This is a genomic window from Eoetvoesiella sp., assembly GCF_035555955.1.
In the GTDB taxonomy this organism is placed as follows: Bacteria; Pseudomonadota; Gammaproteobacteria; order Burkholderiales; family Burkholderiaceae_B; genus Eoetvoesia.
The window spans coordinates 114,346-172,016 of sequence record NZ_DATMGA010000016.1 but is presented as its reverse complement, the minus strand read 5'-3'; the positions used below and the strand labels follow the sequence as shown (position 1 = coordinate 172,016).

The following is a 57,671-nucleotide window of genomic DNA, read 5'->3' as shown; positions in this document are numbered from 1 at the left end:
CTCCAGAACACTCGACCGGCCCACAGGCATGGCATAGCCCAGTTCGGCAAAGATCTGCACCGCCCGCGCATCGTAATCGGCCGCAAGCGTCTGGCTGCCGCCGACCGTAACCGTACGCACGCTGTCGATGGCATGTCCGGTATAGGCCGCACCCGCCAGCAGATTCACGCCGCCGTCCGTCGTAACCCAACTGCGCCCGCCGTACAGCGCACCCGTGTAGCTCTTTACCTTCGAGCGTGAGGAACGGTCGTCCACATTGATCCGGCCATCGGTATAGCCCAATGCCGCGCCAAGGCGCCAGCCGTTGCCCACGATTCCGTCTCCGCCCACGAACAAGCCTGTCGTATCGGTCTCGACCCGCGCCGCATCGCCATTGCCCTTGAGCGCGCTCCAATCGCCCACCACACTGGCCCATAGCGGATACGCCGACGACCTGGGCATGGCGTCGGCCGGTATCGCGCCCCCCGCCTGCGCCATCGGCGCGCCGGCCTCCAGCCCCGCGCCGATATTGCCGCGCATGCGCTGGTCCAAGGTGCGCTGCACCAGCCCGCCCGTCGTGAGCAGCGCCGACTGCGTGCTCGCATGCAACTCGCCCGAAAGCTGATCCATATTGCTGCCCAGCGTGTCGGGGCTGCTGTTGAGAATCTCGTCATACAGCAGCTTCAATCCCGTCGGCGGCGCCGACGAAGCCGCATCCAGCGCATTGCCCACGGCCGTTTGATTGGCCGTGGGCAGATAGGACGCGAAGGCCACGTCGTTGCGCGCAATGGCCAACTGCAAGGTGCCGGGCTGCGAATAGTTCAACGAAGGCTTCAGAAACACCAGCCCTTGCTCCGTGCGCACCTCGTCGTATTGGCCGACGATGCCGCCGGCCGCCGTCACGATGGGGTACAGGCTGCCCACCGAAAACCTCTCGTTCAATTGGACTTCCACCACGCCGCCCTGCAGCGTGGCCGTGCCGCCGACACGTATCTGGTCGTTGCCGTTCTCGTTGGCCTCGACTTCGTATACCGAGCCGGGCCGCGAAATGTAGTCGCCGTCCACCGTCAGCGCGCCCACCGTGTTGCCCGGCGCAATCCGGCCGGCATTATCCAGCCCGCCTATGCGGCCCGAGCCGCTCAAGATGCCGGCCGCGGCGACCTGCACCTGCGATGCCAGTGATCCGTCGACCACCAGTTTGCCGCCTTGAACCAGGGTCGGGCCCGTATAGGTATTGGCGCCCGCCAACGTCAATTGGCCCGCTCCGCGCTTGATCAGTTGGCCCGCTCCGCTGATATCGTTGTAGAACGTGGAGCTATAGCCCTGCGTATCGACATCGAACGTGTCCACGAACTGCGCCGGCCCGCGCACCGCCTTGCCCACGTTCAGCATGCCCCAGCCATAGATTTCGGGACTGCCCAGGCTGGTGGCCGTCGTCAGAATGGTCTGCTGCAAGTTATGCGGCGTGAAATACGGGTAAGCCTGCTTGACCAGGGCCGCCGCGCCCGCCACATGGGGCGACGCCATCGACGTGCCCGACATGCGCACATAGCCGCCTTTGGCGTTCACGGAGTAAATGCCCTGGCTGCCTTCATTGTCGCCGCCGCCGGGCGCGGACAGACACCACGCCTGCGCCACGCCGCAACGGTTCGAATAGTCGGCGATCTTGCCGTCCGGCCCTACGGCAGCCACTACCAGCCAGCTATCCTCGAGCTCGGGGAAAAGATAAGGGGCGCCGCCGAGGATGTCCGGATTCGGCTGGGAAGAGTTGCCCGCGGCGAATACCATCAACGCGCCGGATGCCGCCACGGTGTGCATGCTTTCGATGATCGCAGGATATTTAGTCAACGCCTTGGCCTGATCGTAATCGGCGACATTGCAGGGGGGAGACGAATCCCGGGAGCAAGTATCGACGTTCAGGCTATTGTTGATGATGGCCAGCTTCTGCTTGGCAAGAAAGTTCCAGCTGGGCGGCGCGGCCTCTTCGATATCGTAGGTGGGAGGCATTCTGACAGCATAGATCTGCGCGTCGAAGGCCACGCCGTGCATCCCGACGCCATCGCGGCGCGCCGCGATGATGCCGCTGACGTGCGAACCATGGCCATAGCCATCGTAATTCCTGCCGGGATCCATGAACTGGTTCGTAAAAAAGTCGTAGCCCCCCGCAAGCCGGCCCAGAAACTCGGGGTGCGCTGCCGCGATGCCGCTGTCGACCACCCCGACCGTGACACCGCTGCCCGTATATCCCAAGGCGTACGCCTCGGCCGCGTTGATCTGCTGCAAGCCCGCCTGAGCATAGTATTCAGGCGTTTCGAAGCTGGAAACACTTTGAGCCATGGCGGCCCGCCCAGAAGCCAGCAATAGCGCGCCGACTACAGCCAGGCGGATGCCGACGGATATGCGAAGTGTCTTTATCAAGAAAGTCCCCGGCCATCAAAAGAAAACCGTCAAGGCAATGAGCTTTGGCGGTTTGAATGCAAGTCAATACAAAATTATATCTATAGTTACATTAATACACACAACGCCGCATCGCCTTTCAATGAGAACGCATCGCCACAACGGCCCGCTGTTTTTAATGGCTTGTTCGCATGGCAGCCATACTCATTACAATGTCTGTTCCGTGGAAGCACCCGGCTCACCCGTGAACACGGCAACATCGGAATCGCCCCGAACCTGCCCCAACCCGATTCCCCGAAAAAAACATACTTTTTGATTTTCAATGGAACAAGATATAAGCGCCCACACGCCCATGATGCAGCAATATTTACGTCTCAAGGACGAAGCCGGGGCGCATTTGTTGTTCTACCGCATGGGCGATTTTTACGAGATGTTCTATGGCGACGCCGAGCGCGCGGCGCGCTTGCTGAACCTTACGCTGACCAAGCGCGGCACCTCCAACGGCGCGCCCATTCCCATGGCGGGCGTGCCCTTTCATGCCATGGAAGGCTATCTGGCCCGGCTGGTCGCGCTGGGCGAATCGGTGGCCATCTGCGAGCAGATCGGCGACCCGGCCGCCAGCAAGGGGCCGGTGGAGCGCAAGATCGTGCGCATCGTCACGCCCGGCACGCTTACCGACGAGGCGCTGCTGCCCGCCAAGGCCGACCGCCTCATCGCGGCCGCCTGGATCACCCGCATCAATCGGCAGGAACGCACGGGCCTGGCCTGGATGAATCTGGCCAACGGCCAGTTCAGCGTTACCGAATGCACGCCCGACATGCTGGACACCGAACTACACCGGGTCGCGCCCGCCGAGCTGGTCTGCGCCGAAAGCCAGCGCCTGCCGGCCGACGACGGCATGGCCGTCAGCGCCATTCCCGACTGGCATTTCGAACCCGACAATGCGCGCGATGTCCTGCACAAGCACTTTGCCGTGGATTCCCTGGCCAGCTTCGACCTGGCGGACATGCCCGCGGCCATCTGCGCGGCCGGCGCCCTGCTGCGCTACGTGGGCCGCACGCAAGCCCAGGCCCTGACCCACATCCAGTCGATCCGGACCGACCGCGCCAGCGAATATGTCGTGCTGGATCCGGTTACGCGCAAGAACCTGGAACTTACCGAAACCCTGGCCGGCGAAGAAAGCCCCACGCTTTTTTCCCTTCTTGACCATTGCGAAACGCCGATGGGCAGCCGCCTGCTGCGACGCTGGCTCCATCATCCCCTGCGCGACAACGCCCCGGCGCTGGAGCGCCAGCACGTCATTGCCTCGCTGCTCTCCTCCCCGGCAAGCGCCGACACGCTCAACCCGGCCGACGCGCTGGACACCCTGCGCGAAAAACTGAATCACTATCCCGACATCGAACGCATCGCCACCCGCATCGCCCTGCGCTCCGTGCGCCCGCGCGAACTGGCCAGCCTGCGCGAAGCCCTGGATCTGCTGCCGGGCGTGGCCGGCCACGTCGCCCGCTCGTTCGAGCCCACGCCGCAGCTAGCCCGCCAGGTGCGGGCGCTGGACGTCTCCCCCGAACTGACGTCGCTGCTGCACGGTGCGCTGGATCCCGAACCCGCCCTGATGGTGCGCGACGGCGGCGTCATCGCCAAGGGCTTCGACGCCGAGCTCGACGAATTGCGGCGGCTGGCCAGCGACAGCGGAGAGTTCCTGCTGGAACTGGAGGCGCGCGAACGCGAACGCACCGGCATCGCCACATTGCGCGTCGAGTTCAATCGCGTCCATGGCTTCTTCATCGAAGTGTCGCGCGGCCAGGCCGACAAAGTGCCCGCCGACTACCGCAGGCGCCAGACACTGAAAAACGCCGAGCGCTACATTACGCCCGAGCTGAAAGCCTGGGAGGACAAGGTGCTGTCGGCCAAGGACCGCAGCCTTTCGCGCGAAAAATGGCTGTTCGAGAACCTGCTGGATCAACTGGCCCCGCACGCGCCGGCGCTTTCGGCCTGCGCGGGCGCGCTGGCCGAAATCGACGCCCTGGCCGCCCTGGCCGAACACGCCCGGCTTAACGACTGGGTGGCTCCGGAACTGTCCGACGGCAGCGAGATCCTTATCGAGGCGGGGCGCCATCCTGTGGTCGAGCGCAGCATCGAGCGCTTCACGCCCAACGACTGCGAGCTCGGCCCGCAACGCCGCATGCTCCTGATAACCGGGCCGAACATGGGCGGGAAATCCACCTATATGCGCCAGATAGCGCTTATCGCCCTGCTGGCCCGTACCGGCAGCTTCGTGCCGGCGCGCAGCGCCCGCATCGGCCGGATCGACCGCATCTTCACACGCATCGGGGCGGCCGACGACCTGGCCGGCGGGCGATCCACCTTCATGATGGAAATGACCGAAGCCGCCGCCATCCTGGCGGCCAGCACGCCGCAAAGCCTGGTCCTCATGGACGAAATCGGCCGCGGCACCTCCACCTACGACGGCCTGGCCCTGGCCGGCTCCATCGCGCACCGGCTGCTCACTCACAACCAGGCCCTGACGCTGTTCGCCACGCATTATTTCGAGCTCACGCGCCTGCCCAACGAACAGCCTTTCGCCGCCAACGTCCACCTGGCCGCCGCGGAATCGCCTTCGGGCATCGTATTTCTGCACGAAGTCCAGGCCGGGCCGGCCAGCCGCAGCTACGGCATACAAGTGGCGCAGCGGGCCGGCATTCCACCCGCCGTCATCCGCCACGCCAGCCGTGAGCTTTCGCGGCTGGAGGCGCAAGGCGCCCCGACTCCTCAACTGGATCTGTTCAACGCGCCGCCCGACAGCGCCGCCGAGCCGTCGGCGCCGCAAGATGCCATGGCTTGCGCCGAGCTCGATGAACTGAAGGCGCGCCTTGCCGCCATCGACCCCGACCAGCTCACCCCGCGCGAAGCGCTGGACATCCTTTACAGCCTGCGCGCCGACTACTCATGAACATCGACCAGCCTCTTGCCTTGCTGGGCGGCCTCACGCCCAAAGCCTTCATGCGCCACCACTGGCAACGCAAGCCTCTGCTCATCAGACAAGCCATTCCCGGCTACCGGCCCACGCTGAGCATTGCCGACATCAAGCAACTGGCCAAGCGCGACGAGGTCGAGTCCCGCCTCATCTGGCGGGACGGCCAGGCCTGGAAAATGAAGAAAGGCCCGTTCTCCCGCTTGCCGCCCGCCAGGCAGCCGGGCTGGACGCTGCTGGCGCAAAGCGTCGACGCGCACGACGACGCCACTGCCCGGCTGCTGCACCAGTTTCGCTTTATTTCCGACGCCCGCCTGGACGATGCCATGATCAGCATCGCCACCGATGGCGGCGGCGTGGGACCCCACTTCGACAGCTACGACGTCTTTCTGCTGCAGGCCCACGGACAACGCAAATGGCGTATCAGTTGCCAGGACGATCTGTCACTGGAACCTGGACTGCCGCTGAAAATCCTGAGGGACTTCCGGCCGGAAGAGGAATACGTGCTGGAACCCGGCGACATGCTGTACCTGCCGCCGCACGTCGCGCACGACGGCATCGCCCAGGGCGACTGCATGACGATCTCGATCGGCTTCCGGGCGCCCACCATGGCCGCCCTCGCACGCGGCATGCTGGACGCGGCTGGCGACCAGGTCATGGCGCGGATAGGCGACGACAGTGGCCTTTATGCAACACCGCCCCTGCCAGGCCCGGCGCTTGCCGGCGTCTTCAAGGATGCCGGCGCGCCCGCAACGGAAGCGCCAGCCGCCCTGCCCGACACACTGATCCAGGCATCGCTGCGTGCCGCGCATAGCGTGCGCTTCGACGAACCCCTGGCCACCCGCTTCCTGGGCCAATGGCTGACCGAGCCTTCCGCAGCCGCTTGGTTCGAACCGCAAGACGAGCAGCCCGACCTGGCCAATGCCTTTCCCCGCCACGGGATCCTGGAGCTGGATCGCTGCACCCGCCTGATGTACCGCGGCAGGGCGCTGTTCATCAATGGCGAGGTCGCCGGAATCCCGGCTTCCGCGCTGCTGCGCCGGCTGGCCGACGAGCGTGTCCTGCCCTGCACGGCGGCGCTGGACAAACGCCTGGCCCAGGGGGAAAAGCAGGCGCTGGCCGGCTGGCTGGCCGAAGGCTGGCTGCACCATCGCCCCTGACCCGCCAAAGCCTCGCACAAAGGCAATGCGTCGCTGCCCCCGCCCCCGCCGCACCCATGATTCCCGCAGCGGCACCACAGGGCAATCAAACAACGTCTTAGATAGAAGTCACAAGACATAACCAGTTCTTATAAACAAAATTCGTATAAAGAAATAAGAATCTTGTCGTTCGCATGGACAAGGGGAGTGCCTAGAATGAATGCTGGTCTCACCTTTACAAGCGCATCATGTTGGCTTTGAATCAATTTCCAGAATCCAAGAAATCCCTCCTCGGCCAACTGGCCCAAGACCTGGAGCCCAATGCCCTGAACTGGCTGTCGGGCTACTTTGCAGGCCTGGCTGAACGTTCGGCCGTCGAGCTGCCCGCCGCGCCGCATGTGGCGGCGGTTGCCAGCGCCAATGCCATCAAGCGCCTTACCATCGTTTACGGCAGCCAGACCGGCAATGCCAAGCGTGTCGCCGAATCGCTGGCCGAACGCGTCAGCGCCCTGGGCCTGCAAGTCAACCTGGCCCGCGCCGACAGCTACCCAACGCGCGACCTGAAGACCGAGCAACTGCTTTACGTCGTCATGAGCACCCAGGGCGATGGCGAACCGCCCGACGACTCCCTCGGCTTCGTCGAGTTCCTGAACAGCCGCCGCGCCCCCAAGCTGCCGCAGCTCAAGTACGCGGTGTTGGGCCTGGGCGACTCCAGCTACCCGTCGTTCTGCGGCATTTCGCAAGCGCTGGACGCGCGGCTGGCCGAGCTGGGCGCGGAACGCCTGCAGGAAGCCGGCGCCGCCGACCTGGATATCGAAACCGTGGCCGCGCCCTGGACGGAGCGCGCCCTGGATCACGCGCAAAAAGCCTTCAAGCAGGCCGCCGACGTGCCCACGGCAAGCGTCACCCCGCTGCATCCCAACATCAGCGCCAAGGCGACCCGCGAACAGCCCTTCCACGCCGAACTGCTGCAAAACCAGCCCATTACCGGACGCGGTAGCAGCAAGGACATCCGCCACATTGAAATCTCGCTCGAAGGCAGCCAGCTCAGCTATAAGCCCGGCGACTCCCTGGGGGTATGGCCAACCCAGTCGGATGCGCTGGTGCAATCCATCATTGCCACGCTGCAACTGAATGCCGACGAAAAAGTCGAAATCGCCAACACCAGCCGCAGCGTCAAGGAATGGCTGGGCCGCTACCGCGAACTTACGCAACTGACCAAGCCGTTCCTGGTCGCGCACGCCGAACTGGGTGCCAGCGACGAGCTCAAGCATATTCTGCAGCCCGAGCAGCACGAACAATTCAAGCAGCTTCTGGAAACCCGCCAGCTCATCGACGTTCTCAAGAAGTATCCCGCGCCATGGAGCGCCGCCGCCCTCATCAAGGCGCTGCGGCCCCTGACGCCGCGCCTGTATTCCATTGCCTCCAGCCAAACTGCGGTCGACAACGAGGTGCACCTCACCCTGGCCAACGTCGCGTACACCCACGATGGCGAAGAGCGCTGGGGGGTTGCCTCCAACTTCATCAGCGGCCTGCGCGAAGGCGACAAGCTGCCCATCTTCATCGAGGAAAACACGCGCTTTCGCCTGCCCGCCGATACGGCCCGCGACGTCATCATGATCGGCCCGGGCACGGGCATCGCGCCGTTCCGCGCTTTCGTGCAGGAACGCAGCGCCACCGGCGCCAGCGGGCGCAACTGGCTGTTCTTCGGCAACCCGCATTTCCATTCCGACTTCCTGTACCAGACCGAATGGCAGGCTGCGCTGCGCAACGGAAACCTTACGCGCCTGGACCTGGCCTTCTCGCGCGACCAGGAACAGAAAATCTACGTCCAGGACAAACTGCTCGAACGCGCCACGGATCTCTACGACTGGATCCAGTCGGGCGCCCACATCTACGTCTGCGGCGATGCCAACCACATGGCCAAGGACGTGCACCAGACGCTCTTGCGCATCGCCCAGGCCGAAGGCGGGCTGGATGCCGAGCAGGCCAAGACCTGGCTTGACGACCTGGCCTCGCAAGGCCGTTACGCCCGCGACGTGTATTAATTCCACTTCCGGATCAGGCAGACGCACTGCTCCCCCGCCGCGCAACGGCAGGCCCGGAGCACCGGCCTCCACGCCCAGGCCTGATCCGCCAATGGTGTAGAACCCAATCGATTCAGGATAGTCATGAATAGTTTAATGAAGAGCCCTCTGGCCCCTTTGGAGCAAATCAAGGTGGACAGCCGCTTCCTGCGCGGCACCATCGCCGAGGGCCTGGCCGACCCGGTAACCGGCGCCATCGCCGACAGCGACACCAAGCTGCTCAAGTTCCATGGCAGCTATATGCAGGACGACCGCGACCTGCGCGACGAGCGCCGCAAGCAGAAACTGGAGCCCGCCTACTCCTTCATGGTTCGGGCGCGCCTTCCGGGGGGAGTCATCACCCCCGAACAATGGCTGGCCCTGGACCACATTGCCACCACCTGGGCAACGCGCGGCCTGCGCATCACCACGCGCCAGACCTTCCAATGGCACGGCATCCTCAAGAAGAACCTGCGATCCGTCATGCAGGCCATCGACGCCGCCAGGGCCACCACGCGGGCGGCCTGCGGCGACGTGAACCGCCAGGTGGTCAGTTCGGTCAACCCGCTGCTCTCCAGCCAGCACCAGGTCGTGCAGGACTGGACCGAAAAGCTTTCGGCGCACTTCCTGCCACGCACCAGCGCCTATGCCGAGATCTGGCTCAATGGCGAAAAGGTGGTGGACGGCGTCCAGGAAGAACCCCTTTACGGCAACGCCTACCTGCCGCGCAAGTTCAAGATCGGCATCGCCATACCGCCCGTCAACGACATCGACGTGTTCGCCAACGACCTGGGCTTCATCGCCATCATCGAGAACGGCGAGCTGCTGGGCTTCAACGTTGCGGTGGGCGGCGGCATGGGCGCCACCCATGGCGACGACACGACGTATCCGCGCCTTGGCAGCCTGATCGGCTTCGTCACGCCCGAGCAACTGATATCGACGGCCGAAGGCGTGGTGACCGTGCAGCGCGACTACGGCAACCGCCAGGAACGCCAGCACGCGCGGCTCAAGTACACCATCGATCATCGCGGCCTGGAGTGGTTCAAGGCAGAGCTGGAGCAGCGCCTTGGCTTCACGTTGCAGCCCATACACGACTACCACTTCGACCACAACGGCGACCGCTTCGGCTGGGTTCAGGGCGAAGACGGGAAATGGCATCTGGGCCTGTACATCGCCTCGGGCCGGCTGTGGGACGAAGACGGCTTGCAACTGCTGACGGGTGTGCGCGAAATCGCGCGCATCCACAAGGGGGAATTCCGCCTGACCTGCAATCAGAACATGGTCATCGCCAACGTCGCCACGCGCGACAAGGCCAAGATCGACAAACTGGTGGCCCAATACGGCCTGGACGGCTACAAGCAGCAAAGCGGCATACGCCGCTACAGCATCGCCTGCGTGGCCTTGCCAACCTGCGGACTGGCCATGGCCGAAAGCGAGCGCTATGCTCCCGAACTGATCACCAAGCTCGAGTCCATCCTCGATACCCACGGCCTGCTCAACGAGCCCATCCAGCTGCGTATTTCAGGCTGCCCAAATGGCTGTTCCCGACCCTACCTGGCGGAAATCGCCTTGATCGGGCGCGCGCCGGGCCGCTACGACCTGCGGCTGGGCGCCGACTTCACGGGGCGGCGCCTGAACATCGTCTACCGCGAGAACATCACCGAGCCGGAAATCCTGCAAACACTGGACACCCTGTTCGCCGCCTATGCGGCCAATCGCCTGGAGTCGGAAAAGTTCGGCGACTACCTGATCCGCAGCGAAACGCTGCCCGCCCCCACCCAGAACCTGATACCCATCGTTCTGGAAGCGGCCACTCAGTAAACATTCGCAGCTTTGCGCACGCAACCGGCCCGCTTCAAGGCGGGCCGGTTCGCCTACGATTTACAATGGCTGTCGTTTGCGCCGGACATGTGCCCAATGTCCGGCGCAGTTCTTTCCCTTTCTCCCAACTCACGGCGCGCTATCCATGGCCCTCTTTCCTTTATTTGCAGACCTGAAAGGCAAATCCGTCCTGGTCGTAGGCGGCGGCGCCGTGGCGGAACGCAAGATCGCCAGCCTGCTCAATGCCGGCGCGCTCGTCCGGGCCGGGGCCCCCGAGTTCAGCGACACGCTGCGGCAATGGGCCGCACAGGGCCGGATAGCCCTGATCGAAGGCGGATTCCAGCCCGAATGGCTGGATGAAGCCTGGCTGATCATCGCGGCCACCGACGATCGCGCCGTCAACCGGCATATTGCCACCCTGGCCGAGCAGGCTCGCCGGTTCATCAACGTGGTGGACGACCCGGAACTGTCCAGCTTCCAAATGCCCTCCATCGTCGACCGCTCTCCGTTGATGATCGCGGTTTCGTCCTCGGGCAGCGCCCCGGTTCTGGCCCGCCGCATCCGCGAACGGCTGGAATCCCTGTTCGACCACTCCCTGGGAGCCCTGGCCGCCCTGGCCGAAAAGCATCGCGCCGCCATCAAGCGCCTGCGTCCCAACCTGAACCAGCGCCGGCAGTTCTACGACTGGCTGCTCGACGGCCCCGTGGCGGGCGCCCTGCGTACGCAGCAGCCGCAGCTTGCGGAGCAATTGCTCGAAGCCGAGCTGGAACGGCGGCCCGGCGCTCCGGTGGGCAAGGTCACCCTGGTGGGAGCGGGCCCCGGCGACCCGGGGCTATTGACGCTGAAAGCCCTGCGCGCGCTGAATGAAGCCGACGTCATCCTCTACGACCGGCTGGTCAGCGGCGAAATACGCGCGCTGGCCCGGCGCGACGCCACGCAGATATCCGTGGGCAAGACGCCCGGCGAAGACCATGACGCCACGCAAAAACGCATCCACACGCTCATGGTGGAACATGCCCGGGCGGGCCAGCGCGTGGTCAGGCTCAAGGGCGGCGATGCCTTCATCTTCGGGCGAGGCGGCGAAGAACTGGAGTTCCTGCGCAGCCATGACGTGCCCTATGAGGTCGTCCCCGGCATCACCGCGGCCATCGCCTGCGCCGCCTATGCCGGCATTCCCCTTACCCATCGCGGCTTTGCGCAGTCCGTGCGTTTCATCACGGCGCATAGCGCCAAGGAAAACGACGCGCTGGACTGGCATTCGCTGGCCGACGAAAAACAAACCCTGGCGTTCTACATGGGGGTGAGCCAGATGCACTGGCTGGCGGGGCAACTGGTAAGCCACGGCCGCTCCATCGACACGCCGTTCGCCCTGGTCGAAAACGGCACCCGCGACACCCAGCGCGTGCTGAACGGCACGCTGCGCAATCTGCCGGACGTCGTTGCCAAAAACAATATCCAGACCCCGTCGATGCTGCTGGTCGGCGAAGTCGCCGCGCTGACCAACACGCTGCACTGGTTCGGCACCCACGTTCCGCCAGACGGCTCGGCCGCGCCATAAAAAACCGGGCGCGAGGCCCGGTTGTCTGGAAGACGCACCAGCAGGCTACATATGGTTGCCCAGCACGGTGATGATGCGCTTGGCGGTGGCGCTGCTGTCGACCTGGCCATTGGGGTCCAGCACGTTCACCAGCGAACCCTGGCCCTGCTGCGCAACGTGGATGCGATAGGTCTTGGCCTCGGAGGTACCCTTGCCGCCGAACAGACGGCTGATGAAATTGGGCTGCTCGATTTTCTCGCCGGTATCGCTATCCAGATAGCGGATGAAATAATCACCGGTGGAGCGATCGCGGTCGTCCACCGAGAAGCCGGCTGAGTCGATGGCCACGCCAACCCGGCGCCAGGCGCGATCGAACGGCTCGCCCAGCGTCAGTTCGGCCCGCCCGTCGTCGGCCTTGGTCACCTTGACGGCGCCCGGCGCTTTTTCGGCCTGGGTAACCTGGGCCTTGGCGGTCTGGACGTCGGAGCCCAGGAATACCATGAGGCGGGCCAGCATGGCGGCGTTCAGGCCCGGATCTTCCTTGCCTTGAACCCATTTCCAGCTGCGTTCGTCGGCCGTCGCGGTTTCGACCATCTGGTCGTGGCTGATGTAGATTTCGGTCTTGCCGTTGACACGCTCGAGCCGGGTGCGGAAGCGCTCGCGTTCGCCGCTGTCGTAAACGGAATCGAGAATGCTGCCCAAGGCGCTGCGGATCCAGTCTTCGGGAATCTTGGCCCGGTTCTCGGCCCAATCGGTTTCCATCAGGCCCGCACGCGGATCCTGGCTATGGATGGTAAAGCCCTGCTCGCCCCAGAAATCCACGACCTTGGCGTACACTTTTTCGGGCGGCTGGTCGACGACCAGCCAGCGGATGTCGCCATCGCGCATGACCTGGATGCCGGCCGGCTGCGGCAGGACTTTTTCGCCGGGCGCGGCGGTGCGGCGCTCTTGCTGGTTCTGCGCGTACTGGCTGTACGTGGCCGTGCCTTCGGGAGCCTTGTAATGCGCCCCCTTGTTGGCCTGGATAAGGTCTGGAGGAACGCTGAGAGGGTCGGTGACCCTGACCGTGCTTTTGTAATCGACCGCTTCCTCGCGGCCCATAAGCTGGTTGTACTGCGCGCAGCCCGCCAGCATGGTCAACCCAAGACCCATCGCCAAACCGGTATAGCGTTTGTTCATACGCATTTTCATCATTCTCAAATCAAGCCCACGTCTTTCAACGAGTTGCGAACCACAGCGTGAAACTGCTCGCTCAGGGGGGTTAAAGGTAAACGATAGCCCAGCTTGGACAAGCCCATTTCGGCAACGGCCCACTTTACGGGAATCGGGTTGGATTCAACAAAAAGAACTTTGTTCAATTGAGACAGGCGCCCATTGAGCTCGCGCACCACGGCGACATTGCCCTGCAGGGCTGCGACGCAGAGCTCGTGCATGAGCCGGGGAGCCACGTTGGCGGTGACCGAGATATTGCCCCGCGCGCCCAGCAGAATGAGCGAGGCGGCCGTGGGGTCGTCGCCGCTGAATACCTGGAATTCAGCCGGCTTGTGATGCAGCAGCCAGCCGCCACGGGCGATGTCGCCGGTGGCGTCCTTGATGCCGATGATGCCCGGCACCTGCGCCAGGCGCAGAATGGTTTCGTTGGACAGGTCGGCGCTTGTGCGGCCCGGCACGTTGTACAGGATGGCAGGAAGGTCGACCGCTTCGGATATGGCCCGGAAATGCCGGTACATGCCTTCCTGGGTGGGCTTGTTGTAGTAGGGCACCACCGACAGGCCGGCCTGGGCGCCGACTTTCTTGGCATACCGGGACAGCTCGATGGCTTCGTCGGTGGAATTGCCGCCCACGCCCGCGATGATGGGCATGCGCCCGGCGGAATACTCGACGGCAACGCGGATGAGTTCGGAATGCTCTTCCACGCTTACCGTGGGCGACTCGCCGGAGGTTCCCACCACGACCAGCGCATCCGTGCCTTCCTGGGCGTGCCAATCGATAAGTTTTCGATAGCTATCGAAATCGAGGCTGCCGTCGGGAAGCATGGGCGTAACCAGCGCAACCATGCTCCCTTGAAAGGTGGGAATTGCAGAATCTGTACTAGACATGATGGAAAGTATCTCCGAAAGCCCGACTCGAGGCAGCGGGCACGCCTTTTACGCACCAAAACCAATCTAACGTGCAAGTTTACCGGATAAGCGAGTAAACATGCACACGCCCCACTATAGTTTTTTTACAGGAACCAGGTCACGATGGCCTGGCCCGCGGCCAGCAACGGCAGCAGCAGCTTCCAGAGCACGCCGGTCATCATCAAAACCACCAGAATCAGCAGGCCGTAGGGCTCGATCCTGGAGTACTTGTAGGCCAGCGGCCCCGGCAGCAGGCTGAACACGATCCGCCCCCCATCCAGGGGCGGCAGCGGAAACAGGTTCAGCGCCATGAGGACCAGGTTGATCTGGATGCCCGCAATGGCCATCCGCACCCAGAAACTCTCCATGCCCGAACCCGCGCTCATGAGCAGGCGCAGTTCCACTGCCCAGATAATGGCCATGACGAGATTGGAAGCCGGCCCGGCCAGCGCCACCCAGAGCATGTCGCGCTTGGGCTTGTTGAGCCTGCTCCAGTCGACCGGCACCGGCTTGGCCCAGCCGAACAGCATGCCTGCGCCGCCCATGAGCTTGGTGCTGAACAACAGGACGAGCGGAACGATGATCGTGCCGACCATATCGATATGGCGGATGGGATTCAGGCTGACGCGGCCCGCCTGGTACGCGGTGGGATCGCCGAACATGCGGGCGACGTAACCATGGGCCGCCTCGTGCAGGGTAATGCCGAACAACACGGGTAAAGCGTAAACCGTAATGGTCTGTATCAATGCTTCCATTCAAATTCCGGGTAATGGCGCGGGCTGATTGCCCTGCACCTGGTGACTTGGGCCGCCCGCACGGGAAAAAGTTCGCTAATCAAGGCCCAGGGCCGACAAATCGCCCTGCCCCCGCCGCACGATTTCGGGCTCGGGGCCGGTAAGGTCGATGACCGTCGTGGGCATCAAGGGGCAGGAGCCGCCATCGATGACGGCCGCCAGCTGGTTGGCGTAGCGGTCGAGGATTTCCTGCGCATCGTTCAAGGGCTCGTCTTCGTCCTCGGGGATGAGCGTCGTGGAAATAAGCGGCGACCCCGCCTGCTCGATGAGGCCGAGCGCAACCACATGGTTGGGCACGCGGATGCCGATGGTCTTGCGGGAGGGATGGGACACGCGCCGCGGCACTTCGCGGCTGGCTTCCAGTATGAAGGTCCAGGGGCCGGGGGTTGCGAGCTTGAGGAAACGGTACTGGCGGTTGTCGACCCGGGCGAAGTGGCCGATTTCGGCCAGGTCGCGGCACAGCAAGGTAAGATGATGGCGCTCGTCCAGCCCGCGCAAGCGGCGCAGGGAATCGGCCGCCGTTTTATCGTCCAGCCGTGCCACAAGCGCGTAGCTGGAATCGGTGGGCACCGCGACCAGACCGCCCTTGGCCAAGAACTCGCCCGCCTGCTTCAACGAGCGGACCTGTGGATTCTGGGGGTGAACGACAAACAACTGAGCCATGAAACGTATCCTAACATTCTTGAGGGAGCAGTTTACGGTGCGGGCTGGCCGGAGGCAATAAAATTCCAGACTCTACCGGCGGTTGAAAAACCCGGTTTCATTCCCCAAGGAGCCCATGATGCGTTTGGACAATTCACGCGAAAGCCAAAATATCGAAGACCGGCGCGGCAGCCGCATCCCCTTGCGGGGCGGCGGAAAAATCGGGCTGGGCACCATCGTGCTGGCGCTGGTCGCGATTTACTTCGGCGTGGATCCCAGCGTTGTCCTGCAAAACCTCACCGAGCCCCAGGAAACGCAATACAGCGCGCCGGCCGGCAATTCCGCCAACGACGCCGAGAAAACCTTCGTCGCCAAGATACTGGGCGACACCGAAGACACCTGGAGCAAACTGTTCCAGCAAAACGGCTGGGGTAGCTACCGGCAGCCCAAGCTAGTCTTGTACAGCGGCGTGACGCCCACTGCTTGCGGCACGGGCCAGGCGGCCATGGGGCCTTTCTATTGCCCCGGCGACAGCAAAGTCTATCTGGATCTGGGCTTTTTCCGGCAAATGGCGCAAGAGCTCGACTCTCCGGGCGACTTCGCCCAGGCTTACGTCATTGCCCACGAAGTCGGGCATCATGTGCAGCACCTGCGCGGCATCACGGATCAGGTCGATAAACTGCGGCAGCGTTCCAGCACGACCGTGGCCAACCAGCTTTCGGTGCGCGTCGAACTGCAGGCCGACTGCTTTGCCGGAGTCTGGGCCAACCACTCGAACGAACAGCGCGGCACGCTGGAGGCCGGCGACATCGAAGAAGCCCTGAACGCCGCAACCGCCATCGGCGACGACCGCCTGCAGCAGCAAGCCCAGGGCCGGGTCGTGCCCGACTCGTTCACCCACGGCACTTCCGCCCAGCGTGTGCGCTGGTTCAGCCGTGGCCTGAAAAGCGGCGATACGTCGCAATGCGATACGTTCGGCGCACGGGAGCTTTGAGGCCTCGCCGGCCTCACCCATTCGCCGCAGTACCGCGGCGGCGCAAGGTGTCGTACCACTCGGGATTGGGATCGGCCTGGCACGCGAACGCCTGGGCCCGCGACGGCGCGCGCCACACCCCGCCGCCAATGCTGGGCTGGGGCTGAACCCCGTACCAGAACCAGCGCCCGTCCTCGTCCTGGGCCGCCCAGTCCCAGCCGGCGGGCGCCAGCGACCAATCCGGTTCAAAAATATCGTCAGCCATAGGCTTCCATCGTCCATCTGAAGGATTGCGGGACATTCACGCGGCAAAACTCCCCGCGCCTTTCCCGCATGCCGCTCCGCTCCATTTTACATTTCGAAATATCTGCGAGGGGAAACCCTAGCCGCTGCAGCGTGTACCCCATAAATGGATTGTCCATACACTTCAAAACACGATGGGCGGCGCCCCGCCTGCGGCACGCACGATTTTGAATCGCAGCGTCGAAACCGCAGCCGCGCCGCCATCGGTCGGCGAAAACCTGCGAGCACATTGCTCCAGGCCCGTCTTTGGTCTTTTATGAAGGATACAAGAAATGCCCCGATCAACCTGGCTTGTCCTGATTCCCGTACTCCTGGCGCTGGGCGGCGTATTGGCCGCCAATCGCGTCACTCCGTTCATTTTCGGCCTGCCCTTCTTCATGGCATGGGTGGTTGGCACGGTCCTGATTACTTCTTTGGTGATGTGGCTGATCTATTCACTGGATCCCGCCAACAAACCATGACTCCCTTTTTATTCTCGTGCTGTTACTGCTGAAAGGCCTGGCAATGAATACTCCTTTGATCATTATCGCGGTGTCGCTGGCATTCATCGTTTTCCTGGGCATGCGCGCCAAGCGCGGCGTCACGATGAACATGGAACAATGGAGCGTCGGCGGACGCGGCTTCTCCTCCGTGCTGGTGTTCGTGCTGATGGCCGGCGAACTCTACACGACCTTCACCTTCCTGGGCGCCAGCGGCTTTGCCTACGGCTTCGGCGGGCCCGCGCTATACATCGTGGTGTATACGGTCCTGGCTTTTGTCATGTCGTACTGGCTGCTGCCCCCGGTGTGGCGTTACGCCAAGCAGCATAAGCTGTTGACCCAATCCGACTACTACGCCAAGATCTACGGAAGCACGGCCCTGGGCACCCTGGTCGCCGTGGTGTCGCTGGTCGCATTGATTCCGTACCTTATCCTGCAATTCAAGGGCATCGGCATCATCGTCGAATTGACGTCGTACGGCGGCATCAAACCGACGGCGGCCATCTGGATCGGCGCGGGAGCCATGACCGTCTACGTCGTCAACTCCGGAATGCGCGGCTCCGCGAATACCGCGCTCCTGAAGGACGCCGTGGTGCTGGTGGTCTGTGTCTTTCTGGGCCTTTACCTTCCTTACCATTACTACGGCGGCCTGGGCTCCATGTTCGCCACGATCGAGCAGGCCAAGCCCGGATTCCTCGCGCTGCCCGAAACCGGCAAGAACGCCGTCTGGTATTTATCGACGATCGCGATCTCAAGCCTGGGCATGTATTTGTGGCCGCATGCGTTTGCGTCGGTATACACGTCGAAAACGGAAATCAGCTTTCGCAAGAACGCCGTGGTCATGCCCATTTACGCTCTGGTCATGCTGTTCTCCATGTTCGTGGGCATGGCGGCTATCCTGCAGGTGCCGGGCCTGTCGGGAGGCCAGATCGACCTCGCCCTGCTCAAGCTTTCCATCCAGACCTTCGACCCATGGCTGGTGGGAGTCATAGGCGTTGCCGGCGTGCTGACCGCGATCGTGCCCGGCTCGATCATGCTCATCGCATCTTCCACCCTCTTTGCGCGCAACATCTATCTTGTGGGCGCGCCAGACACCAGCGACTCGAGACTGTCGCTGGTGTCCCGGATAGCCGCCTTGGCCATTTCACTCATCGCCGTGTATTTCGCAATCGGGGGCGGACAAAGCATCGTCGCGCTCTTGATCATGGGATTCAGCTTCGTCACGCAATTGACGCCGGGATTGCTGGCCAGCCTGTGCAAAACACGAATCGCCAATAAATACGGGGTTGCCACGGGGATATGCGTCGGAGTCGGCACGGTAGCCTACACGGTGCTGACGCACCAGACCATGCAAACCCTCTTCCCCGGCGCCCCGGCATGGGTGCACGACGTCAATATCGGCGTCATCGCCTTGGGCCTGAACACCGCAGTCATGCTCGCCGTCACCGCCCTGACCCGCGGCCTGGTGCAGGAACCCACGGTAGCGCTGCAGTCCGAGCCTTGAGCGGCCTCCAGGCCCCACCCACTTACCTCACACATCCCGCCCTGCTCTTTGGCGGCCTGCTCAGGCACGGCAGCAAGCCACCACCTTACCCGCCCCATGGGACAGGCGTAGTTCTTGCAGGGATCATGGCCGGAACGAATTGAAACGTCGTACCATGACGGCTTGACCGCTGCGATGCAAGCGGCCGGCATAACTGTCACTAATCTCAAGGACGAACTCAAAATCACCTATGAGATGGCGAGGCGTTACACGCTTGGTATTGCCATGCCGCGCGACGACAAACTTGTCGCTATCGCTGTCTATGTCGGAGCAGATCCTGCATTCTTAACGTTTGGGACGAAGAGCCAGAACGCTCTTTAGTGCGAGAACCTGCGATGAAACATAGCATTGCATCGACACATCCCGGCCACTGAAGAAAGCCACTCCCGACAGCATCTACGCTCTCACTCCAGCCCAGGCCAAGCAAGCCGATATCGCCTTTGATGCAGCCCTGCGCGGGTATGAGGCCCAGCGAGGAAAGGTATAAAAAATTTGCCAAAAGAGTAACAATAATTTATTTTCATGTATAAATGTTATATAGATCAAAAAGGGGGACAACATGTCGGACTTCAAACAGCGCATCGAACACCATGCCGAGCATGTCAAAAATGTCGGGACGCATTGCGCTACCGAAGAAACAACAAAACAGGCGCTTATCCTCCCACTGCTCGATATCCTCGGGTTCAGCCCCTACGACCCAACCAAGGTAAAAGCCGAATATGGCGCAGACTTTCCCGGCGCAAAGGCCAGCGAGCGCGTTGATTACGCCTTGTTCAGCCATGGCATCCCGGTAATGTTCATCGAAGCCAAGGCGTATGCAGAAAATCTCACCAACCACTGCCCCCAACTCTCGCGGTATTACAACGCGACTCCAGAGGTTGCTGTGGCCGCCATCACAAACGGACGCGAGTGGCGATTCTTCACCGATTTAGAGAATCGAAACATCATGGACAGCACGCCGTTTTTGATTATTGATTTCGAAACTGATACTGACGACGTGGAGGAACATCTGGAGCGGTTCCACTATGACAATTTAGAGCCAGGCACACTGCGAGCACTGGCCGAAGAAAATGTCTACCTGACGGCATTCAAGGCAGCGATTACCGCTGCACTGCGCGACTGCGATTTAGACTTCGTGCGCTATGTGGCCACGCGTGCCAACACGCAGCGCACGATGACAAGCAAGTTTCTAGAAAGCATCCAGCCAATCATCAAGCAGGCCGTTGCGCAATCAATCAGCGAAATGGTGGCGACGAGCTTGTCAACGCCTGAAGCTGCGCCAATAGCCGCTCCGATCGAGATCATCCCCGACGAAGATGCGGACATCGTAGACCCCGATAACGCGAAAATCATCACAACAGCCGAGGAAAGGCGCTTGTTCGATGTTTGCACCGACATTCTGCCTGACGAGGACTTACAGGCTCGAGATACCGAATCCTATTTTTCCGTAGTTCATGGCGGAAAATCAAATCGCTGGATATTCCGATTCTGGGGCGATAAAAAACACCCAGCCATGCAATTCATCATCCCTCTTACCGACGCCGATAAAACCGAGATTTCTCGTGCCGGATTAAAGATCGGCAGCAACGATCAGATCCTTCTTGATAAACCTGAAGATCTTTATCGTCTTGCCGGCATCGTCCGAGACGCCCTCACCTACTGCAAGAATGATGACAATTTCAAACGTAAGGGACGAACCATAAACGCAACAGACTCCACCGCTATTTGACAAGTTCGTGTGCAACGACGGCTTGATCAGTGGCAGCAAAAAGATTTATAAGGTGCCGGGCAGCCGTCCACAGGGATTACTTGATACGCCCAAAGCCGAACCCAATACGAGCTGTGATTGCCGTAGCGACACATTCTGCATGGGGCCACGTGGCGGGAAGAAAAGCTATGCGCGAGAGTGAACGAAAAGGTCAATCTATCAATAGCTGAGGCTCTCAATGAGCGACGAACTAAAAACCATAAAAGAAGGCATTTCACTGGCACGTGAGCTGGTACAAGCGGTAAAGGACAACCCCGATGCCAAGAAGGCTGGAGGGAATCTTGGCAAGAGTGCCGTAGTGCTCAGCGAGACAATTAATCATGCTCTCTTGCCATTGGCCGCATTGAATTACGGTATACGTAAAGCAAAAAACTACTTTGCAGAAAGGTTTCCTAATGAAATGTCCGAGAAAGCCGCTGCGATTCCATCTGAGCACTTAATTGAACCTAAAACATCACTTGCGGGTCCCGCTCTCCAAGGTTTGGCATTTACACATGAAGAGAACGAGCTGAGGGAAATGTTTTTGAATCTCCTCACAACATCCATGGATGATCGGATTGCTTCGAATGCCCATCCCGCTTTTGTAGAAATTATCAAACAACTGACGACTACAGAGGCTCAAATTCTCAAAATCTTTATACCTCGTGAAGTCAGTCCAATTATCGCAATTAGAGCGAAAGAGCTGAACCAAAGTGGCTCGACCCAGCTCGCAACGCACATTCTGAATCTATACAAGAAAGATGAACCTGCTGAGCTAGATGAACTTTCTGCGATGGTCGACAACTGGATTCGTCTAGGACTACTCGAAGTTGATTATGGCTCTTATTTAACTGCCCCAGAGGCCTATGACTGGGCAGAAAAACGTCCTGAATTTATACGCATACAAAGCTCAATCGATGAGAGCAGTAAAAAAATCGAAATACAAAGAGGCCTGATGAGACGTACCAAATTTGGAGAAAACTTTGCCGCTGCTGTCGGGCTGATCTAGATACCGAATTAGTTTTATGTGGAGATGTGAGGGCAGAGCCTGCTGCTCACTCCACGACATGTACTGACGGCCGGATCAAGCTCTCCGCGGGAATTCCCAACTCCTTATGCAGCTTCCAGATCATTGGCAACGTCAACGAACGCTTGCGATTCAGCACTTCATAGACGCGATTGCGCTTGCCAATCATGGGCTCCAGGTCTTTAGGAGCCAACCCGCCCTGCTCCATCCGGAACTTAATGGCCTCCACGGGATCGGGTTGATCGATCGGATAGTGCCTGGCCTCATAAGCCTGCACCAACGTGGCCAGCACGTCCAGGCGATCGCCGTCGGGTGTGCCCAACTCGGGATCCGACTCCATCAAACGGGAAATTTCTTTAAGCGCCGCCTTGTAATCGGCCTCGCTATGCACAGGACGGATTTCCATGATCACTCCATTTCTACAGTCTCGGCATCAATCTTGTCGTATTCCACGTGCGTGCCGATGAATTTCACGTAGACGATGCCCAGCTTGAAGGCCACCGCCACAACCAAGCGGTAGTCATTGCCCTTGATGTTGAACACCACGCGCCGATTCTTCAGGATGCTAGCGCTACGATAGTGCGCTTTGATCTCCGCAGGCTGGCCCCACTGCGCCTTGACGGCTTCATCCACCCACGCCTTGAGGGGTTGCTCCGCGTCGGGATACTTTTCCCAGAATGCGCGCAATGTACTAACGGCTATGACTCGCATAGATATATGTTAGTCCCATTTTGGGACTAACACAAGGGCTATAGAAGTGCACCGAGCATCGGCGACAGAATAGGGATTCGTTCCAACAAACTAGATTTCGTTCTAATTTTCATATCACGAAATATCCCTTATTTTCTAATTATTCGATTTCAAAGGGAGTTTGGGGTGACCGATGGGGCTCGAACCCACGACAACCGGAATCACAATCCGGGACTCTACCAACTGAGCTACGGTCACCATTGTTTCAAGGCCGAATGCCTTAAAGAAGCAAGATTCTAGCATGAACTGGGAATAGTTTCATACGCGCTTGTGCGCAATGGCGAGAGCATCTATATACTTGACGCTGTCGGCTGGAGCACCGCGCCGGGTTTACTTCGGCCCAGCCGGGCGATGCACGGGCGCAACCCGGCGATTCGCGCTTTGCGCCAGCCCCCATTTCAATCAGCTTGTCGGCCTTCATGACCCTGCAAACACTGTTCGAGGAATACTGGCCCCATCTTGTTTTTCTGGTCTCGGTGGTTACCGGTGCGACGGCGGCGGTGCATGCCGCCATGACCAAGAACGACGTGCGCGCGGCCATAAGCTGGGTTGGCGTTATTTTGATGTCGCCGCTGGTCGGCCCTTTTTTGTACCTGATCGCGGGCATCAACCGGATCCGGCGCGACCAGATTTCGCAGCAGCGAGACAAATCGCTGAAGGAATACTCCCGCATCCAAAGCCCGACCAATTTCGAGATCGCCGAGTATTCGGCGCGCCAGTTCGAGTCGCTGCGCCTTCTGGGCGACAAGATCAGCCGGCACCCGCTGCGCAATGGCAACAACATCCGCATGCTGGTGGGCGGCGACCAGACCTACCCCGCCATGATCCAGGCCATAGACCAGGCCAGGAAATCCATTGCCCTGCAAACCTATATTTTCGACAATGACAGCGAGGGCCGGAAAATCGCGGATGCGCTGGCGCGGGCCAAGGAGCGCGGGGTGGAAATCCGCGTGCTCATCGACTCGATCGGCTCCAAGTACTCGCGCCCGCCCATCATTCATCTGCTGCGCAAAAAGGGCATACAAACGGCGCTGTTCATGACCAACCCCCTGGGCCTGCGCATGCCCTACGCCAATTTACGCAGCCACCGCAAGATCCTGGTCGTGGACGGGCGCATCGGCTTCACGGGAGGCATGAATATCCGCGAGGCCTTCGTTACCGCCGTGGCGGGCGACAAAACAGCGGGCGACACGCATTTCCGGGTGGAAGGCCCGATCGTGATGCAGTTGATTTCGGTTTTCGCCCAGGACTGGGAATTCACGACCAAGGAAGCCTTGCCGTACGACACATGGTGCGACGAAACCTCGAGTCCGCCCGAGCCGAAAGTTCCGGCGCGCTGCATATGGTCGGGCCCTGACCGCGCCATCGTCAGCACCCACAATATGCTGCTGGGCGCCTTTGCCGTGGCGCAGCGGCACATCCGCATCCAGTCGCCCTACTTTCTGCCCGACGCCACGCTGCTCGGGGCCATCAATACCGCCGCCCGCCGGGGCATCATCGTGGACATCGTCATCCCGGGCAGCAACAATCTGCGCCTGGTGAACTACGCCATGACGGCGCAACTGGATCAGGTCATCCGCACGGGCTGCCGCGTCTGGCGCGCGCGCGGCAACTTCAACCACTCGAAGCTCATCACCATAGACGGGGCGTGGTCGTACGTGGGTTCGTCGAACATGGATCCGCGCAGCCTGCGGCTGAACTTCGAGCTGGACGTGGAAATCTACAGCCGCGATACGGCGCTTGCCATCGAAAAGCAGATCGACGGCGAAATCGCCCATTCGGACAGAACGACCCTGGAGGGCCTGGCCGAGATCCCCTTCAGGAAACGGCTGCGCAACCGCATCATCTGGCTGGCCAGCCCTTACTTATAGGCTGAATGCATGAACGCCCGGCTCACGGGCAGGCCGCGCCGGCGCATCGCGCACGCGGGCCAGGCAGCGAGCCCGATGCACAAACGCACCAGTGCCTTGACTTCTCAGCCGGCATCGGAAACAGACTGCCACAGGCCCTTGTAGTCGTTGCGCAATACGTTTTTCTGCACCTTCCCCATGGTATTGCGCGGCAGTTGCTCGACCAGGGCGATATGCTTGGGCACCTTGAAGTTGGCGACCAGGCTTTTGAGCCGGGCCTGCATGGCGGCCGCATCGACCTGCTGCCCCGGCCTGGGCACGACCACGGCGACCACCGCCTCGCCGAAATCGGGATGCGGCACGCCGATGACCGCCGATTCGGCCACGCCCGGCATGTCGTCGATGACCATCTCGATTTCCTTGGGATAAATATTGAAGCCGCCCGAGATGATCAGGTCCTTGCTGCGCCCGACGATGGAAAGGTAATCGTCGGGAATATTCTGCACGGGCTTTCCGTCGTCGCTCAGGGCAGCCCCCAGGCGGCCCACGTCGCCGGTCTTGAACCAGCCGTCAGGCGTGAATTCTTCGCGGGTTTTCTCGGGCATGCGCCAATAGCCCGAAAACACATTCGGCCCGCGCACCTGCACGTTGCCGATTTCACCCGCCGCCAGCGGTTTGCCGGCGTCGTCGACCACCCGCACGGAAACGCCGGGAAGCGCCCGGCCCACGGTTCCTCCGATGCGTTCGCCGTCGTGTTCGTCGTAGGGATTGGAGGTCAGCATGACGGTTTCGCTCATGCCGTAGCGTTCAAGTATGGTGTGGCCGGTGCGCTCCTGAAAGCTGGCGAACGTTTCGGTAAGCAGCGGCGCCGAGCCGGAAATGAAAAGCCGCATGCGGCCGCACAGATCGCGCGTAAACCGCTCGTCGGCCAGAAGCCGGACATAATACGTGGGCACGCCCATCATCATGGTGCTTTGCGGCAGGTAATGCAGGGCCTGCTCCAGGTCGAACTTCGGCAGCCAGATGGTCTTCGCCCCGGCCAGCAAGGCGCCATGCGAGGCCACGAACAGGCCATGCACATGGAAGATGGGCAGCATGTGCAGCAGCACGTCGTCGCCGCGCCAGCCCCAGTACTGTTTGAGGGTCAAGGCATTGGCGCCAAGATTGGAATGCGACAGCATGGCGCCCTTGCTGCGGCCCGTCGTGCCCGAGGTATACAGGATGGCGGCCAGGTCGTCGCCACGGCTTTCGACCGTGGCAAACCCGGACGGCTGGGACTGCGCAAGTTCGGACAAACTGCCGCCGCCGTCGGCCTCCAGCGTATACACCTGGGCGCACCCGGCCTTGCGGGCCAGGCTTTCCACCCAGGACAGGTTCGCGCCGGAGCACACCACTACCGCCGGTTCGGCATCGTTGAGGAAATACGCCACCTCCGCCTCGCGGTAGGCCGTATTGAGCGGCAGGTAGATCAAGCCGGATCGCAATGCGGCCAAATACAGCATCAGCGCCTCGGGCGATTTTTCGACCTGCACGGCGATGCGGGATCCGGCCTCCAGATTCAGCCCCTTGAACAGATTGGCGTACCGCGCCGACTGCTGGTCGATGTCGTTCCACGTATAGGTGTTTTGCGGCGTTTCGATGGCAATGGCCGAACGGTCGCCGGGAAAGCCCGACTCCAGCAAAGAATACAAATTGGCGTTACCCACTGCGCAAAGCTCCTGAAAATGCGAAGGCCCGCCCACATCGCGAAACGTCCCGACGCGGGCGGCCTTCCCGATAATTGAAAACTCCCTCCGATAGGCGCCATTATCGGACACAGCGCCGTCCATGGACAGGAAATTTTACCTGCGGGCGCTCTTTGCCTTGGGGCGGCCCGGCGGAGGAAAGAACCCCCACGCCGCGCTGCTACGCAGCTTGCTGCCCCCCTAGGGGGCGCTTTTTGCCTTGGGGCGGCCCGGCGGCGGAAGGGGCCCCCACGCCGCGCTGCTACGCAGCTTGCTGCCCCCCTAGGGGGCGCTTTTTGCCTTGGGGCGGCCCGGCGGCAAAAATAAAAACCCGGCAAATAGCCGGGCCTTTGGAGCGGCGCTGGATGCGCGCCGCCTTCGGCAATACCGCGGCTTATTGAGCCTTGGCTGCCGTGGGGGCTGCGGGCTTCTTGGCCGTCGCCTTGCTGGATTTCGCCTTGGAACTCTTGTGATGGTGCGCCGATTTCGTGTGCGAGGTCTTGGCTTGCTGCGTACCCGCCGCAAAAGCGGACGGCGCCAGCGCTACGCCCAAGGACAGAATCGAAGAAGATAATGCAAGTGCGATACGCGTAGTTTTGGTCATTTAAACGACTCCAATAACAGTTGCCCGGCGGCCTATGCCTCCCGGCGAGAGCCCTCCCAACGGCGAGACTCTGAAGTTAAGAACCCTGAACTCACGTTTGGTTCTGCATAAGCCATGGAGCGCGCACGCTCATATGTAAAAATCCGAAACATGACAGCCGGCTGAAAACGAACCGCAATGCGGGAGGCACCGCAAATACGCTGGCACAGCGTTGCTCAGCGTAACAAAGCTGAAGAATCGTTGAACGAGGCGGTGCAGGCGATACTGGCAAAAACGCTTCAACCGCGCGGCCAGCCTTCCATCAGCGAAAAGTCCAGAAAGCCGGCGGCTTCCTGCACGCCAGGCTGCGCAAGCCGGGGCACAACCCCCAGCAAAGGCGCATTCAAACGCTGGCGCAGCGTATCGATGTTTTCGGCCTGGAACGGCATGTCGGCGTCGACGGTATTGACGACCCAGCCCGCCAGCGTCAGGCCCCGCGCCTCGATGGCCTGGGCGGTAAGCATGGCATGGCTGATGCAGCCCAGCCTGAGCCCGACCACAAGTATCACCGGCAAGGCAAGGCGGCTTGCCAGATCCGATGTGTCGAGCGTTGGCGTCAAGGGCACGCAGAACCCGCCCACCCCCTCGACCACGATGGCCTCGGCCTGGGCGGCCATGGCGGCATAACACTCTTGTATGTGCTCGATCTGCATGGCCACGCCTTCGCGCTGCGCGGCGATATGAGGCGCGATGGCATCCTGGAACAGATACGGCGAAACCAGGGAAAGCGGCAGGCCGGCGTTGCTGGCGTTTACCAGGCTGTCGACATCTTCGTTGTGCCAGGCGCCATCCTGCCATTGCGCCCCCGCCGCCACCGGCTTCATGCCGGCCGCTCGCAGGCCAGTCCGCGCCAGGGCATGCACCAGGGTACTGGCAATCAGGGTCTTGCCGATTTCCGTATCGGTTCCCGTCACAAAGCATGAAAACTTCAATGGCCCGGATTCAGGCATGATCTTCCTCCGCCTGGATGGCGTTCAAGGCCTCCAGCAACTGCCGCACATCATCCACGGTATGCGCGGCCGACAACGTTACCCGCAGCCGCGCCGTGCCGCGCGGCACGGTTGGCGGCCTGATGGCGGGCACCCACAGGCCTTTGCGAAACAAGGCGGCGGCCATGTCCAGGGCCGCTTCGTTGCCGCCCACCACTATCGGCTGGATGCAGGTATCGGACATCAGCAGGTTCCAGTTCCCGCCGGACAGGCCGGCCCTCATGGCCTGGATCAACTCCCCCACACGGACCCGCCGCTGCGCGCCCTCTTCGCCGACGATGATGTCCAGGCTGGTCAGCAAGGCATGGGCCAAAGCCGGCGAGGAGGCCGTCGTATAAATATAGGAGCGGGCCTTTTGCACCATCCAGTCGACGACGTCGGCGTGGGCGGCCACAAAAGCTCCACTTACGCCCGCCGCCTTGCCCAGCGTGCCCAAATACACTAGGTGATCGGATCGCAGATCCAGGTGTTCCAGCACGCCATGCCCTCTGCGCCCCAACACGCCAAAACCATGGGCATCGTCCACGACCAGCCAGGCCCCATGCTTTTCGCACAACGCCAGCAATTGCCGCAATGGGGCCAGATCGCCGTCCATGCTGAACACGCTGTCGGTCACGACGACCTTGGTGGCCGACTTGCTGGCGCCCAGCAATTGTTCGAGCGCCGCGACATCGCCATGGGCATAGACCTTGACCGCGGCGCGCGCAAGGCGCATGCCGTCGATCAAGGACGCATGGTTCAGCGCCTCGGAGAAGATTTCCGCCTGCGGATCCATGCAGGTCAGCGCCGTCATGAGAGCCAGATTGGCCATATACCCGGTACTGAAATACAGGGCCTTGGCCGACGGCACGAAAGGCTCGAGCATGTGCGCCAGCCGCTCTTCCAGAAGGGCATGCGCCCTGGAATGGCCGCTGATCAAATGCGAAGCGCCGCTTCCGGCACCGTAGATCCCGGCTCCTTCGCGCAAGGCCTGCACAATGCGCGCATCGGCCGCCAGGCCCAGGTAGTCGTTGCTGCAAAAAGCCAGCATCGGCTTCCCGTCGACCTGCACTCGCGGCGCGCAGGGCGTGTCGGCCACGCGCAGGATGCGCCGCAAGCCTTGCTGCTCCAGCAGGTTCAATTCGCGCTGGATTCGTGTAAGCAGTTCCATGGTCATGCGTCCGCCAGGACTTCATCGAAAACCGCCAGGGCGCGGCTGGCCAGGTGATGGATTTCCTCGTCGCCCAGCGCGTAGGGCGGCATCAGGTACACCGTGTTGCCGATGGGACGCAGCAACAGCTCGCGCCGCAAGGCGGCGGTAAAGTAATTGCGCGAAAAGCCCACCTGCTGCCGCGGCGTCGAACACTGGGCATCGAAGGCCCAGATCATGCCGCGATTGCGGAAATGGCGTACGCGGGGATGTTCCGCCAAGGGCTGCAAAGCCTTGGTCAGTGCAATTGCGCGCCGGCGATTGGCGTTGAGGACGTCGTCCTCGTCGAAAATATCCAGGGTTGCCAGGGCGGCGCGGCAGGCCAGCGGATTGCCGGTATACGAATGCGAGTGCAGGAACCCGCGCGTCACGTCCTGGTCGTAGAAGGCCTGGAATACGTTGTCGCGCGTCATCACCAGCGACAGGGGCAGGTAGCCGCCGCTGATTCCCTTGGAAAGGCACAGGAAATCCGGCCAGACACCGGCCTGCTCGCAGGCGAAGAACGTGCCGCTGCGCCCGCAGCCCACCGCGATTTCGTCGGCGATCATGTGCACGTGGTGCGCATCGCAAACACGCCGCAGCTCGGAAAGATAAAGCGGGTCGTGCATGGCCATGCCGGTCGCGCATTGCACGAGCGGCTCGACGATGACCGCCGCCACCCGCCCTTCCCGCGCCTGCAGCAAGGCGTCCAGGCCCGCCACGGCACGGCGCGCCACGTCGGCCGCGGACTCGCCCGGCTCCGCCAGGCGCGCGTCCGGCGACGGCGCCACGTGCGCTTGATGCACCAAGGGGCTGTAGGCCTCCTTGAACAGGGCCACGTCGGTCACGGCCAGGGCGCCGATGGTTTCGCCATGGTAGCTGCCCTGAACGCAGACGAACTCGCGCTTGTCCGTGCAACCGCTGTTGCGCCAGAAGTGAAAGCTCATCTTCAAGGCGATCTCGACTGCCGACGCGCCGTCGGAAGCATAAAAGCAATGCCCCAGCACATTGCCCGTCAGGGCGGACAGGCGTTCAGAAAGCCGCACGACGGGCTCGTGGGTAAAGCCCGCCAGCATGGCGTGCTCGAGCAGGTCGAGCTGATCCTTGATGGCGTCGTTGATGCGAGGATTGGCGTGGCCGAACAGATTGACCCACCACGAGCTGATGCCGTCCAGGTAGCGATGGCCGTCGTGGTCGTAAAGCCAGGCGCCGCGCCCATGGCTGACGGGCACCAAGGGCATGGTTTCGTGATGCTGCATCTGGGTGCACGGATGCCACACACTGCTCAGGCTGCGCGCCACCCAGTCCGATTCATGATTGACTGCCGGGGTGTTCAAGGACTGCTCCACCTTTATTGGGCGTTGATGGCCTGGATCACCGCCTGGGCATAGACGGAGGCCGGATCGCCCAGCGCTTCCAGCACCGTGAAGTGATCCGTGGCAGGCACGACATAGTGCGCCAGCACCTGCTTCCAGCGCTGCGCCAGGGCGAACGACTGCAGGTGCAGTTGGGTGGTTTCCAGTTCGCCGATGATGGTGTAGACGCGGGTCGCCCGCGGACCCGACCCGGTAATGGGGCTTAGCGCCTCGGCCCGCGCAAGATCCAGCGACAGTGCGTTATTCACGTAGGAAGGCAGCAGCGGCGGCAAGTCGAACAGGCCGCTGACGGGGAACACATTGGCCAGATGGGGATAGCGCGTCCCTTCTTCGTCCTGGGCGATCATGGAGGCGACCAGATGGCCGCCCGCCGAGTGTCCCATCAACGAGATGCGGCTGGTGTTCACGGAAAGATGCTCGGCGTTCTGGCGCAGCCAGGCAATGGCCTGGCGCACTTCCGCGACCATGTCCTCGACCCGGGCCGCCGGCGCCAGCGAATAGTTGATGACGGCCACGCTGATGCCGGCCTGGACATAAGGCGCGGCAATGAAACCCACGTCGTTCTTGTCCCCGCCCTGCCAATACCCGCCATGGACGAAAACCAGCAAGGGCGTGTTGACGGCCGCCGCGCGGTAGAAATCCAGGTTCTGCAGCGGCTTGTCGCCATAGGGAATGTCGACGGAAGGCGTCAGCTTTTGCAGGACTTCGCGGCTGCTGCTGCGCCAGCGGCCCAGCGTCTCGGCAAAATCCGGAAACGCCTTCTGCAGGTTATAGTTCGCCTCGCTGAGATCGGACGGGCACTGAACCCTTCCTTGCACCACACCGCTGATACTCGACATACACCATTCTCCATTGATTTTTCGAACCGATACGGGGCGCCGCCGCGCGACAGCAAGGCGCGGGCCGGCAGCCACGTCCAGATATTATTGAGTCAAGCCTAACAATATAATCCATAAGCTGCCGGCCATGCCCGCTGAGCAAAGCCGCCTCCTAGTCATTACGTCGGCGCTCCACCTCGTTCCGCTTTCCCTGACGGCGCGGAATCGGCAAGAAAGCCCTCGAACGCCTCGAAAACCACGCCCCTGAGCCATTTGTTGCGGGAGTCATTGTTAAAGCGCCTGTGCCAATACTGCTTCAGATCGTAGCGAGGAATATCGGCCGGAGCGCCCACGACCCGGATATTGCCGCCACTGGCGAACATCTGCGCAATCGTACGGGGCAGCACCACTACGAAATCGGACTGCTCGACCAAAGCGGGAACGCTCATGTAATGCGAGGTCTGCATGGCAATGCGGCGCTCTATCCCATGATCGACGAGATGCTGCTCGTACATTTCCAGGCTGCGGCTGCCGTCGCGCACCAACAAATGCTCGGCGGAGGAGAATTGCTTCATCGTCATGCGCATGCCGCGAATTCTGTGACCCAAACGAACTACGCATGCCAGATCATGAGAAAACAGTCTTTGCTGATACATGTCGGCACCAGTCAAATCGGGAAAATAGCCGATTGCCAGATCCACCCGTCCATCACGCAAGGCGTCATCGAGATCGCGCGGGTTCAAGCTGATCGACCTTAGCCTGGCTGCCGGCGCCAATTGCTTGATCCGCTGATGCAGCATCGGCAACAGCACGACCTCGCCCACTTCGGTCAGGCAAAAACAGAACTCGCCCGAATAATGCCGCGGCTCGAACTGCGCGGGAGACAGAATGTCGTGGTCAATGACATCGATGACCTCGCGTGTTTTTCTGATGATGCTTTGCGCCAGTGGCGTAGGCTCCATGCGTAGATCGCGCCTGACGAAGAGCGGGTCGCCAAAGGCCCGGCGCAGGCGCCCCAAAGCGGCGCTGGCCGCCGGTTGGCTCATATTGAGGCTCGACGCTGCCAGGGTGACATTGCCGGTTTCATAAACCGCCAGCAGCACCCGCAAAAGATTGAGATCGATGGACAAAGTATAAATAAATCAAATAGTGTGAATAACTAGAATTTGCTTCTAACATTCTATGACAATCGCTACAGTTGATCCATGAACTACGACAAGGAGGATCGACATGGACTATCTGCGCAATACCTGGTACATGGCCGCATGGGCCGACGACGTGCAACCAGGCGAAATCTTTCATCGAACTCTGCTCGATGAGCCTATCGCCTTCTATCGCCGCGCCGACAGCGCGATTGCCGCCCTGCACGACCGCTGCCCCCACCGCTTCGTGCCGTTGCATCTTGGCCGCATCACTGGCGATGCCATCCAGTGCGCCTATCACGGGCTGGAGTTCGACTGCTCGGGAGCCTGTACGCGCAACCCCCACGGCAATATCCCCAAGGCCGCTCGCGTAAAGGCCTATGCCGTCATCGAGCGGCACGGCGTTATCTGGATATGGATGGGCGAAGAAGCCCAAGCCACCCCCCATACAATTCCTGATTTCAGCTTCATGCACGCCGTCAAACCCAGTGCGGCATCACGCGGCTATTTATGGACGGAATCCAATTACAAGCTGATCGCCGACAATGTCATGGATCTCAGTCATGCCGATTTCCTGCACCCCGAGTCGGTAGGCGGCGGCGCCTTCACCCGCTCGAAGCCAGCCGTTGAGGAAGCCGGAGACGGCCTATGCATCACCTGGGAAAACAACAACGAAAAAGCCCTGCCGGCCTATGACCAATACCTGCCGCAACCAGGTCAGGCGGTGGATTTCCGAACCCAAGTGCACTGGCAGGCTCCGGCCACCATGAAGCTGGACATCGCCATCGTGCCAACGGGGCAGCCTTACGAGCAGGGCCTGCTGACCCACAACGCCCACATCGCCACGCCGGAAACCGCCGGCACCTCGCACTACTTCTTCTGGCTGACCCGGCAATTTCTCATGGATGATGAAGACGTCAACGCCAAACGCCAGGCGGCCATGCTCAATGCCTTCGGCAACCAAGACAAACCCATGCTACGCGAACAACAAATGGCCATGGGCACCGACGATCTATTCGGTCTGGGTCCTGTTTTGCTGACAACCGATGCCGGCGCAGTGCGCGCGCGCCGCAAGCTGGAAAAAATGATCGATGGCGAACGGCAGGCTCCGGCTCAAACGCCCACATAGCGGTCGATCAGGTCCGGGCGGGCGGCCAGTTCGGGCGAGCTGCCCCGCCACACGGTCACGCCCTTGTCCAGAATGAAATTATGGTCGGCCAGGCGCAGCAGCGCCTTGGTGTTCTTGTCGACCACGATCATGGAAAGACCTTCGCTCTTGAGTTCCTGCAGCACTTTCCAGATTTCCGCCCGGACAATGGGCGCCAGGCCCTCGGTGGCCTCGTCCAGCACCAGCAAGCGGGGGTTGGTCATCAGGGCCCGGCCGATGGCCAGCATCTGCTGCTCGCCGCCCGACAACTGCGTGCCCAGGTTCTGCCGACGCTCTTTCAAACGAGGGAAAAAGCGGTAGATGCGCTCCAGCGTCCATGGGCTGGAGGCTCCGGATTTGGAGGCCGTGGCGACCAGATTTTCCTCGACGCTGAGGGTTGGAAATATCTGCCGGCCCTCGGGCACCAGCGAAATGCCCAGGCGCCCGATTCGATACGGCGCCAGTCCGTTGAGACGCTTGTTCTCGAACTGTATGGTACCGGCCACGGACGGCAGCAGGCCGAACAAGCACTTGATGACGGTGGTGCGCCCCATGCCGTTGCGGCCGATCAGGCCGACCACCTGTCCCGCCGCCACCTCGAGATCGACATTGAAAAGCGCTTGCGACGCGCCGTACTTGGCGGCCAACTGCTGAATGGAAAGCATGCCCGGGGCTCCTGTATTCAAGCGTCCTCGTCATCGCCCAGATAGGCGCGGCGGACTTCGGGGTGGTTGCGGATTTCTTCGACGGTGCCTGTGGCCACGATGCTTCCGTACACCAGGACGCTGATGCGGTCGGCCAGCGCGAAAACGGCGTTCATGTCGTGCTCGACCAATAAAATGGTGTATTTGCCTTTGAGCGAACGCAGCATTTCAACGGCGGCGGCGCCTTCGGCAGAGCTCATTCCCGCCATGGGTTCATCCAGCAGCAGGATGCGCGGGTCGGCCGCCAGGGCCATGGCGATTTCCAGCTGCCGCCGCTGCCCATAGGCCAGGTTGTCGGCGGTGACATGCGCCACGTCGCCCAAATGGCAGTCCTGGATCACACGCAGCGCCTTGTCGGCGATGTCGCGATAGCCGGTCAATGGCTTCCACACGGCAAAGCCCAGGCCCTGCTTGCGCCGGGCCGCCAGGCATACGTTCTCGTAGACGGTGAAGGCGTCGAACACCGAGGTGATCTGGTACGAGCGCAGCAGCCCCAGCCCGACGCGCTGTTGAATGGGCTGGGCCGTGACGTCGTTGCTGCCGATGAATATCCGGCCTTCATGAGCCGACAGCTCGCCCGTCAGCAGGTTGATGAGCGTGGTCTTGCCGGCACCGTTGGGCCCGATGATGGCCCGCAGTTCGCCGGGAGCGATATCGAAGGAAACATCGTTGGTCGCCTTCAGCCCGCCAAAATAGCGCACCAGCCCGCTGGTGCGCAGCGCAAGGGGATTCGCCGCGGCGTTCATAGGCTTTCTCCCGCAACGGAACTGCTGGCGATGGGGCGCGCGGGGCCGGCCGAGGGCGCCGGCCTTTTCAGGCAGGCCTTCAGCCAGGCGAACTGGTTTCTGCCCAGCAAGGCGATCAGCACGATGATCGGCCCCATTATCAGCATCCAGTGCGAGGTCCAGCCCTTGAGCACGTCTTCCATCACCAGGAAAGCCAGGGCGCCGACGATGGGGCCGGTCACCGCGCCGATGCCGCCGATCACGACCATGACGATCAGTTCGCCCGAAACATGCCAGGCGATATAGCTGGGAGAAGCGAAGGCGGTGAGGTTGGCCAGCAGGAACCCCGCGATGCCCGTGATGACGCCGGACATGACGTAGGACGCCAGTTGCACCCCGAACACCGAGTAGCCGAACGCATCCACCCGCCGCGGATTGATGTGCGTGGCGCGCAGCACCATGCCGAAGGGCGACACCCGGAACCGCAACAGGAACACGGCCAGCGCCAGCAACAGCGCCCATGCCGCCCAATACACCTCGCTGCTGCCGTCGAGCTGGAAAAACCCGAAATCGCTGGGCGCGTAGATATTCAGGCCGTCGTCGCCGCCGAATTCCGTCAGGCTGATCATCAGGAAATACAGCATCTGCGAAAAAGCCAGGGTGATCATGATGAAGCCGATGCCCGAGGTGCGCAGGCAGACCGTGCCGACCAGCACGCCCACCACCACGCAGGCGGCAATGCACACCAGCAGTTGAATCCAGCCATTGTCGATGCCGTAGTAGCTGAGTATTCCCACGGTGTAGCAGCCCAGGCCGATGAACATGGCATGCCCGAAGCTGACCAGGCCCGCCAGGCCCAGCACGACGTTCAGGGCGCAAGCAGCCAATGCATAGACCAGCACGCGCGCGAAGAACGTGACGTAGAACGGTTCGTCCAGCGCATGCGCCACGAACGGGATGCAGGCCAGCACGAAAAACAGGGCCGCTATCCAGATTACGGATTTCACTCTAAACATGATCGATTCCTTCCTTGCCGCCTGCCGCTAACGCTTGGCGGAAACCATGATGCCGTGCGGCCTGAAGGCCAGAACGAAGGCCATGAGAATGTAGATGAGCATGGATGCCACGGCATTTCCCGTTGTGTTGGCCGCGGACGGCGGCAGCACCAGGCCCAGCAGGAACGGCAGATACGCCCTGCCCAGTGTGTCGATGATGGCGATGACGATGGCGGCGAACAAGGCGCCCCGTATGGAACCGATGCCGCCGACCACGATCACCACCAGGGCCAGGATGAGCACCGGGTCGCCCATGCCCGACTGCACCGAGAGTATGGGGCCGGCCAGCGTTCCCGCCAGCCCGCTCAGGGCGGCGCCCAGCATGAACAGGGCCTTCTTGAGCAGATCGATATTCACACCCAGGACGCTGACCATGGCGGAACTGGTGGCGCCGGCGCGGGTCAGCATGCCGAACCGCGTCCTCTGGATGAGGAACCATGCGCCGAACGCCACCACGATGCCGATCGCGATGATCAGCAGGCGGTAAACAGGATACGGCGCGCCGAAAATGGTGACGGCGCCGCGGATGAATTGCGGGATCTCGACGAAATACGGCCGGTTGCCCCATATGACGATGGCCAGTTCATTGAAGAACATCATCAGCCCGAACGTGGCCAGCACTTGATACAAATGATCGTAGCGGTACAGCGGCCGCGCCACCAGGTGCTCGATGAGCGCCCCCACGATGGCCGCGGAGGCCATGGCGGCCGCCACCGAAAACAGGAAGGAGCCGCTGGCGTTGTAGGTGGCTGCGCCGATGAAGGCGCCCACCATGTACAGCGAGCCGTGCGCCAGGTTGATGAAGTTCATGATGCCGAAGATCAGGGTCAGCCCCGACGACAGCAAGAACAGCAGAACCCCCAGTTGCAGGCCGTTGAGCAACTGGGACAGAAACAGTGAACTATTCATTGATGACTTCCGTCTTGAAGGCAAGGCGCACGGCCGAACCAGGCTGCGCGCCCCAACCCCCTTTTAGCTACTTCAAGTCGCACTTGCTCACGTAGGCGTCCTGGTGATCAGTGAACACCGTTGCCAGCTTCTTCACAGCGATCTGATCGCCCTCTTTGACCGCCTTGAACGCATACACGTTCTGGATGGGCATGTTATTGGTGTTGAAGGCGAATTTCCCACGTACCGTAGGGAAGGTGGAGCCAGCCTCTTTGACGGCCGCCACGAATGCCGCCCGGTCGGACACATTGCCCTTGACCTTGCGCACGGCCGCATCCAGGAGATAGGCGGCATCGTAGGCATTGGCAGCGTACTCGGACGGTGTGTGCCCGTACTTTTCCTGGAACGCCTTGACGAACTTCTTATTCTGGGCGTTATCCAGAACGGGCGACCAGGTTGCGCCGTAGATGGATCCGGCAGCTTGCGTCTTCAAAGCGACCAGCGTGTTGGAGTCGATGGCGCCCTCGGAGAAGAAGGGCAAATGCCCCATCAGACCGGCTTGGCCCAACTGCCGGACAAAGTTGATGCCCAATCCACCGGGGTAGAACACGAACAGCGCGTCAGGCTTGGCGGCTTGCAGGTTGGAGATTTCGGCGGAATAGTCCAGCTGACCAAGCGGGGTATAGACCTCTTTGACGATCTTGCCTTTGTAATAGCGCTTGAAGCCGCCCAGCTTGTCCTTGCCGGCCTGGTAGCTTGGCGCCATCAGATAGGCCGACTTCAGGCCAAGATCCTGCACATACTGCCCCATGGCTTCGGACATGGTGTCGTTTTGCCAGGCCAGGCCGAACAGGTTTTTCGAGCACAGCTTGCCCGCGACGGGCGCCGGCCCAGCGTTGGTGGCAAGCGCCGGCACGCCGGACTCTTTGACGCGGCGCAGTTCGGCCATGAGGACATTGGAAAAGCCCAGTCCGACGATGGCGTCGACCTTGTCGCGCTCGATGAACTTTTGCATGATCTGGGCGCCGACGTCGGGCTTGAGCTGATCGTCCTCGCTGACCACGTTGACCTTCTGGTCGCCGAATTTGCCGCCCAGCTGCTCGATGGCGAGCATGAACCCGTCGTGCTGGTCCTGGCCCAGAACCGCCGCGGGGCCGGACATCACCCCCGAAAAGCCCACGGTCACATCGGCATGGGCCGATGCCGCGGCCAGCACGGATCCAGCCAAAAATACGGCGCTTGTCACTTTCTTCATTCGTGTCTCCTGAGATTTTGGTTTTCTGTTGAGGTAAGGCTTTACTGTCGCAATCAGCCAGGCTGCTTTTGCAAAAGATCCAGGGCGACGTCGACGATCATGTCCTCCTGGCCGCCCACCATGCGGCGGCGTCCCAGCTCGACCAGAATGTCGACGGTCTTCAGCCCGTACTTTTCGCCGGCGGCTTCCGCATGCCGAAGAAAACTGGAATAGACGCCGGCATAGCCCAGCGCCAGCGTCTCGCGGTCCACCCGCACAGGACGATCCTGCAAAGGACGCACGATGTCGTCGGCCGCGTCCATCAGCTTGTACAAATCGCAGCCGTGGTTCCAGCCCAGGCGCTCGGCCGCCGCGATGAACACTTCCAGCGGCGCATTGCCCGCGCCCGCCCCCATCCCGGCCAGGCTGGCGTCGACGCGGTCGCACCCTTCCTCGACCGCCACGATGGAATTGGCCACGCCCAGGGACAGGTTGTGGTGCGCATGAATGCCCGTTTCGGTTTCGGGCTTGAGCACGTCCTTGAACGCGCGGAAGCGGTCGCGCACGTCGTTCATGTTCAGGGCGCCGCCCGAGTCGACCACGTACACGCAAGTCGCGCCATAGCTTTCCATGAGCTTGGCCTGCTGCGCCAGCTTGTCGGGCGCGTTCATGTGGCTCATCATCAGGAAGCCCACGGTATCCATGCCCAGCTCGCGCGCATATTCGATATGCTGCTTGGAAATGTCGGCCTCGGTGCAATGGGTGGCGATGCGCACCACGCGCGCGCCGGCATCGTAGGCGGCGCGCAAATCGTGCACCGTGCCCACGCCCGGCAGCAGCAAGGTGGTGACCTTGGCGTGCTTGACCGTTTCGGCCACCGCCGCGATCCACTCCAGGTCGGTATGCGCGCCGAAGCCGTAGTTGAAACTCGAACCGGCCAGGCCGTCGCCATGCGCGACCTCGATGGAATCGACCCGGGCCTCGTCCAGCGCCTTGGCGATCTGCTTGACGTTGGCGATGCTGTACTGGTGCCGGATGGCATGGCTGCCGTCGCGCAGCGTCACATCAGAGATATACAGTTTTTTAGTGCTCATTTCGATTCTCCCGTACTAGGCCGCCACATCCGCCAGGCGGGTCGAGGCCAGCCGCTCGGCGCAGGCCAGCGCCGCCGACGTCATGATGTCCAGATTGCCCGCGTAGGCCGGCAGGTAATGCGCCGCGCCTTCCACCTCGAGGAACACCGAGGTCTTCAGGCCGGCCAGCTTGCCCAGCCCCGGCACATTCAGGGGATGGCTTTCGTCATAGAGGTCGAACTGCACCTCCTGCTTCAGGCGGTAGCCCGGCACGTAGGCCTGCACGCTGGCGACCATTTCCTGGATGCTGGCCTCGATGGCGGCCTGGTCGCCCGGTTCGGACAAGGTGAACACGGTGTCGCGCATGATGAGCGGCGGCTCGGCCGGATTCAGCACGATGATCGCCTTGCCCCGCGTGGCCCCGCCCAGAACCTGGATGGCCCTGGACGTGGTTTCGGTGAATTCGTCGATATTGGCGCGCGTGCCGGGGCCGGCCGAGCGGCTGGAAATGGACGCCACGATTTCCGCGTAATGCACCTTGGCCACGCGCGACACCGCCTTGACGATGGGAATCGTGGCCTGCCCGCCGCAAGTCACCATATTGATGTTCGTCGCGTCCAGCTTCTCGTCCAGATTGATGGACGGGATGACATAAGGCCCGATGGCCGCGGGCGTGAGGTCGATGACCTGCACGCCATGCTTTTGCAGGACCTCGTTGTGGCGCGCATGGGCGCCCGCCGACGTGGCGTCGAACACGATGCGGATATCCGCGAAATCGGGCATGGCCACCAGGCCGTCGATGCCGTCCGATGTGGCCGCAACCCCCATCCGCTGCGCGCGGGCCAACCCGTCCGAAGCCGGGTCGATGCCCACCATCGCGCCCATTTCAAGGTGTTGCGCATTGCGCAACACCTTGATCATCAAGTCGGTGCCGATATTGCCGGAGCCGATGATCGCCACCTTTACCTTTCCATTCTTTGCCATGATTTTTCCTTTGACATTTCCCACACTCGCCGGCGCCCTGCCCGCTGCCTCGATCAGACGAAGCGCACGGATACCGAGCCCAGATGCTGATAACGTACATTGATGACATCGCCCTTGGCGACCGCCACGGCTTCCGTAACGCCGCCGGTAAGAATCAACGTGCCGGCGGGAATTTCCTCGCCGCGCGCACCCAACATGTTGGCAAGCATCGCCACGCTTTGGGCGGGGTGCCCCAATACCGCCGCGCCCGACGCCGTCGCCACGACTTCGCCGTTCTTTTCCATGACCACGCCCAGATTCTTCAGGTCCATGCCCACGGCATCTCCCGCATTGCCGCCCACCACGTAGCGCGCCGCCGACGTGTTGTCGGCAATGACGCTTTTGAGGTCGAACTTGAAGTTCAGGTAGCGCGAATCGATGACCTCCAGGGCAGGCACCACGAAATCGGTGGCCGCCAGCACCGCGCCGATGTGGCAACCGGGCCCCGACAGCGCGCGCTTGGTCACGAAGGCTATTTCCGCCTCCACCTTGGGATGGATCAGCCCCGCGGTATCGCATTCGCCACCATCGGCCACCTGGCCGTAGTCAGTGAGAAAGCCGCGCACCGGATCGACCACGCCCATCTGCTTCATTTTGGCGTGCGAAGTCAGCCCCATCTTCAAGCCGGCGATGCGCGTGCCGCGCGCCACCTTGATGGCCCGCAGCGCATCCTGGATGGCGTAGGCGTCATCCCAGTCCAGATCGGGGTGGTCGTCGGTGATCTTCACGACCTCTTTGCGCTGCGTCTCTGCCTGATCCAGGTGTTCCGCCAGTTTTTGTACCGTTGCCTTGTCGAGTGCCATTGCCTTTCCTGTATCAAATGAAGCGCACGCCCGCGGAACCCACGCCGCCCAGGGTCATCCGCAAGTTGTCGCCCGCCTGCACGGACACCATGGCCGCCAGCGATCCCGAAAGAATCACTTCGCCGGCCTTGAGCCCCATGCCCAGCCCGCCCAGCGTATTCGCCAGCCATGCCACCGCATTGACGGGGTGGCCCAGGGCCGCGGCCCCCGCGCCGGTTGCCACGACCTCGCCGTTTTTCTCGAGCGTCATGCCCACCACGGAAAGGTCGATCTTGCGCGGATCGGCAACGGCATCGCCCAGCACGAACGCGCCCGACGAAGCGTTGTCGGCCACGGTGTCCTGGATCTTGATTTTCCAGTCGCGGATGCGCGAGTCCACGATCTCGAAGCACGGCACGACATATTCCGTGGCGCGCAGCACGTCGGCGTTGGTGACGCCGGGACCGGTCAGGTCGTGCTTGAGCACGAAGGCGATTTCGCCCTCGGCCTTGGGCGCGATCAGAGCATCGGCGGGAATGGCGGCGCCATCGCCATACACCATGCCGGAAGTCAGGTGACCGAAGTCGGGCTGGTCGACGTTCAGCATGTCCATGACGACCTGGCTGGTGACCCCGATTTTCTTGCCGATGACACGCTCGCCGCTTTCGGCCAGGCGCTGGTCGATCATGCGAAGCTGTATGCGGTAGGCGTCTTCGATCGTGATGCCCGGGTGGGTTTGCGTAAGCGGATCGATGGCGCAGCGGGTCTTGAGCGCCTGGTATAGCGCATCGCCGTACTTCTGGATGTCTTCTGGTTTCATGGCGGCCACTTACAGTTTTACGCAGACGTTGCGCAGTTCGGTGTAGAACTCCAGCGAATGCACGCCCCCTTCGCGGCCGATGCCGGACTGCTTGGCGCCGCCGAACGACGTGCGCAAGTCGCGCAGGAACCAGGAGTTGACCCAGCACAGGCCGACTTCCAGCGCGGCGCCCATGCGGTGCGCAACGCTGAGATCCTGGGTCCAGACCGTTGCGGCAAGGCCGTAGGGAGTGTCGTTGGCCAGCTTGATGACTTCTTCCTCGGTGTCGAACGGCGCAATGTGACAGCAGGGCCCGAAGATTTCCTGGCGGATGACGGGCGAGCTTTCGGGCAGGCCAGTCCAGATGGTGGGCTGCACCCAGGCGCCTGCGCTCAGGGGCTCGGGCATGGCGGGCACGCCGCCGCCGGTAACGATGGTTGCGCCCTCGGCCTTGGCCTTGTTGTAGTAGCTGAGCACTTTTTCACGATGCTGCAGGGAGATAAGGGGACCGAAATTGACGCCGGCATCCATGGGGCGGCCCAGCTTGAAAGACTCGGCACGCTGCTTGAGCGCCGCGACGAAGCGTTCGAAAATGGGGCGCTGCACGTAGACCCGCTCGGTGCCCAGGCAAACCTGCCCGGTATTCTCGAAGGTCGAGCGAGCAATGCCGGCGACCGCCTTGTCGAAATCCGCATCGGCGAACACGATGCCGGGGTTCTTGCCGCCCAGCTCGAACGACACCGGCCTGACGCCTTTAGCGGCCGCCTTCATGATGGCTTCGCCAGTGCCGGTTTCACCGGTGAAGGTAATACCGTCCACCAGGGGATGCTCGGTCAGGTACTGGCCGGCCGAATCGGGGCCGAAGCCGTGCACCACGTTGTAGACGCCCGCCGGCATGCCGATCTTGTTCATGACTTCGCCCAGCAGCGTGGCCGTGGCCGGGGTGTCCTCGGAAGGCTTGACCACGACGGTGTTGCCGCAAGCCAGGGCCGGCCCGACCTTCCAGGTCATCAGCAGCAATGGCAGGTTCCATGGGCACACCACGCCGATCACGCCGCGCGGCGCGCGAATGGCATAGTTGAGGGCGCGGCCGTTGTCGGGGGTGTCCATGCCGAAGCTTTCGTTGGGCACGTTGCGGATGAGATCGGCGAAAATCTTGAAATTCGCCGCACCGCGCGGAATGTCCACGTGGCTGGCCAGCACGTGGGGCTTGCCGGTATCGGCGATTTCCGCGTCCAGGAAGTCGTCGAACCGCTGGTTGATGCCATCGACGATGCCGTGCAGCAGGTCCACGCGCTGCTCGAGCTTGAGCGATGCCCAGGGCCCCGTCAGCGCGGCCTTCGCCGCCTTGACCGCCGCGTCGACTTCGCCGCGGCCGGCCTCGTGCACCAGGCCGATGAGGCTGTTGTCGACCGGATTGCGGTTTTCAAAGGTCTTGCCGGTGGTGACCCACTGGCCATTGATGAAATTCTTGAATTCGTTCATGGATGTCGTTCCGCTTGTTGATTCGTTGATTCGTTGATTTGTTGATGGACCAGAGCCTGTTAACACATATTAAGGAGATCGCTTCGGGGCTGGAGCCAGCCTAAATGGCCTCGAACCATTCCGGATCGCCGGCCCCCAGGTATTGCCACATACGTTCGAAAATCCGGCCGCTGCGCGTGGCGCGCCGCGAAGCCTGCTCGGGCGTCAGGACATCTGCTTCGGACGCCAGCCCGGCGCAACGCAACTGCAGTTCGATGCGCGCCGCGTCTTCCAGATACCAGGTAAGCCCCACCGCGGTCTGCAGGTCTTCGGCCGCGACCACCGCGCCGTTGCCGCGCATGACGATGGCCGCCGCGCCTGCCATGGCCGCAGCCACGCCCTTTGCCTGCTCGTCGCTGCGCACCAGTTGAACGTCGTCCCAAAGCGGCACGCCCGGCGAAAAATACGACCCCATGCCATGACGCGGCGCGGGGGTGATGCCCGCCGCCGACAAGGTCATGACGTCTCGCGGCATGCTGCGCACGACGCCGCCGGCTTCCGGGCGGTTTTTGTATATTTGCTGGTGTATGCGCACCTCGCCCAGAACCCCCTGCGGCAGTTCGCCATCCACCGGCACCACCGTGCCCGGGTCGCCGGCATCGATCAGCCCCATGGGCTTGGCCGCGCACACCAGAAAATAACGGGCATCCAGACGAAGACTGCAATGCCCATAGGCATGCACCAGGTTCGCCCTGGCCAGCGACCGCGCCGCAATGCGCACGATGCGCTGGCGCTCGTCGCCGGCGTCCACGATCAAGCCTGCTTGCGTCACGCCTTGAACTCCGGGATATCGGGACGCGCGCCCCACATGCAGAACGACTCCGGCACGAAAGGAAAATTGCGCGGGCGGTAGGTGAGCTCGTCTTCTTCGGTAATAAGACGCACACCAGTGGAGTATTCGTACACCATGCCGTCGGGGCCTTCAAAGTACAGGAACATGGCGCCCGAGGTGGGGTGCCGGCCAGGGCCGAAGCGGATGGGGATATTGCGTTCCTTCAGGATGTAATAGGCGCGCATGACGTCGTCGATGCTTTCCACCTGATGATTTATATGCTGCACGCCGGGATAGGTGGACGGAAACAGCGCGATCTTGTGATGGACCTCGTCGATGCGCAGCAGCGGCGCCGGGCCGATGCGGTCGCTGACCTTGGCGCCCAGCAAATTGGTCCAGAACAGTTCGTCGCGCTGCGCGTCCAGGGTGCGCAAGCCGATATGGCTGAATCCGGTAATGCCGGCATCGCGCGACGGAAAATAACGCCGGCCGCTGTGGTGCGGGGCATAGACAAGGTCGATGCTGTTGCCCGACGGGTCTTTCAGATTGATGAAATCGCCCACGTAGCGCTGTTCGGCCTCGTCCGCCGTGCCGCGGCGCGCCTGATAGCCGCTTTCGGACAGGGTGGCCAGGGCATGGTCGAGTTCTTCCTGGGTGTCGACTTCGAAGGCGGCGGTGTGATCGCGGGGGTCGCCCTCGAAGTAGCACAAGGTGTGATCCCGGCTGTCGGAGCGCATATAGACGGATTTTCCCTCGGTGCGGGCCACTTCCAGGCCCAGGACCTCGGTGGCGTAGCGCACCGAGCCGGCAAGATCCGGGGTGCCGAGCCTAACATAACGAATGTCATGCAAATGAATCACGTCTTGTCTCCTGATGCCGCGCGCTGCGGCGGGGCATAGATATGAAAGTTGTTCTGTTCTTATTGCATACCGCACACTGCCAATGCCGACAGAATAAATTCATAAAATATCGAAGTCAATAAATTTTATCGAGATTTTTTAAAAACAGCGAATTTTTCCATATTTGCCGAAATCTGATATACACTTCCATCATCCTTCACGACCTGCGCTCTCAGACGCCGAAACCACCATGCTTGACCAAACGCTTGCATCGTCCATGCCCGCGCCGCCGTCGGAGGCCGAGGCCACGGCTTCCGAGCCTTCCAAAACGCTGGTGGGCATTGCGTACCACCATTTGCGGCGCGACATCATCGAAGGCCGGCTGGCGCCCGGCGCCAAACTGCGCGTCGAACACCTGAAAGACTCTTACGGCGTGGGGGCCGGCACGCTGCGCGAAGCCCTGGCCCTGCTGGTGTCCGATGCCCTGGTCGTCACGCAGGGCCAGCGCGGGTTCCATGTGAAGCCCATTTCCATGGCCGACTTCCAGGACATCACGAAAACCCGCATCCTGCTCGAATGCGAAGCCTTGCGGCAATCCATACAATTCGGCGATGACATCTGGGAAAGCCGGGTCGTGGCCGCTTTTCACCGCCTGGATCGAGCCCAGGAGCGCCTGGCCGCGAACCCCTCGGAGCGCTTCAACGAATGGGAAGACCGCAACCGCGAGTACCACCAGGCCTTGATCAGCGGCTGCCAATCGCCCTGGGTGCAGCATTTCCTTGGCATCCTCAACCAGCAGGCCGAACGCTACCGCCGGCTTACGGTCACCCGCCAGCCCATTCCGCGCGACCTGCATGCCGAGCATCAGGCCATACTGGACGCCACGCTGAACCGCGACGCCGACGGCGCCTGTAAGGTGCTGGCGGAACACATAAACCTTACGTACGAAGCGATAAAGCAACTGCCGGCCACCCTGTTCGACGCCTGAAGGCCGGCGGCCTTCGCCTTTACCCTTTACCGCCTTTACTTCACGTACTTCCAGCGGCCGTCCTTGACCTCGATCAGGACGCGCCCGCGCTTGTCCAGCCCGATGTGATCGGTTGCGCTCATGTTGTAGACGCCGTTGACGCCGACCAGCTCATGCGTGCGCTCCAGTTGATCACGCAATGCCGCCCGGAACGCCTCGGTGCCCGGCTTCGCCGTTTCCAGGGCGGCGGGAATCGCATTCTGAAGCAACAGCAAGGCATCCCAGGTCGAGCCCGCGAACGTGGAGCGCGAATCGGGGCCGTACATCTTCTCGTAGGCGCTGTTGAAGTCGACCCCCACTTTCTTGCTGGCTATGCTGTCGGGCAACTGGTCGGCGACCAGGACCGGGCCAACGGGAATCAGAGCGCCCTCGACGTTCTTGCCGCCCACGCGCAGGAAGGCCTTGCTGGTGACGCCGTGAGACTGATAGATTTGTCCGGTATAGCCCTTCTGGCGCAACTCGGCTTGCGGCAGGGCGGCTGGCGCGCCGGATGCGCCGATGAACACCACGTCTGGCTTGGCGGCGATCAGCTTGATCACCTGGCCCGTAACACTGGTGTCGGGACGATGGTAGCGCTCGTCGGCGACAACCTTGATGCCCGCCGCTTTGGCCGCCTTCTGCAATTCGACATAGGCGGTTTCGCCCCAGCTATCGGCAAAGCCGATGTACCCGACTGTCTTCGCCTTGCGCTCGGCCATGTCCTCGACGATGCGCCTCACCATCAGGCCCGCATCCTGCACCGACTGGAACACCCAGTGGCGCTTGTCTTGCGGAGGCAGATACGGGCAAATGATGATGAGCGGAGTCTTGGTTTCGTTCACCACCAGCGTCATGGCCGCAGCATTGGGATTGGTGTTGGGCCCGATGATGGCGTCGACCTTGTCCTCCGAGATCAGTTTGCGCGTGTCCTTGACCGCCACGGTGGGATCCGTGGCGTCGTCCATGAAGATGTAGTTGACTTTCTCCTTGCCGATGGTGGCGGGCATCAACGCCACAGTGCGCTTGATGTCCGTGCCGAGCGCTGCCGCCGGGCCCGTTGCCGAGGCCACCACGCCGATATTGATGTCGGCCTGCGCCGTCTGCACAACAACGAAAGCCAATGCTGCCGCAATCAGTTTGCCTTTGATGATCATTGTCTGTCTCCGTATGTTTGTCGAATATGCAAAGGGTGAAACGCAACCTGGACGGCATGCCGCCCTGCTTCCTGCCCGCCTCCCGGATTCATTGCCCTGGTTCAGGATTCCCCTGCAAGGTGGCGAATCCGGCTATCCACTCGGGAATCGCCCGGTAGTAATCCGAATGAACGCGATAGCGGCCGTTGGTGGCGGCCTGCATGGCGGCGTTGGCGGCCACCCAGGTCTTGACCTCGTGGGCCGAACCGCCCGCCTCCTGGCTGACCCGGGCGTCCACCCAGCCGTCCAGATCTTCCAGCCTGCGCCGCTTGAGCGTCTCGAGAAATTCACCGTCCCAATCGGGGTTGATCGGATGAAGGGAGGAATCTCCTGTGGCGAACTGGCGGGCCGCATCGAACGTCTTTTGCTGCCTGGCCGCCCTGTCGGCCGTGGAAAGGTTGCGCCCTCCCCCGGTCAATCGCTCCCGAACCTCCGGGCCGGCATCGGCAAGCTTCGGCGCGGGAGGGTTATGCGAGAGTCCCCCCGAGCCCAGGAAAAGCACCCGCTTGCCCAACGAAGCGGCATACTGCCCCACCGCGTGGCCCAACAGCCGCACACGCTTGAAGGACGGCATGGGCTCGGCCAGGCAATTGATGAAAATCGGCACGACGGGATAGCGATCCAGCGCTCCCGTCAGCAATTGCAGGGGTTGCGCGAACCCGTGGTCGACCTGCATGCGGTATGAAATCGCGCAATCCACGTCAGCCGCCTGAACCGCTGCCACGCACTGGGCTGCCAGTTCCTCCGGCACGCTCAAGTCCCCGTCCAGCCAGCCGTAATCGCCTATGGAATGCGCTTGCGCGCCGATACAGAACGACGGCATCAAGTCGTAGAAAAAGCCGTTGTAATGATCGGGCGCGAATAGAAAGATCAGTTCCGGATCGAAGCGCTCGAGGTCGTCCTTGAGCACATCCACCGCTTCGCGCGCCGAGCTCGCCACCCCGTCGTCGGGGTCGACCCACCCCATCAGCGGGCTATGCGAAAGACATTGCAGCTTCATCAGGCTCATGCTGGACTCCATTCTTCAGCGACAGTGCGACTGCCAGCTTCTGGGTGGTGGCATCGATCTGCTGCGACTTGCACATGGCGCACACAAAACGATCGGGGCGCAAAAAAACGATGTTGGACGAATGGTTGCCGAACCACTCCTTCAGTTGGCCGCCGATATCGCCCACCACCCGGACTTCGCCGGTCTGGCGCGCGGCCTCGTAGCCGAACTGGGTTTCGGGCCAGGCGGAAACCAGCGTGGCGCCCAGGCTGCGCCAAAGCGCAAGCGTGGCGTCGGACATCCAGTAGCTGGGGTCCCCACCCCAGCAGATGATGGCGAACGAATCGCCAAGCACCTCGTCCAGCAGCGTCGCCGCTTCGCCCGGCCCGGCCTTGACGCGCGGCTGTATGAACATGCGGCCCACCGGCGAATGCAGATCGACGCCGTCCGCATACACCAGGGCGCCGTGCAGGTAACGGGGCATGGGCTTGAACCGCATTTCGACAAAATAGCGCTTGACGGGGGGTATGTAGTTAAGCAGCCAGGTGAAGCCGTCCCGAAGCCTCACAAGCAGCGGGTTGGTCACCGCCAGTATGCGGCCGACGAACTGCGACAAGGCGATCATGGCCCGCGCATGCTCGCGCCGTTCCTCGTCGTAGGTATCGAGCAGGGCCTCGCCCGCCACGTTCTTGACCACAAGAGCCAGCTTCCATGCCAGATTCGTCGCGTCGCGTATGCCGCTGTTGTACCCCTGGCCCTGCCACACCGGCATGATGTGCGCGGCATCGCCGGCGATCAGGACCCGCCGGTCGCGAAAACGTGTGGCCAGGCGCGCGCTGTGGGTATAGACCCGCGCCCGGATGATGTCTACATGGTCGGGATCGGGAACGACCTTTCCCAGCATTTTCCGCAGCACCTCCGGTTCCACCACATCGTCCTTGGCCTCGCCTTCGAGCAGCATGAACTCGAAGCGCCGGATGCCGTGCGGCAGGGCGATCGACACGTAGGGCCTGGCCGGATCGCAATACACATAGGCATGCGGTACGCCCACCGGGTCGTTGTTCAGGTCGATCACGATCCAGCGGTTCGAATCCGTCTCGCCCTCGAACGGGATATCCAGCAGCTTGCGCACCGTGCTTCGCCCGCCGTCGCAGCCGACGACATAGCCGGCCTCGATACAGCCCCTGCCGGCATCGGACTCTACCCCCAGCACCACACCGGCATCGGTCTGCGACAAGGACCCGAGCGTGCACGAAAACAATACCTTTACATTGGGATAGCGCTGCAGGCCCTGCAGCAGGACGCGATCGGCAAGCGGCTGGATGAATGCGTTCCGGCGGGACCAGCCGAATTCGTCGTTGGCGGGCTCGATGGAAGCAAAGCAGCGGCCCTTGCCTGTGACGAACCGCATCCAGTGACTTGGCGTCGTATGCGGCAGAACCGCCTGCGCCAATCCGACCGACTGGAAGGAGCGCAGGCATTCATCGTCCATACCGACGCCGCGCGGGTAATCGATGAGTTCGGCGCCGCGCTCCAGCAACAGCACGCGTATGCCCTGCTCCCCCAGGTAATTCGCCATCAACAGGCCAACCGGACCAGCGCCGACAATCACCACCTCGGCACTCTCGTCCAGGCCCTCAGCCAGTCCTTCCATCTTCGTTCGCCCCCAATGTGCGGTTTGGCCCATTCCGGCCATCGATACGGCCGGCCGGATATTGCGGATGCGCCCTGACCCGGCAATCAGGCAACGGGCCGCGCGTTTTCGACGGGTTTGCCCAACAGGAAATCGACATGCATCGCATCGAACAGCGCGGTGTCCTCGAACTGCGGCCAGTGCCCGCAGTTCTCCATGACGGTGAACAGCGCGCCGGGAATCATCGAGGCAATGCGCCTTCCTTCGGCGACATTCGCGGTGGGATCGTCCGAGGTCCAGATGACCAGGGTCGGCGCCTTGATTCTTCCGTAGTCCTCGGGCCGCAGGATATTGCGCTGCCTTACCTCCATGTCCTGCAGAATCATGTTGTGGCGCATGGCCTGCTCCATGCCGGGGCGGCTGTACATGGCCTGGCGGGTCGCCACCAGGTCGTCATACACCTTGGACTCGTCCGCCATCAGCCACTCCAGGCGCGCCTTGATGAATTCCCAGCTGGGGTCGGTGGCGGCCCGCATGGACAAAGCCTTGATTCTTTCCATGACGGCCGGATCCGCCTGCGAGCCGCCCGCCGTATTGAGCACAAGGCGCTCGATGCGGTCGGGGTGGTCGATGGCGAAGCGGGCCGCCACCCATCCGCCCAGGGACTCGCCGCTGAGGCTGGCTTTTTTTATGCCGGCGGCATCCATGAAATGCAGCAAGTGGTCGATGTAGTGCCTGATTTCCAGATCAACGTCGGAAAGGTCGGACCAGCCGTGCCCTATCATGTCTATCGACCAGGTGGAAAAATGGCTGGAATGCGCCTTCAGGTTGCGGACGTAGGCCTCGGCATGGCCGCCGACCCCATGCAGGAAGATGAGGGCAGGCTTGTCCTTGCCGCCCGCGTGCAGATAACGGGTATTGACGCCGCCCGCGTCGATCCAGCCCTGCGAAAACGCCACGCCGCGCAAATCGGCCCAGATGCTGCGAAATGTTGAATCGTGCTCGACGCCCATGATTCCTGTCTCCGTGTGTTGGAATAGTTGTGAGACCAAGATAAGACAGGGCCGCGGATTCCACAAAAAAAAACCTGAAATGTGCACCAGGTGCACAAGACGCTTATCATGGCAATATCGCACCCGCCACGAAAATCATGTCGCCAGCCAAATCCAGCTCGGAATACAAAACCGTCAGAAGCCTGTCGCGCGGGCTGGAAGTATTGCGGGCCCTGAACACCTGCCCCAAGGGCCGGGCCACCAGCGGTGAACTCAGCGACATGACGGGCCTGCACCGCACGACCGTGCGCCGTCTGCTTGAAACATTGGCCGACACCGGCTTTGTGCGGCGCAGCGAGTCGGACGACAGCTTTCGTCTTGCCTTGAAAGTACGCGAGCTGAGCGAAGGATTCACAGATTCCGAGTGGATATCGACCATAGCCAGCCCCATCATGGGCGAACTGCTGCATAAGGTCGTGTGGCCGTCCGACCTGAGCACGCCCAACGGCGACTACCTGCAAGTCAGGGAAACCACACACCGCTTCAGCCCGCTTTCATTCCACCGCTCCATGGTGGGCAGGCGCCTGCCCATGCTGCTGACCGCGGCCGGGCAAGCCTATTTTGCCAACTGCGCGGAAGAGGAACGCCAGGAGATCCTGCAAATGCTGCGGGCCGGCAGCGATGAACAGGCGCGCCTGGCATCGGACCCGGTGTTCATCCGAAATTTGCTGCGGCGGGTACGCAAGGACGGCGTGGGCACCAATACGGGCGAATGGAACCACGGCGAGGAGAAAGGAAAGATAGGCGCCATTGCGGTGCCGATAATGCACGATGAGCGAGCCCTGGGCTGCCTCAATGTCATATACCTGACACGCGCGGTACGGCTTGACGAAGCCATAGAGCGATTCGCGCCGCAACTGCGCGCCGCCGCCGAAAAAATCTCCGCCGGGCTGGAGGATTTTCATGCCTCGGACGGCGCGCGGCCAACTTGACCCCCGGCCAGGAAGCGAATCCCCGGCAAGCATGTAAAAGACATTGGGAAGGTGTCCGCCCTACACGAATCGAACGTGTGACCGCTCGCTTAGAAGGCGAGTGCTCTATCCAACTGAGCTAAGGGCGGCCTGAAATAAACCGGCTAATTATAGTATGCAACGCCAGTGGCCTGTGCCGCAGGGCCAGGGAAGCCCTGTGCGAAGCGGAGCCGGATTGTACACGACGGCACCGGCAATCCCGTCGGCAACTGCTAACGTTCCTTTACATTGTGCCGCACTGTGCGCGGAGCATAATGCTAAAGTCTTGAACCAGGTCATTCAGCACAAAGCGCAAGGTCCATGCCCATTTCATTGCCCACGAAACCCGTCGCACGCACGCTGTGCGCATCGCTACTGATCTTCGGCCTCTGGTGGGGCTCCGGCGCGCAGGCTGGCATTACCTATCAACTGGACAGCGTGCACGCCACCAGCGGCGACACCGTGCACATCAAGGGCATGCTGTTCAACGACACGGCCAATGCGCTTTCATGGGTGCCTCCCAAAACCCTGGTGCTGCAATGGCGATCCGAAAACGGCCGGGCCGTGCGCTCGCTGGCCTATCTGGACACATCGCCCGCACCGGTCCGCCTGCCCGTCAACAACTTCGCCGCCTTTTCCTGGCGCGCCGTCGTTCCCAAGACGCTCAAGGGACTGCAAGCCATCAATATCGAAGGCGAGCGGACACTGCTTGCCCTGGACACCAGCCCGCTCGAGACCAGCCGCGTCGCAGGCACGCCGGCCAAAGGGCCGGTCATCGACGCTGGAGCGGGGGCACCCGGGCAGGCCGACCCCCCACTGCCGGACAGGGTCGTCGTGGCGGCGGGCGCCTCCGTCGACCAGGGGCCGCCGCCGGCAAGCGGGACGCAAGCGGCTCCGTCATCGGCCTTCGACACGTTCCGCACGGCCATCTCGCCTTTCGAGCCCATCTATTTCGACGTCGGCACAAAAGGCGGCACCAACGCGCGCTTCCAGATCAGCTTCAAGTACCGGCTTTCGACACCCCGCGATGCCCGCAAGCCCGGCTTCCTGGACTACCTGTATGTGGGCTACACGCAAACCGCCTTATGGGATCTGGAGGGCAAGTCCAAGCCCTTTATCGACACCACCTACAACCCCAGCCTGTTCTGGCATAACGACAAGCTGTGGCAATCGCCGGACAACAACTGGTACGCGGGGCTGAGCACCGGGGTCGAGCACAAATCCAACGGCAAGGGCGGCGCCGATTCCCGCTCGCTCAACGACGGCTTCATCCAGCCCGAGCTGAACTATCGTTTCGGCAACGGCAGCACGCTGAGCTTCACACCCCGCATCAAAGGCTATTTTTCCAAAAACGAAAACCCGGACTACGCCGACTATGCCGGCTATGTGGACTGGAAGCTGCGCTGGGAACAGGACAACGGCCTGGTGCTTGCGGGACTATACCGGCAAGGCAAGCAAGGCCATTCGGCCACACAACTGGAGGCGGCCTGGCCGCTGCAGCACACCTTCCTTCATATGAACGGCTATTTGCACCTGCAGTATTTCCGCGGTTACGGCGAGACCCTGCTGGGCTACAACCAGAAGAGCGGCCCCCAGGTACGCCTTGGCCTGTCGTTCGTGCCTTGAACGCGCGCATGTCTTGAGCGCTTGCCGCCGGCCAGGACGCATGCATGACGGCGCGACGGAAGGCTTGGAACGGAAGGCCTGAACTTACGCCGCGGCGGTTTCCGTGCTTTGCATGCCCTGCACGATGCGTTCGGGCGTAAAGGGGACTTCCCGGAAACGCACGCCGGTCGCATCGAACAAGGCATTGGCGACGGCTGCCGCGCTGGGAACCGAGGAAGACTCGCCCGCCCCCATGGGGGGCTGGTCCTGGCGCTCGGCCAGGTAGACGTCGACAACGGGTACGTCGGTGAACGACAAGATGGGATAAGCGCCCCACTCCAGGTCGACGACGCCTGTGGCATCGAACGCCACGCGCTCTTTGAGCACCCGGCTGAGCGACTGGATGATATTGCCGTGCAATTGGTGCCGCACGCCATCGGGGTTGACCATCATGCCGGTGTCCTGCCCCACGGTGACCCGCTTGACGGTAATGCGGCCTGTGGCGGCATGAACCGATATATCGACGACCCACACCGACCAGGCCGCCCCGAAGCCCGGAAAGCGGCTGTGGACATAGCGCGCATACGATACGCCGCGCCCATGCAGCAGGCCGTTTTCGTCGACGCTGCCGCGCGAACCGTGCGCGCCCGTCCAGTGCGCCCTTTGCGCGGTTTCCCGCAGCAGGGCGTGGGCCCGCTCGTCCTTGAGATGCCGCAGCCGGAACTCGACCGGATCGCTGCCGGTTTCGGCGGCCAGTTCGTCGATGAAGGAATCATGCGCGAAGGAATTCGGCATGGCCGAGACGCCGCGCAGCCAGGCCGAGCGCACGATGGCGGCCATATCGCGGCAGGCAACACGCATATTGGGGTAATCGTAGGGCGGCACCGAAGTGCGGTCGCCCATTTCGAGCATGCGCGGTTCGGCGCTGAGCGTGCCGGTAAGCAGCAAGGCCAGGGTAGGCGCGTCGTTGGAGGGATAGCGCGTGACGAAGTCGTACGACAGCAGATTGCCCTGGGTGTCGGTGGCGCCTGTGATGTCGACCAGTTGAGCCGCCCCCTTGGGTTCCCAGCCGTGTTCCTGCTCGCGCGTGAGCTGCACGCGCACCGGATGCCCCACCGCCCGGGAAAGCAGGGCGGCATCGGCGCAGGCGTCGTCGGCGCAATTGCGCCCGTAGCAGCCCGCGGCTTCCATGCGGATGATCTCGATGCGGCCTTCGTCGAGCTTCAGCAGGCGGCTGAGCTCGACCCGCAGCATATGCGGGTTTTGGCTGCCCGACCACACCCTGACGTGCTCTTCGGTGAAATCGGCGACCGAGCACGAGGGGCCGATGGAGGCATGCATCTGGTAGGGCCAGACATAGCTGCGCTTGAGCACCACGCCGGCCTTGGCCTGCCCGCTGGCGTTGGTCTGTTCGACCAGCACCCGCTCTTTATAGGGTTCGGCGCGCAAGGCCTGATCGAGGTCGCCCAATGGCGCCAGGCTGTCGGGCTTGCGCCAGACGACCTTGAGGGCGCGAGCCGCCTTGATGGCGTGCTCTTCACGCCTGGCCACCACGCCCACGAAGTCGCCGATGGCCACCACGCGGATGTCGTCGGCAATGTGCGCCACGGAGGATTCGTCGATGGACACCAGGCTATGGCCGACAAAGGCGCCGCTGTCGCGCCCCGTATAGGGTGGACGCACCACCCGCCCGTGCCACATGCCGGGCACGCGCATATCGTGCACGTAAACGAGCTGGCCCGTTGCCTTGAGAGGGAGATCGACCCGCTTGACGGATTTGCCGATAATCGTATAGGCATGAGCGGGTTTCAGCGGCACCTCGGTGCTGTATTCCAGCTGGATGTGCTGGTCGCCCAGCAAGGACCAATACGAAGCATGTCGCCCGTCGCGGGCCTGGATGACGCCATCGGCAATGGCCAGCGACGAGGCCTCGACCCCGAACAGCCCGGCCGCCTGGCGCAGGAAGAATTCGCGCGCCTGGGCCGCCGCATTGCGCAAGGGCACGGACGAGATTTGTATGGTGGCGCTGGCGATGGTGGGGCCCTGGTTGGGCGTGGCCTCGGTGTGACCCAGCACCATGCGCACGCGGCGGAATTCCAGGTTGAGCTCTTCGGCGACGATTTGGGCCAGGGACGTGCGCACGCCGGTTCCAAGGTCGACGTGGCCATTGAAGGCCAGCACTTCGCCGCTTGCCAGCAAGGCGATGAAGATGTCGGAGTGCGCCTGCAGGTAATCGGAGGCAATGCCGGGCTGGCCGGCCGCCGGCCTGGGGGGCTGGGCTGGCGCGCGCACCACCAGCAAGGCGCCGGGCTGCCCGAACAACTTTTGGAATTCGGATTTAGGCTGGGTATAAAGCATTTTTAGCACCTTGCGGTTAGAGCGCGCGATGCCATCGTTGCCGCGAAAACCACCATGCCGCAAGCTTATATAACGTGTACATCACAACGCCAACCATACACCAAAAGGCCGCCTGCATAAAGGCACAATGCAGCAATTTCGCCGCTTGCGGCCTTCCCCGCAAGGCGCCCGCTCTCCATCCGCCAAAGAAATCAGTAATAACCCTAGATTCGTCAACAATTGCGGCAAATACCGGGGGAATTTATTTACCCTTAAAACTAAAGCGCATACACTCCAAATAATCCCTCTTTCCGGCAGCGCCCCCTTTGTGCCGCAGCCGGAACGCAAGAACCGAATCCACTGATCATGAGCGGCAAGACCCAGACCTTTACCCTGAACGTCAACCAGGCGGCCCACCAAATCGATGTCGAGCCCGACACTCCGTTGCTTTATGTACTGCGCAACGACCTGGAACTGAACGGCCCCAAGTTCGGCTGCGGCCTGGGCGAATGCGGCGCCTGTACGGTGCTGGTGGACGGCGTGGCCGCGCGGTCCTGTGTCGTGCCGGTGAAAAGCGTGGCCGGCCACGACGTCACGACGCTCGAAGGCCTGGGTTCGCCCGAGCTGCCCGGCCTGGTCCAGCAGGCCTTCATCGACAAGCAGGGCGCGCAATGCGGCTATTGCCTGAACGGCATGATCATGACCATTCAGGCCCTGCTCAATCGCAATCCCAATCCGACCGAGCAGCAGATCCGCCAGGAGCTCAAATACAATCTCTGCCGCTGCGGCACCCATATGGAAATCACGGAGGCGGCGCTGCTGGCCGTGGAGCGCAACCGATGACAGCGCCGGATCATCCGACATCTCTTTCCGCCATCGGCTCCCGCGATCTTTCCCCGCCCCCCGCATCCATGCTTTTGCACGGGGCCGTGCTACGCCCGCCGGCCCTGCTCTGGGACGGCCGGCGCTATACAGGCGCCGGACTCGACAACCTGGATGCGGCATCGGCGCGGCAAGTGCCCGGCGTGGCCGACATCGTGGTGATCGGCAATTTCATCGGCGTCATCGCATCGCAAGCCAGCCAGGCCGTGCACGCCAGAAACCAGATACAAGCCCATTGGGTTGAAGCCGCGCCCGCGGCAAGCGAACCGGCAGCCGCACCGAAACGCATTGCGCACAGCGAACCGCCGGACGCGGCGGCGCCGGGCAACGCCCCGGATAGCGCCACTTTCAGCCGCCGGTACGCCTGGCCGGCTCAACATGATGCGGCGCGAGCTTGGGCCATTGCTCATTACACGGATGGCAAGCTGACAGTCTGGACCGCCTGCGGGCAACCGGGGCAGCTCGGCGAGGAAATCGCCGCGCTGTGCGACCTCGATGCGGAAGCCGTTCTCGTCATTTCCAACGGCCAGGCGAGCGTCGACGGCTACGACGCCGCCGTCGACGCCGCGCTGCTGACCCGCTGGTGCGCGCGTCCGGTCAGGATCCAGGCCGAAGATGCGGCAATAGGCAGTGCACAGCCCCTCGAGCTGGAAATCCGCGTTGCGGCGCAATCGGCAACGCCGGCAGCCGATTCCTTGCCGTCCAGCGAAGCCCCCCTGAGTCCCGAGGGCCGCTACGTCACGACCGCCAACCGCTACGCCACGCGCCGGCCCTCTATCGCCGCCCTGCTGTGCGGCTATGAATACGACTCCCAGCCGACCGGAATTACCGTGGCAACCAGCTACTATGCCGCCGGCGCCACGCAAGTCACCTCACCGGCAAACGCCCCGATCAGCGCGACGCCGGACGCCGGCCAATCAGCGGCGCGAATTTTTGCCTGCGAATCGTTTTTCGACGAGCTGTCACACGCCCAAAATCGGGATGCCGTCCAGGCGCGCCTGGATTCGATGCGCGACCCGACGGGACGGGACTTGATACAGGCCGTGGCCGACAGGGCCGACTGGCGTAACGCGCCTAAGCCGCAGGACGGCGTACTGGCCGGCAAAGGCTTTGCCTACGCGCATATCGTGGACAACGACCAGGAACCGCCACGCCAGACTTGGTCCGCCTGGGTGGCCGAGGTCTCGGTCGACCGGGCCACCGGCGCCGTCGATGTGACCCGCCTCACGGTGGGCCACAATACCGAGGCGCTGCGGGAAGACCCCGGCTCGGCCGAGCGGCTGGAAGACCGCGTGCGCGATACGGCCAGCCGGCTGCTGCGGGGCTCGCAGGGGTTCGACACATGGGGAACTGCGGACGAGCCGGCGGCAAACCCAGGCTACGCGCTTGTCCAGCCCAAGGTCGAACTCGTTGCCCAAGGGCAAGGCGGCGAGCTGAACACAGAACTTGGCTGGAGCCGCCA

49 protein-coding genes and 2 tRNA genes (2 of these 51 only partly in view) are annotated in these 57,671 nt (G+C 62.3%); 17 read left to right on the top strand and 34 right to left on the bottom strand.

Translation table 11 applies throughout. The features are described 5' to 3' along the window. Positions 1–2,397, bottom strand: partial view of an autotransporter domain-containing protein gene (locus VNT00_RS05230; protein WP_325585192.1) — the 5' portion only. It extends 414 nt beyond the left edge of the window; the window shows 2,397 of its 2,811 coding nt (coding positions 1–2,397); it begins with the start codon at positions 2,395–2,397; the stop codon falls past the left edge of the window. 301 nt (positions 2,398–2,698) lie between these two features. Between VNT00_RS05230 and mutS the strand changes: the two genes are divergently transcribed. The 5 genes from mutS to cysG all read left to right on the top strand — a co-directional run bounded on the left by mutS (position 2,699) and on the right by cysG (position 11,931). Next, a complete protein-coding gene (gene mutS / locus VNT00_RS05225; RefSeq protein ID WP_414650889.1) occupies positions 2,699–5,326 on the top strand; it encodes a DNA mismatch repair protein MutS in 2,628 nt (875 codons plus the stop codon). Beyond that, complete coding sequence (locus VNT00_RS05220; RefSeq protein WP_325585190.1) at positions 5,323–6,507, top strand: cupin domain-containing protein; 1,185 nt, start codon at positions 5,323–5,325, stop codon at positions 6,505–6,507. The genes mutS and VNT00_RS05220 overlap by 4 nt, the downstream gene beginning before the upstream one ends. Before the next feature lie 227 nt (positions 6,508–6,734). Continuing rightward, positions 6,735–8,534 (top strand): assimilatory sulfite reductase (NADPH) flavoprotein subunit, encoded by a 1,800-nt coding sequence (locus tag VNT00_RS05215; RefSeq protein ID WP_325585188.1) that lies wholly within the window; start codon positions 6,735–6,737, stop codon positions 8,532–8,534. A 123-nt stretch (positions 8,535–8,657) separates the two neighbouring features. After that, the gene (gene cysI / locus VNT00_RS05210; protein WP_325585186.1) at positions 8,658–10,373 is read left to right on the top strand and encodes an assimilatory sulfite reductase (NADPH) hemoprotein subunit; all 1,716 of its coding nucleotides are present in this window, start codon (positions 8,658–8,660) and stop codon (positions 10,371–10,373) included. 145 nt (positions 10,374–10,518) lie between these two features. After that, the gene (cysG, locus tag VNT00_RS05205) at positions 10,519–11,931 is read left to right on the top strand and encodes a siroheme synthase CysG (protein WP_325585184.1); all 1,413 of its coding nucleotides are present in this window, start codon (positions 10,519–10,521) and stop codon (positions 11,929–11,931) included. 45 nt (positions 11,932–11,976) lie between these two features. Here cysG and bamC read toward each other — a convergent pair whose 3' ends face one another. The 4 genes from bamC to VNT00_RS05185 form a co-directional block, all read right to left on the bottom strand. Continuing rightward, positions 11,977–13,095, bottom strand: a complete 1,119-nt coding sequence (bamC, locus tag VNT00_RS05200; protein WP_325585182.1) for an NlpB/DapX family lipoprotein — start codon at positions 13,093–13,095, stop codon at positions 11,977–11,979. 11 nt (positions 13,096–13,106) lie between these two features. Further along, positions 13,107–14,009, bottom strand: a complete 903-nt coding sequence (gene dapA / locus VNT00_RS05195) for a 4-hydroxy-tetrahydrodipicolinate synthase (RefSeq protein ID WP_325585180.1) — start codon at positions 14,007–14,009, stop codon at positions 13,107–13,109. Between the two features lie 125 nt (positions 14,010–14,134). Continuing rightward, positions 14,135–14,785, bottom strand: coding sequence for a site-2 protease family protein (locus tag VNT00_RS05190; RefSeq protein ID WP_325585178.1), 651 nt, complete (start codon positions 14,783–14,785; stop codon positions 14,135–14,137). A gap of 75 nt (positions 14,786–14,860) precedes the next feature. Beyond that, the gene (locus tag VNT00_RS05185) at positions 14,861–15,487 is read right to left on the bottom strand and encodes an L-threonylcarbamoyladenylate synthase (protein WP_325585176.1); all 627 of its coding nucleotides are present in this window, start codon (positions 15,485–15,487) and stop codon (positions 14,861–14,863) included. 118 nt (positions 15,488–15,605) lie between these two features. On the opposite strand from VNT00_RS05185, the gene ypfJ reads away from it, so the two are divergent. Next, positions 15,606–16,460, top strand: a complete 855-nt coding sequence (gene ypfJ, locus VNT00_RS05180; protein WP_325585361.1) for a KPN_02809 family neutral zinc metallopeptidase — start codon at positions 15,606–15,608, stop codon at positions 16,458–16,460. A 13-nt stretch (positions 16,461–16,473) separates the two neighbouring features. Here ypfJ and VNT00_RS05175 read toward each other — a convergent pair whose 3' ends face one another. Then, the gene (locus VNT00_RS05175) at positions 16,474–16,704 is read right to left on the bottom strand and encodes a hypothetical protein (protein ID WP_325585175.1); all 231 of its coding nucleotides are present in this window, start codon (positions 16,702–16,704) and stop codon (positions 16,474–16,476) included. Positions 16,705–17,014: 310 nt separating this feature from the next. Here VNT00_RS05175 and VNT00_RS05170 point away from each other — a divergent pair, with 310 nt between their 5' ends. The 4 genes from VNT00_RS05170 to VNT00_RS05155 all read left to right on the top strand — a co-directional run bounded on the left by VNT00_RS05170 (position 17,015) and on the right by VNT00_RS05155 (position 21,520). After that, positions 17,015–17,203 carry a DUF3311 domain-containing protein gene (locus tag VNT00_RS05170; protein WP_325585174.1) on the top strand — a complete coding sequence of 63 codons (189 nt, stop codon included), beginning with the start codon at positions 17,015–17,017 and terminating at the stop codon, positions 17,201–17,203. Positions 17,204–17,246: 43 nt separating this feature from the next. Next, positions 17,247–18,725 carry a sodium:solute symporter family protein gene (locus tag VNT00_RS05165; RefSeq protein WP_325585172.1) on the top strand — a complete coding sequence of 493 codons (1,479 nt, stop codon included), beginning with the start codon at positions 17,247–17,249 and terminating at the stop codon, positions 18,723–18,725. A gap of 598 nt (positions 18,726–19,323) precedes the next feature. Then, on the top strand, positions 19,324–20,493 hold the full coding sequence (locus VNT00_RS05160; RefSeq protein WP_325585170.1) for a type I restriction endonuclease: 1,170 nt from the start codon (positions 19,324–19,326) through the stop codon (positions 20,491–20,493). A 217-nt stretch (positions 20,494–20,710) separates the two neighbouring features. Then, positions 20,711–21,520 carry a DUF4393 domain-containing protein gene (locus tag VNT00_RS05155; protein WP_325585168.1) on the top strand — a complete coding sequence of 270 codons (810 nt, stop codon included), beginning with the start codon at positions 20,711–20,713 and terminating at the stop codon, positions 21,518–21,520. 46 nt (positions 21,521–21,566) lie between these two features. Here the strand turns inward: VNT00_RS05155 and VNT00_RS05150 are convergent, their stop codons facing one another. From VNT00_RS05150 to VNT00_RS05140, 3 genes are all read right to left on the bottom strand, one after another. Next, the gene (locus VNT00_RS05150; RefSeq protein ID WP_325585166.1) at positions 21,567–21,950 is read right to left on the bottom strand and encodes a transcriptional regulator; all 384 of its coding nucleotides are present in this window, start codon (positions 21,948–21,950) and stop codon (positions 21,567–21,569) included. Next, positions 21,947–22,249, bottom strand: coding sequence for a type II toxin-antitoxin system HigB family toxin (locus VNT00_RS05145; RefSeq protein ID WP_325585164.1), 303 nt, complete (start codon positions 22,247–22,249; stop codon positions 21,947–21,949). The genes VNT00_RS05150 and VNT00_RS05145 overlap by 4 nt, the downstream gene beginning before the upstream one ends. 161 nt (positions 22,250–22,410) lie before the next feature. Next, positions 22,411–22,486, bottom strand: a tRNA-His gene (locus VNT00_RS05140). Between the two features lie 221 nt (positions 22,487–22,707). On the opposite strand from VNT00_RS05140, the gene cls reads away from it, so the two are divergent. Further along, complete coding sequence (gene cls, locus VNT00_RS05135) at positions 22,708–24,159, top strand: cardiolipin synthase (RefSeq protein WP_325585162.1); 1,452 nt, start codon at positions 22,708–22,710, stop codon at positions 24,157–24,159. A 104-nt stretch (positions 24,160–24,263) separates the two neighbouring features. Here cls and VNT00_RS05130 read toward each other — a convergent pair whose 3' ends face one another. From VNT00_RS05130 to VNT00_RS05100, 7 genes are all read right to left on the bottom strand, one after another. After that, complete coding sequence (locus VNT00_RS05130) at positions 24,264–25,844, bottom strand: malonate--CoA ligase (RefSeq protein WP_325585160.1); 1,581 nt, start codon at positions 25,842–25,844, stop codon at positions 24,264–24,266. A gap of 412 nt (positions 25,845–26,256) precedes the next feature. Then, complete coding sequence (locus tag VNT00_RS05125; protein ID WP_325585158.1) at positions 26,257–26,466, bottom strand: hypothetical protein; 210 nt, start codon at positions 26,464–26,466, stop codon at positions 26,257–26,259. Between the two features lie 278 nt (positions 26,467–26,744). Further along, positions 26,745–27,455 carry a dethiobiotin synthase gene (gene bioD, locus VNT00_RS05120; protein WP_325585156.1) on the bottom strand — a complete coding sequence of 237 codons (711 nt, stop codon included), beginning with the start codon at positions 27,453–27,455 and terminating at the stop codon, positions 26,745–26,747. Continuing rightward, positions 27,448–28,644: an 8-amino-7-oxononanoate synthase gene (bioF, locus tag VNT00_RS05115; protein WP_325585155.1), complete on the bottom strand. Its 1,197-nt coding sequence runs from the start codon at positions 28,642–28,644 to the stop codon at positions 27,448–27,450. The genes bioD and bioF overlap by 8 nt, the downstream gene beginning before the upstream one ends. Positions 28,645–28,646: 2 nt before the next feature. Continuing rightward, a complete protein-coding gene (locus VNT00_RS05110) occupies positions 28,647–29,999 on the bottom strand; it encodes an adenosylmethionine--8-amino-7-oxononanoate transaminase (protein ID WP_325585154.1) in 1,353 nt (450 codons plus the stop codon). Between the two features lie 14 nt (positions 30,000–30,013). Next, positions 30,014–30,877: an alpha/beta hydrolase gene (locus VNT00_RS05105; protein ID WP_325585153.1), complete on the bottom strand. Its 864-nt coding sequence runs from the start codon at positions 30,875–30,877 to the stop codon at positions 30,014–30,016. Positions 30,878–31,035: 158 nt separating this feature from the next. After that, positions 31,036–31,986, bottom strand: a complete 951-nt coding sequence (locus VNT00_RS05100) for a LysR family transcriptional regulator (RefSeq protein ID WP_325585152.1) — start codon at positions 31,984–31,986, stop codon at positions 31,036–31,038. Positions 31,987–32,086: 100 nt separating this feature from the next. On the opposite strand from VNT00_RS05100, the gene VNT00_RS05095 reads away from it, so the two are divergent. Next, on the top strand, positions 32,087–33,127 hold the full coding sequence (locus VNT00_RS05095) for an aromatic ring-hydroxylating dioxygenase subunit alpha (protein ID WP_325585151.1): 1,041 nt from the start codon (positions 32,087–32,089) through the stop codon (positions 33,125–33,127). Here the strand turns inward: VNT00_RS05095 and VNT00_RS05090 are convergent. The 12 genes from VNT00_RS05090 to VNT00_RS05035 form a co-directional block, all read right to left on the bottom strand. Continuing rightward, complete coding sequence (locus tag VNT00_RS05090; RefSeq protein WP_325585150.1) at positions 33,112–33,810, bottom strand: ABC transporter ATP-binding protein; 699 nt, start codon at positions 33,808–33,810, stop codon at positions 33,112–33,114. The two genes, VNT00_RS05095 and VNT00_RS05090, sit on opposite strands and share 16 nt — an antisense overlap. A 17-nt stretch (positions 33,811–33,827) precedes the next feature. Beyond that, positions 33,828–34,595, bottom strand: coding sequence for an ABC transporter ATP-binding protein (locus tag VNT00_RS05085; RefSeq protein WP_325585149.1), 768 nt, complete (start codon positions 34,593–34,595; stop codon positions 33,828–33,830). Next, the gene (locus VNT00_RS05080; protein ID WP_325585148.1) at positions 34,592–35,590 is read right to left on the bottom strand and encodes a branched-chain amino acid ABC transporter permease; all 999 of its coding nucleotides are present in this window, start codon (positions 35,588–35,590) and stop codon (positions 34,592–34,594) included. Before VNT00_RS05080 ends, VNT00_RS05085 begins: the two co-directional genes overlap by 4 nt. A 27-nt stretch (positions 35,591–35,617) precedes the next feature. Continuing rightward, positions 35,618–36,538, bottom strand: a complete 921-nt coding sequence (locus VNT00_RS05075; RefSeq protein ID WP_325585147.1) for a branched-chain amino acid ABC transporter permease — start codon at positions 36,536–36,538, stop codon at positions 35,618–35,620. A gap of 67 nt (positions 36,539–36,605) precedes the next feature. Further along, positions 36,606–37,772 carry an ABC transporter substrate-binding protein gene (locus VNT00_RS05070; RefSeq protein ID WP_325585146.1) on the bottom strand — a complete coding sequence of 389 codons (1,167 nt, stop codon included), beginning with the start codon at positions 37,770–37,772 and terminating at the stop codon, positions 36,606–36,608. Between the two features lie 53 nt (positions 37,773–37,825). Next, positions 37,826–38,845 carry a 4-hydroxy-2-oxovalerate aldolase gene (gene dmpG, locus VNT00_RS05065; protein ID WP_325585145.1) on the bottom strand — a complete coding sequence of 340 codons (1,020 nt, stop codon included), beginning with the start codon at positions 38,843–38,845 and terminating at the stop codon, positions 37,826–37,828. A gap of 15 nt (positions 38,846–38,860) precedes the next feature. Beyond that, on the bottom strand, positions 38,861–39,808 hold the full coding sequence (locus VNT00_RS05060) for an acetaldehyde dehydrogenase (acetylating) (protein ID WP_325585144.1): 948 nt from the start codon (positions 39,806–39,808) through the stop codon (positions 38,861–38,863). Positions 39,809–39,861: 53 nt separating this feature from the next. Continuing rightward, a complete protein-coding gene (dmpH, locus tag VNT00_RS05055) occupies positions 39,862–40,650 on the bottom strand; it encodes a 2-oxo-3-hexenedioate decarboxylase (protein ID WP_325585142.1) in 789 nt (262 codons plus the stop codon). Positions 40,651–40,663: 13 nt separating this feature from the next. Next, on the bottom strand, positions 40,664–41,449 hold the full coding sequence (gene dmpE, locus VNT00_RS05050; RefSeq protein ID WP_325585140.1) for a 2-oxopent-4-enoate hydratase: 786 nt from the start codon (positions 41,447–41,449) through the stop codon (positions 40,664–40,666). A gap of 9 nt (positions 41,450–41,458) precedes the next feature. Then, positions 41,459–42,913, bottom strand: a complete 1,455-nt coding sequence (locus VNT00_RS05045; protein WP_325585138.1) for a 2-hydroxymuconic semialdehyde dehydrogenase — start codon at positions 42,911–42,913, stop codon at positions 41,459–41,461. Between the two features lie 100 nt (positions 42,914–43,013). Continuing rightward, positions 43,014–43,724: a class II aldolase/adducin family protein gene (locus VNT00_RS05040; RefSeq protein ID WP_325585136.1), complete on the bottom strand. Its 711-nt coding sequence runs from the start codon at positions 43,722–43,724 to the stop codon at positions 43,014–43,016. Next, positions 43,721–44,584 (bottom strand): VOC family protein, encoded by an 864-nt coding sequence (locus VNT00_RS05035; protein WP_325585134.1) that lies wholly within the window; start codon positions 44,582–44,584, stop codon positions 43,721–43,723. The genes VNT00_RS05040 and VNT00_RS05035 overlap by 4 nt, the downstream gene beginning before the upstream one ends. Before the next feature lie 229 nt (positions 44,585–44,813). Between VNT00_RS05035 and VNT00_RS05030 the strand changes: the two genes are divergently transcribed. Further along, a complete protein-coding gene (locus VNT00_RS05030) occupies positions 44,814–45,551 on the top strand; it encodes a GntR family transcriptional regulator (protein WP_325585132.1) in 738 nt (245 codons plus the stop codon). A 35-nt stretch (positions 45,552–45,586) separates the two neighbouring features. Here VNT00_RS05030 and VNT00_RS05025 read toward each other — a convergent pair whose 3' ends face one another. The 4 genes from VNT00_RS05025 to VNT00_RS05010 all read right to left on the bottom strand — a co-directional run bounded on the left by VNT00_RS05025 (position 45,587) and on the right by VNT00_RS05010 (position 50,396). Further along, positions 45,587–46,723 carry an ABC transporter substrate-binding protein gene (locus VNT00_RS05025; protein WP_325585130.1) on the bottom strand — a complete coding sequence of 379 codons (1,137 nt, stop codon included), beginning with the start codon at positions 46,721–46,723 and terminating at the stop codon, positions 45,587–45,589. Between the two features lie 88 nt (positions 46,724–46,811). After that, positions 46,812–47,771, bottom strand: a complete 960-nt coding sequence (locus tag VNT00_RS05020) for a 3-carboxyethylcatechol 2,3-dioxygenase (protein ID WP_325585128.1) — start codon at positions 47,769–47,771, stop codon at positions 46,812–46,814. Further along, on the bottom strand, positions 47,737–49,464 hold the full coding sequence (locus VNT00_RS05015) for a bifunctional 3-(3-hydroxy-phenyl)propionate/3-hydroxycinnamic acid hydroxylase (RefSeq protein WP_414650892.1): 1,728 nt from the start codon (positions 49,462–49,464) through the stop codon (positions 47,737–47,739). Before VNT00_RS05015 ends, VNT00_RS05020 begins: the two co-directional genes overlap by 35 nt. Positions 49,465–49,490: 26 nt before the next feature. After that, a complete protein-coding gene (locus VNT00_RS05010) occupies positions 49,491–50,396 on the bottom strand; it encodes an alpha/beta fold hydrolase (protein WP_325585124.1) in 906 nt (301 codons plus the stop codon). A 137-nt stretch (positions 50,397–50,533) separates the two neighbouring features. Between VNT00_RS05010 and VNT00_RS05005 the strand changes: the two genes are divergently transcribed. Then, entirely contained in the window at positions 50,534–51,367 is an 834-nt protein-coding gene (locus tag VNT00_RS05005) for a DNA-binding transcriptional regulator (protein WP_325585123.1), read from the top strand. Between the two features lie 54 nt (positions 51,368–51,421). On the opposite strand, the gene VNT00_RS05000 is transcribed toward VNT00_RS05005, so the two are convergent. Beyond that, a tRNA-Arg gene (locus VNT00_RS05000) sits at positions 51,422–51,495 on the bottom strand. A gap of 211 nt (positions 51,496–51,706) precedes the next feature. Here VNT00_RS05000 and VNT00_RS04995 point away from each other — a divergent pair. Next, complete coding sequence (locus VNT00_RS04995) at positions 51,707–53,011, top strand: phospholipase A (protein ID WP_325585122.1); 1,305 nt, start codon at positions 51,707–51,709, stop codon at positions 53,009–53,011. A gap of 84 nt (positions 53,012–53,095) precedes the next feature. Here the strand turns inward: VNT00_RS04995 and VNT00_RS04990 are convergent, their stop codons facing one another. Beyond that, complete coding sequence (locus tag VNT00_RS04990; RefSeq protein ID WP_325585120.1) at positions 53,096–55,348, bottom strand: xanthine dehydrogenase family protein molybdopterin-binding subunit; 2,253 nt, start codon at positions 55,346–55,348, stop codon at positions 53,096–53,098. A 345-nt stretch (positions 55,349–55,693) separates the two neighbouring features. On the opposite strand from VNT00_RS04990, the gene VNT00_RS04985 reads away from it, so the two are divergent. Beyond that, positions 55,694–56,170: a (2Fe-2S)-binding protein gene (locus VNT00_RS04985; RefSeq protein ID WP_325585118.1), complete on the top strand. Its 477-nt coding sequence runs from the start codon at positions 55,694–55,696 to the stop codon at positions 56,168–56,170. Beyond that, positions 56,167–57,671: the 5' portion of a c-type cytochrome gene (locus VNT00_RS04980; RefSeq protein WP_325585116.1), read on the top strand. The gene runs 1,432 nt beyond the window's last position; only the first 1,505 of its 2,937 coding nucleotides appear in the window; the start codon lies at positions 56,167–56,169; its stop codon lies off the right edge, out of view. The genes VNT00_RS04985 and VNT00_RS04980 overlap by 4 nt, the downstream gene beginning before the upstream one ends.

Coding starts and splice junctions, on each gene's coding strand:
- mutS (WP_414650889.1), top strand. CDS start 2,699: ATGGAACAAGATATAAGCGCCCACACGCCCATGATGCAGCAATATTTA.
- VNT00_RS05220 (WP_325585190.1), top strand. CDS start 5,323: ATGAACATCGACCAGCCTCTTGCCTTGCTGGGCGGCCTCACGCCCAAA.
- VNT00_RS05215 (WP_325585188.1), top strand. CDS start 6,735: ATGTTGGCTTTGAATCAATTTCCAGAATCCAAGAAATCCCTCCTCGGC.
- cysI (WP_325585186.1), top strand. CDS start 8,658: ATGAATAGTTTAATGAAGAGCCCTCTGGCCCCTTTGGAGCAAATCAAG.
- cysG (WP_325585184.1), top strand. CDS start 10,519: ATGGCCCTCTTTCCTTTATTTGCAGACCTGAAAGGCAAATCCGTCCTG.
- bamC (WP_325585182.1), bottom strand. CDS start 13,095: ATGCGTATGAACAAACGCTATACCGGTTTGGCGATGGGTCTTGGGTTG.
- dapA (WP_325585180.1), bottom strand. CDS start 14,009: ATGTCTAGTACAGATTCTGCAATTCCCACCTTTCAAGGGAGCATGGTT.
- VNT00_RS05190 (WP_325585178.1), bottom strand. CDS start 14,785: ATGGAAGCATTGATACAGACCATTACGGTTTACGCTTTACCCGTGTTG.
- VNT00_RS05185 (WP_325585176.1), bottom strand. CDS start 15,487: ATGGCTCAGTTGTTTGTCGTTCACCCCCAGAATCCACAGGTCCGCTCG.
- ypfJ (WP_325585361.1), top strand. CDS start 15,606: ATGCGTTTGGACAATTCACGCGAAAGCCAAAATATCGAAGACCGGCGC.
- VNT00_RS05175 (WP_325585175.1), bottom strand. CDS start 16,704: ATGGCTGACGATATTTTTGAACCGGATTGGTCGCTGGCGCCCGCCGGC.
- VNT00_RS05170 (WP_325585174.1), top strand. CDS start 17,015: ATGCCCCGATCAACCTGGCTTGTCCTGATTCCCGTACTCCTGGCGCTG.
- VNT00_RS05165 (WP_325585172.1), top strand. CDS start 17,247: ATGAATACTCCTTTGATCATTATCGCGGTGTCGCTGGCATTCATCGTT.
- VNT00_RS05160 (WP_325585170.1), top strand. CDS start 19,324: ATGTCGGACTTCAAACAGCGCATCGAACACCATGCCGAGCATGTCAAA.
- VNT00_RS05155 (WP_325585168.1), top strand. CDS start 20,711: ATGAGCGACGAACTAAAAACCATAAAAGAAGGCATTTCACTGGCACGT.
- VNT00_RS05145 (WP_325585164.1), bottom strand. CDS start 22,249: ATGCGAGTCATAGCCGTTAGTACATTGCGCGCATTCTGGGAAAAGTAT.
- cls (WP_325585162.1), top strand. CDS start 22,708: ATGACCCTGCAAACACTGTTCGAGGAATACTGGCCCCATCTTGTTTTT.
- VNT00_RS05125 (WP_325585158.1), bottom strand. CDS start 26,466: ATGACCAAAACTACGCGTATCGCACTTGCATTATCTTCTTCGATTCTG.
- bioD (WP_325585156.1), bottom strand. CDS start 27,455: ATGCCTGAATCCGGGCCATTGAAGTTTTCATGCTTTGTGACGGGAACC.
- bioF (WP_325585155.1), bottom strand. CDS start 28,644: ATGGAACTGCTTACACGAATCCAGCGCGAATTGAACCTGCTGGAGCAG.
- VNT00_RS05105 (WP_325585153.1), bottom strand. CDS start 30,877: ATGTCGAGTATCAGCGGTGTGGTGCAAGGAAGGGTTCAGTGCCCGTCC.
- VNT00_RS05095 (WP_325585151.1), top strand. CDS start 32,087: ATGGACTATCTGCGCAATACCTGGTACATGGCCGCATGGGCCGACGAC.
- VNT00_RS05090 (WP_325585150.1), bottom strand. CDS start 33,810: ATGCTTTCCATTCAGCAGTTGGCCGCCAAGTACGGCGCGTCGCAAGCG.
- VNT00_RS05085 (WP_325585149.1), bottom strand. CDS start 34,595: ATGAACGCCGCGGCGAATCCCCTTGCGCTGCGCACCAGCGGGCTGGTG.
- VNT00_RS05080 (WP_325585148.1), bottom strand. CDS start 35,590: ATGTTTAGAGTGAAATCCGTAATCTGGATAGCGGCCCTGTTTTTCGTG.
- VNT00_RS05075 (WP_325585147.1), bottom strand. CDS start 36,538: ATGAATAGTTCACTGTTTCTGTCCCAGTTGCTCAACGGCCTGCAACTG.
- VNT00_RS05070 (WP_325585146.1), bottom strand. CDS start 37,772: ATGAAGAAAGTGACAAGCGCCGTATTTTTGGCTGGATCCGTGCTGGCC.
- dmpG (WP_325585145.1), bottom strand. CDS start 38,845: ATGAGCACTAAAAAACTGTATATCTCTGATGTGACGCTGCGCGACGGC.
- VNT00_RS05060 (WP_325585144.1), bottom strand. CDS start 39,808: ATGGCAAAGAATGGAAAGGTAAAGGTGGCGATCATCGGCTCCGGCAAT.
- dmpH (WP_325585142.1), bottom strand. CDS start 40,650: ATGGCACTCGACAAGGCAACGGTACAAAAACTGGCGGAACACCTGGAT.
- dmpE (WP_325585140.1), bottom strand. CDS start 41,449: ATGAAACCAGAAGACATCCAGAAGTACGGCGATGCGCTATACCAGGCG.
- VNT00_RS05045 (WP_325585138.1), bottom strand. CDS start 42,913: ATGAACGAATTCAAGAATTTCATCAATGGCCAGTGGGTCACCACCGGC.
- VNT00_RS05030 (WP_325585132.1), top strand. CDS start 44,814: ATGCTTGACCAAACGCTTGCATCGTCCATGCCCGCGCCGCCGTCGGAG.
- VNT00_RS05025 (WP_325585130.1), bottom strand. CDS start 46,723: ATGATCATCAAAGGCAAACTGATTGCGGCAGCATTGGCTTTCGTTGTT.
- VNT00_RS05020 (WP_325585128.1), bottom strand. CDS start 47,771: ATGAGCCTGATGAAGCTGCAATGTCTTTCGCATAGCCCGCTGATGGGG.
- VNT00_RS05010 (WP_325585124.1), bottom strand. CDS start 50,396: ATGGGCGTCGAGCACGATTCAACATTTCGCAGCATCTGGGCCGATTTG.
- VNT00_RS05005 (WP_325585123.1), top strand. CDS start 50,534: ATGTCGCCAGCCAAATCCAGCTCGGAATACAAAACCGTCAGAAGCCTG.
- VNT00_RS04995 (WP_325585122.1), top strand. CDS start 51,707: ATGCCCATTTCATTGCCCACGAAACCCGTCGCACGCACGCTGTGCGCA.
- VNT00_RS04990 (WP_325585120.1), bottom strand. CDS start 55,348: ATGCTTTATACCCAGCCTAAATCCGAATTCCAAAAGTTGTTCGGGCAG.
- VNT00_RS04985 (WP_325585118.1), top strand. CDS start 55,694: ATGAGCGGCAAGACCCAGACCTTTACCCTGAACGTCAACCAGGCGGCC.